Source organism: Deinococcus phoenicis, assembly GCF_000599865.1.
GTDB classification, from domain to species: Bacteria; Deinococcota; Deinococci; order Deinococcales; family Deinococcaceae; genus Deinococcus; species Deinococcus phoenicis.
The window spans coordinates 107510-163133 of the sequence record NZ_JHAC01000004.1; the positions used below are offsets into that span (position 1 = coordinate 107510).

Sequence of the window (55624 nt, forward strand, 5' to 3'; positions counted from 1 at the left end):
CAGGACGCCGCGCGAGGCCAGGGCGTGCAGCACGGCCCGGACATGCTGGGCATTGTGGTAAGCACGGTGGGGCTGGGCGTAGAAGGGGAGGGCGAAGGCTTCGGCCGCCGACAGGACATCTTCTGCCGGTGCATGGAGCTTCAGGCGATTACGGGGCACGGGTACTCAGCTGCCGGTGGCGTCCGCGCCGGCCAACGCCCTGCGCTTGCCGGAAACGTTGCGGGCAGGCTGACCCTCGGGACCGTGGCCGCACAGGATGTTGAAGGTGCGGCGGATATCCAGGGCGCGCGCCTCCACGTAGCCCTGCCCCACCTTGCCCTCGGAGGTGTTGTGCTGCGTCAGGTCGGTGGCGAGCTGTAAGGCTCGGGTCTCGAACGTCTCCATGGTTCTGTCTACCACCGCACGTTCAGGGCAAAATCAGGCCTGCCCAGACACCGGTGCCCCGGCTCCCTTTAGAGCATTTGTCAAAAAGAGACCTTCTTTTTGACCGAGCGGGCGGGCAGGCGTCCTCAAGGGCGTCCGTTCTGCCCAAGACAGCGAGTGAAAGAGGAAGAGCGTTTGGGAGAATGCAACCGTTGGAGGCGCTTTCCCTCCAACGGTGTAATTCGGACAAATGCTCTAGCCGTCCAGCTCGGCGCGGGCGTCCCGGCCCATCAGGCTGGCGATGCCCTGGTCAGGCGTCCACTCGCCGCTGGCGACCAGAGCCACGGCCCGCACGATGGGAAGGTCCTGCCCGTGGGCGCTGGCCCAGGTGTCCAGCAGGCCAGCCGTGCGTAAGCCCTCCACCACCTTGCCGCCCTGCTGGGGCCGGTGAATGGGATGGTCCCCGCGCGCGATGGCCTCCCCGGCGGCGCGGTTGCGGCTGTGGCGGCTGGTCGCGGTCGCCACCAGATCGCCCAGGCCGCTCAGGCCATAGACCGTGTCCTCGTGCGCGCCCTGCGAGACGAGGTAACGCCCCATCTCGCGCAGGCCCCGGGTAATGATCGCCGCCTTCGCGTTGTCGCCCAGATTCAGGCCGTCCACCAGCCCCGCCGCCAGCGCGATCACGTTCTTCAGCACGCCGCCGAGTTCCACGCCGACCTCGTCCCGGCTGGTGTACACCCGCAGGGTGGGGGAGACGAGGGCCGCCTGGACGGCGTCTGCCAGCCCCGCGTCCGTACTCGCCACGACCGTCGCGGCGGGGAGGCCCCGGCCCACTTCTTCCGCGTGGTTAGGGCCGCTCAGAATCGCCACGCGGGTGAAGCCCAATCCCCGCGCCAGATCGGTCAGCCGTCCCCCGTCCGGCGCGAGGCCCTTGGCGCACAGCACCAGCCCCAGTTCACGCGGCAGCTCGGCCAGCAGGTCCGGCACGCCGACGCTCGGCACGACGACCAGGGCGAACTCTGCCCCCGCCACTGCGCGGGCGAGGTCGGAGGTGACAGCCACCCCCGGCGGCAGCGTGACCCCCGGCAGGTATTCGCGGTTCTCGCGGACCTCGGCCAGCCGTGCGGCGAAGTCAGGGCGGCGTGCCCACAGGGTCGCCGGGTGGCCCGCCCGGGTCAGGGCGACGGCCAGTGCCGTTCCCCAGCCCCCCGCGCCCAGCACGGGGACGGGTGAACTCAGGCCCATGCGAACACCCACACACGCGGCGTCTGCGGCTCCGGCGGCGCGTAATCGGGGTACTCCAGAATCTCCCAGCGCGTGAAGCCCGCGTCCCGCAGCAGGGGGTCGAGGTCCGCCGGATCATAGCCGCGTTCGCGGTGTTCCTCCACGAACTCCTGCAAGCCGCCCTGGCCGTCCTCCACCCGGCAGAACGCCTGCACCACGCCCACGTCCTCCTCCGGCTCGTGGTGGTGCGACCAGTGGTAATGCACCTCCTGGCCTTCCGGGGTGCGGGCCAGGCCCTCGATGCAGCTGTCCTCCCACAGTTCCCGCACGCCCAGCCGGGTGTTCAGGTCACAGGCGAGCAGCCCGCCAGGACGCAGATGCGCCCGCGCCCGCCCCAGGGCCGCGCCCAGGTCGGTGGACGTCAGCAGGTTGTTGAGGCTATCGAACACGCAGGTCACCAGGTCGAACGTCTCGCCCAGCTCGAAGGTCCGCAGGTCGCCCAGGCTGAGCGTGACCCCGGCGGGCAGGCGTTCCCGTGCCACCTCCAGCATGTCCGGGCTGCCGTCCACGCCATGCACCCGGAACCCGGCCTGCCACAGTTCACGGGTAAAGCCCCCGGTGCCGCAGGCGAGGTCCAGCGCCGTCCGCACCTCCAGCCCGCCGTCACGTGCGTAGGTCAGCACGAAATCCGCCCAATGGTCATACTCCACATCCGCCATGATCGCGTCGTAGACAGCGGCCAGCGCGGTGAACGGGCGTTTGTGCATGCCCGTCACTATAGCCGTCCGCCCGGGCTGGGCGTCCCTGCCCCTAAAGGCCACGTCAGGTTTACCCTGCCCCAGGGCGCCAGCATGAGGAGGCCATGAGGTCAACGGGAAAGGTTGCCCCGTAGCCCCCATACGGCCCTGCTGGGTACGGTGAACACACGATCCCAGGAGGTTCCGCCATGAAAAAGATTCTTGCTCTTGCCGCCGTCGCCACCGTCGCCCTCAGCTCGTGCAGCCTGTACGGGACCCGCAGCGCCGCCGTTTCCGGCCAGCTCAAGGGGTTCAGCCCCAACCAGAACCTCGGCCTGGCCATCGTGGGCTTCAACAACGGGCAGTACACCGCCGACGGCACGCAGGCCCAGGTGATCGACAAGTTCCTGACCGGCGGCTATACCCTGACCCTGCCCCGCGACGTGCCCTACGGCACCTACCGCGTGATCGTGTTCCGTGACGCCAATAACGATGGCCGCTTCAACACGGGCGACACGGTCCTCAGCCGCGACAACGGCAAGTTCCTGGTTTATGTCCAGCGTGACAACCAGTACTTCAACGGCACCAAGTACGGCTGGAACATCTACAACGCTGCCAACCGCGACATCCAGACCACCATCCTCAACAACTACGATCTCGAAGCGGTTGCCGCGCAGTAAACCCCTGCGGTAAAACCGGAACAGGATGAAAGAGGGGAGGCTGACGGGCCTCCCTTTTTGACGTTGCGCCGTAAGCATTGAGGTGTGAACTGGTACCAGAACGCCTCGGCGCGAGCGGTTCTTTTCACTGCCGGCTGAGAACTTCCTCCACCTCTGCCCGCACCCGCTCCAGTTCCCTTTCCGCCAGCACGGGCGGTCCAGCCTCTGCCTTCATTTCGGGCAGCGGCACCCAGCTCACGCAGCCCAGCATCTCCGGCGTTTCCTCCAGCACCAGGGGCGTGAGGAGCGGGCGCACCCGCAGGAGCAGGGCGTGAACCCAGGGGCGATTCCGGTAATGAAAGCGCCGCTCGATGGCCCCCGTCGTCAGTGCCTGGTATGGCTCCAGGGCCAGGGCCTGTTCGAGAGACTCGACCTTATGCACCGCCACGACCTCGGCCAGTGCTGGAAGCACGATGCGCCCCGGCTGGGGGTCTTCGCGCAGCAGCGGCAGAAAATCCGGCCTCAGCTCGGCGGGGTTCTGGTGCAGGAAGGTGGGGTAGAGGGAAAAGGTCCGGTGCTCGACCTCGAAGCCCGCGTGCGTCTCCATGATGCCGCCCTTGCGGATCAGGAGGGCCGAGGATCCGGAGGTGAGGGCCTGACACTGGGTATCCCATTCTTTGAGGGCGACTGAAGGGGTCATGGGGAGAGGGTAGCGTGGGCGAGGGGAAATGAAAAAACCGCCCCGGAGGGCGGCTATTAAATTTCAGTCGGGTTACTTGGCAGCGGTCAGGGTCAGGGGGCTTCTGCCAGCGCTACCGCCTGCGTAGGTCACCACAACCTGGTAAGAAGCAGGGGTTCCCGCCGCACCTGCTGCACCCGCAACAGCGGCGTTATTAGAGCAAACCGTGTTGGTGATAGGAGCGGGAGCGTTGACGGTAGCCGTTTCGGTACCAGCAGTGATGGTCGTAACTCCGTTAGCCCATGTACAACCAGGGGCAGTACCAGTGGTATTCCCTACTTCCGTGGCGGCCATAGCAGTGAGGATGTTGCGTGCAACACTAGAAGCCGCAGCATCATTCGCCTTGCTACGCGCTCCCAGCAGGTTGGGGATCAGCACCGCCGCCAGAATCCCGATGATGGCGATCACGATCAGCAGCTCGATCAGGGTAAAGCCTTGCGTTCCGTTCTTCATGTTGATCTCCTTGTTTGGCCGCCGGATTAAGGAATAGGGAGAAAGTCCGTCGGGCCTTTGGATGGCTGTGCAGGTGCGGGCGTCTCCCGTCCTTGCTGACATCACGGTATTCAGGAGGCTCTAACAGGAGTCTTACGTTTGGGGCCAGATTCGGGGGGGTTGGGGGGGTCGGCCAGACAGCAGGCGGCGGTGGTATGATGCGCGGCAGTTCGGCCCGGCACAGTGCTCCGGCACTGACCGGCGAATGGGACGACCGGTGCCCACACCGGCCCCACCCTCACTTCACCCCTGCACGCGCGACGCGCCCCAGCCCCCGGCGGGGTGGCGCGTTCTCTGGCGCGTGCGCGAAAGGTCTGCATGGAACTGACCCCCCGCGTTCCCCCACACAGCAACGACGCCGAGATCAGCGTCCTGGGGAGCATCCTGCTGGACAACGACACGCTCAGCGCCCTGGGCGACACGGTCAGCCCCGACATGTTCTACCGCGAGGGCCACCGCAAGATTTTCGCGGCGATGCGCACCCTTCAGGAACGCGGCGAGCCGGTGGACCTGGTCACGCTCAGCGAGGACCTGCGGGTCAAGGGCCAGCTCGACGAGGTGGGCGGCCTGAGCTACCTGATCGGCCTGTCGGACCAGGTGCCCACCGCCGCCTACGCGGAGCATTACGCGCGCATCGTGCAGGAAAAGCACACGCTCCGCCAGCTCATCAGTGCGTCGGGCAAAGCGATGCAGCTCGCCTACGACGCGCAGCTTCCGCTCGAAGACCTGCTCGACCGCGCCGAGAAGATGATCTTCGAGGTGGCCGAGCAGAAGAAGAAGGGCGAAGCCTTCCAGGCGATGGGCGAGGTCGTCCACGATACCTTCGAGTACATCACCCTGCTGCACCAGAACAAGGGTATCCCCGACGGCGTGAGCAGCGGCTTCCGCGACCTCGACGAGCAGATTTCGGGGTTGCAGAAGGGAAGTCTGAACGTGCTGGCGGCCCGGCCTAGTATGGGTAAGACGGCCTTCGCCCTCTCCATCGCCCAGAATGTCGCCCTGCGCGGTGAGAAGACGGTGGCGGTCTTCAGCCTGGAGATGCCCAGCGTGCAACTGGCCCTCCGGATGCTGTGCAGCGAGGCGCGGGTGGATATGAACCGCATCCGCAGCGGGCAACTCAACGAGCGCGACTTCGAGCGGCTGGCGCACGCCGCCGGACGCCTGGCCGACGCCCCCATGGTGATCGACGACGAGCCGGACCTCACCCTGAACGGCCTGCGCTCCAAGCTCCGGCGCATCGCCGCGCAGCACGGCCAGCTCGGGCTGGTGGTGATCGATTACCTCCAGCTCATGTCGGGGGGCAAGAGCAGTGGCGGCAGTGACAACCGCCAGCAGGAGATCAGTACCATTTCGCGTGGCCTGAAGGGGCTGGCGCGTGAATTGGAAGTGCCGATCATCGTACTGAGTCAGCTCAGCCGCGCTGTCGAGCAGCGGCCAAACCACAGACCGATGCTCTCGGATTTGAGAGAATCCGGCGCCATCGAACAGGATGCAGATATCGTGATGTTTATTTACCGCGACGAGTATTACAACAAGGAAACCGACCAACAGGGCATCGCTGAAATCATTATCGGCAAGCAGCGCAACGGGCCGGTCGGCACCGTGAAGTTGCAGTTTCACAGTGCCCACGTCCGCTTCAACGACCTCGCGCCGGAGGGCGTCTGATGCCCGAAGACGTGAAGACCGCTCCCGGCAATGCGGGTGGGCAGCGGCGGCGACGGCGGCGGCGCAATGGGCGTGGGCCGGTGCCGGGGAACACCCCTGCGCCCGGTCAGGTTTCCAACGCGACGAGTGTGCCGGTGCCCGCCGCTCCAGCCCGCCGGGGCCACAAGCGGCCGCTGGCCGACCCGCGCATCGGCGTGGGCTGCATCGTGCTGCGCGGTGAAGAGATCCTGCTGGTGCGCGAGCGGGGCCGCTGGTCACTGCCCAAAGGCGGCCTGGAAGCCGGGGAACTGGTGCAGGAGGGCGCGCGCCGCGAAACCTACGAGGAAACCGGGCTGGTCGTCGAACTGCGTGACCTCGCCTTTATCGTGGAATTCCAGGCGCAGACCTGGGGGCACCACCTCCAGTTCTTCTACACCGGGCGCGAGGTGGGCGGCACGCTGGCCCCCCGCGACCCCGACCGCGACGTGCAGGAGGCGCGCTTCGTGCCCATCCGGCAACTGCGCGAGTTCATCCGCTTCCGGCCCCGGCTGGTGGCACTGGAAACCTGGCTGCGCGAGCGGCGGCCCCGGCATTTCGTCTTCAACCTCGACAAGGAACCGGCCATGCTCCGCAAACGGCGGCGGGTGGGCGTGGGGGCGGTCGGGCCGGACCTGGCGGAGGAACCCACCGACGAGGCGGACCTGTAAGCGTCTCCGGGAAGATGACCTGAACGCTGGTCACGCCCCCCGGCCTGCCTTCTTCTGCTAACATCAGAATATGAAGAGGGCATTACGCAAAAGGTCCCTCCTGATGGAGGAGGCTTCCTATCCCGTCAGCGGACGCGGGTACGCCCACGTCTGCCCTTCCTGCGGCCAGGCGCTCGACCTGTATGACCTGCGCGACGGAGATCAGGCGTACTGGTGCGCCCCCTGTGGCCGGGGGCACCGCGCGGGGGATCCTCCCGTGGGGGCGCTGCGGCCCCTGCCCCAGGCAGGCTGAAGTCCGGCGCCGCCCCCGCTCTCACGGTGGGGACGCTATGCTGAGGCCATGAGCTTCGCCTCCCTTCCTTCCCCGCCCAGCGAGCCGGTGCTGGCTGGACAGGTCATTGCCGTGACCGGCGCGGATCAGGGGTATGGCCGGGCGATCAGTGCCGCGCTGGCGCGGGCCGGTGCGAGCGTCGTCCTGATCGGGGGCAACAGCGAGACGCTGGCCGCCGCCGCCAGCAGTCTGGAACTGTCGGGGGGCACGGCCATTCCGATCAAGGCCGACGTGAGCGTGCCGCTGGACTGGCTGGGCGCGCAGACCCGCATCCTGGAAATCTTCGGGGCACTCCACGGCATCGTTCATCTGGCCGACCGGCGCGCGCACACCAACTTCACCATGCTCAGCGAGAACGAGTGGATGGAGCTGTTCAACTGCAACGTGAAAAGCAGCGTCGCCATCGCGCAGATCGTGCGCCGCCGCCTGACCGGGACCTGGCTGACCCTCGTCGGCCCGCACCTGGATGAGGTGGGGCTGCAAACGTACCCGCAACGGGGCGCGCTGCGCGGCCTGGTCGAACATGCCCAGGACGAGGACCTGCGCGTGAATCTGGTGCTGCCCTCGCGGGTGAGCGCGGGCGACGAGGCCCTCGATCGGCCCCTGGCCGACGCCGTGCTGGCCCTCGCCACGCCGGCCCTCGCGCACCTGCGCGGCAACGTGCTGGAAGTGCCTCTGCCGCCTGTGCCGAAAGTGCGCGTCACGGAAGTCAATCTCAGGTGAAGTGCCCCTACTGCTCCGCCCCCGACTCCAAGGTCGTCAACTCGCGCCCCAGTGACGACGGGGCCAGCATCCGCCGCCGCCGCGAGTGCCTGCGCTGTGCCCGGAGATTCACCACCTACGAGCGCGCCCAGCTCGAACCCCTGATGGTCGTCAAGCGCGGCGGCCTGCGCGAAGCCTTCAACCCCGACAAGCTGCTGCGCGGCCTGACCCTCGCCACCGAGAAACGCCCGGTGGACCCCGAGGCGCTGCGGGCCTTCGCCTACGGCTTCGAGGACGAGGTGGGGGCGTCCGAACTGCCCAGCGAGGAGATCGGCCGCCGCGCGATGACCTTCCTGCGCCCGCTGGACGACGTGGCCTATATCCGCTTCGCCAGCGTCTACCGCGATTTCGACAGCCTGGAGCGGTTCATCGAGGAGATTCGCGGGCTGAAGGACCGGGGCGAGGGGTAAGTCCGGTCCTTCAAAGCCGCTCGATGATCGTCGCCGTCGCCATTCCGTGCCCGATGCACATCACCTGGAGGCCCAGTGTGCCCCCGGTGGCCTCCAGCCCGGCGAGCATCTTGGCGGTCAGGCCCGCGCCGCTGGCGCCCAGGGGGTGACCGTGGGCGATGGCCCCGCCCCAGGGATTCACCTTCGCGGGGTCCGCCTGGAATTCGCGCATCCAGGCCAGGACCACCGATGCAAACGCCTCGTTGATCTCGATCCAGTCGAGGTCTGCGAGGGTCAGGCCGCTTTTCGCCAGCGCCTTGCGGGTGGCGGGCAGGACGCCCATCAGTTGCAGCGTGGGGTCGTCGCCCACTGCGACACGGGCGCGGAAGCGGGCACGGGGACGCAGGCCGTCCGCCAGGGCCGCCTCGCGCTCCCCGACCAGCACCGCCGCTGCACCGTCGCTGATCTGGCTGGCGTTCCCGGCGGTCACGACCCCGTTCTCGCGGAAGGCCGGTTTCAGGGCCGCCATCTTCTCGGGGGAAATCTGTTCGCGGATGCCCTCGTCGTAGGTCAGGGTGAAGGGTTCGCCCTCCGCGTTCAGCCCCGGCGCAGGCAGCAGTTCGGCGTGCAGGTCACGGCTGGCGGCGGCGCGGCGGTGGCTCTCGGCGGAGTAGGCGTCGAGGTCGGCGCGGGTGAGGTTCCAGCGGTCGGCGATGCGTTCGGCACTCTCGCCCTGGTGGATCAGGTCCACCTTGCCCAGCAAGTCGGGGTTCAGCCGCTCGAAGCCGCCGCCGATGTCGCTGAACATCGGGGTGCGGGTCATGGACTCCACGCCGCCGCCCACCGCGTAGGTCTGGTCGCCCGCGTCCACGCCCTGCGCCGCGAAATGAATCGCCTGCTGCCCGCTGCCGCACATGCGGTTCAGGCTGACCGCCGGGACCTCGACCGGAAAGCCCGCCATCATCACGGCGAGGCGGCCGATGTTCGCGCCCTGCTCGCCCGCCTGCGTCACCGCCCCCGTCACCACGTCCTCCACGCGGGCGGGGTCGAGTCCGGCGCGGTCCATCAGGCCGTTCAGGGCGAAGGCCAGCAGCGCGTCGGGCCTCACCTCGCGGTAGGCGCCACCACGCTTGGCGTAGGGTGTGCGGACGGCTTCCAGAATCACGGCTTCACTCATTTACATCTCCTGTCGGCTGAACCGCTCGCGCAATTCGCGTTTGAGAATCTTGCCCGCCGTGTTGCGCGGCAGCGCCTCCACGAAATGCACCCGCTTGGGCACCTTGAAGCCCGCCAGGCTGGCGCGGGCATGGTCGCAGAGTTCGTCCGGCGTGGCCGACTGCCCCGGCTTCAGCACCACGACGGCGGTGACCGCCTCCACCCAGCGCTCGTCGGGGAGGGCAATCACGGCCACCTCCGAGACGGCGGGGGGCGTATAGAGGGCTTCCTCTACCTCGCGTCCCGCTACCAGCACGCCCCCGGTGTTGATCACGTCCTTCACGCGGTCCACCACGTACAGGTAGCCGCCCTCGTCCAGAATCCCCAGATCGCCGGAGTGGAACCAGCCGCCCCGGAAGGCTTCCGCCGTCTCCTCCGGCTTGTCCCAGTAGCCCGCCAGCAGGTGCGGCGAACGGTGGACGATCTCACCGGGCTGGCCGGGGGGCAGGTCCTGCATGTTCTCGTCCACCACGCGCGTTTCGACGTTCAGCACCGGGCGGCCCGCCGACGCCGGACGCTCGGCGTGTTCCTGCGGGGCCAGGACGGTGGCGAGGGGGGCCAGTTCGCTCTGGCCGTAGCAATTGTAGAAACCCGCTTCCGGCAGCCGCGCCATGATTTCCGTCAGCACGGGTGTGGGCATGATCGACGCCCCGTAGTACAGCTTCCGCAGGCTGGAGAGGTCGCGGGTCTGGAAGTCGGGATGGCGCAGCAGACTCACCCATACCGTCGGCGGTGCGAAGAAGGAGGTGATGCCCAGCCGCTCCATCAGCTCCAACGTGAGGTCGGCGGCGGGGGCTGGGATCAGGTGGATGGTGGCGCCCATCAGCAGTTGCGGCATCAGCATCACGTGCATCTGTGCGGAGTGGTAGAGCGGCAGCGCGGCCAGCACCACGTCTTCCTCGCGGAAATCCAGCGCAACGATGCTGCTGAGGTACTCTGATTGGAGCGCCCCGTGCGTCATCATCGCGCCCTTCGGGGCCGCCGTCGTGCCGGACGTGTACAGCAGTTGTGCGAGAGCGGAGGCGTCCAGCTCGACTTCGGGCGGGGTGGCTGGCCGCACCTCGTCCTGCGCCCAGGTCAGCACGTCCGCCTCACTCCCCCCGTGAAAGGTGCCGACGAGAGCGAGGTCCAGATCAGTGCTTGCCTCGTTCAGCGCGTCCGCCAGGGACAGGTCCGTGAATGCGGCTCTTGCCCCCGACTGCCCCAAGATGTAACTCAACTCCGAGCGGCGTAGCGCGTAGTTTACCGGCACGTGAATCAGGCCTGCGCGGGTACAGGCCAGCCACAGCAGCGCGTAGGCGTCGCTGTTCTGGCCGAAGGCCGCCACCCGTTCGCCCGGTTGCAGGCCCGCCTCAATCAGGGCGTTTGCGACGCGGTTCGCGGCGGCGTCCAGTTCGGCATACGTCCATTCGCGGCCTGCGAACGTCAGCGCCAGCTTGTGCGGCTGGCGGCGTACTGAGCGGTGTAACGCGTCCCCGATGGTGTCGCGGGCTGCTCGCCGGGCCTCTGCTCCCGCCATGCCGCTCACCTCGGGGCCATCCTGATCGCGCCGTCCAGCCGGATCGTCTCGCCGTTCAGCATGGGATTCTCGAAAATCTGCCGCACCAGCGTGGCGTACTCCTCGGGGCGGCCCAGGCGGGACGGGAAGGGCACCTGCGCGCCCAGCGAGGCCTGCACTTCCTCCGGGAGTCCGGCCAGCATCGGCGTCTCGAAGATGCCCGGCGCAATCGTCATCACGCGGATGCCGCTGCGGGAGAGGTCGCGGGCAATGGGCAGGGTCATGCCCGCCACGCCCGCCTTGCTCGCCGCGTAGGCCGCCTGGCCCACCTGGCCGTCAAAGGCCGCGACGGAGGCGGTGTTCACGATCACGCCGCGCTCGCCGTCGGCGTTCGGCGTGTTGCCCAGCATCGCCTGGGCGGCGAGGCGCACCACGTTGAAGGTGCCGATCAGGTTCACGCGCACCACCCGCTCGAACAGGTCCAGCGGATGCGGCCCACGTTTCCCGGCGGTGGTGGTAGCGCTTGCCACGCCCGCACAGTTCACCGCGCCGTACAGCCCGCCGAAGCGTTCCCGCGCTGCCTCGATGGCCGCCTTCACGTCGCCTTCGCTGGTCACGTCCGTTCGCCGGAAGAGGCCGCCCAGTTCACGGGCGAGGGCCTCCCCGGCCTCCGCGTTCAGGTCCAGCAGGACCGGGTGACCCCCGGCCTCTGCCACCATGCGCGCGGTGCCCGCCCCCAGCCCGGACGCGCCGCCCGTGATCAAGACCGTCTTGCCGCTCAGGTTCATGCGTCCTCCGCTCTACTTGTGAAGTCCCGTCTTTTCTAGCACCTTCAGCCAGCAAAAACCCCCGCGTTTCGGCGAGGGCTTCTGCTTCTCCGGCTGACCGCTGAAAGCTGTCCGCTTCTCCTTACCTGCGCCTGAGCCAGTGCTGCACGGTGCCCACCACGCCCCGGCGAAAGAACAGCACCACCAGCACGAACACCAGGCCGGTCACGATGCCCACCGGCAGGTTCGCGGTGGTCAGGACGTCGCGCAGCAGCAGCACCAGGCCCGCACCGATCACCGGGCCAAAGAGGGTGCCAGTGCCGCCCAGCAGCGTCATCATCACGACCTCGCCCGAGGTGCGCCAGTTCAGCACGTCAAGGCTCACGACGCCGTGCCCGAAGGTGAACATGCTTCCCGCCAGCCCGGCCAACGTCGCGCTGATGAGAAAGGCCGTGAACTTGAAGCGGGTGGGGTTGTAGCCGATGCTCTGCGCCCGCTGCTCGTTGTCGCGCACCGCCTGGAGGGCCTGTCCGAAGGGGCTGCGAACCGTACGGTAGGCGACGTAGAAGCCGACGGCAAAAACCGCCAGACAGAAGTAATACCGCGTGGTGGAATCGCTGAAGTCCAGCCCCAGGAAGCCGGGCCGCGCGAAGCCCTGAAGCCCGTTCTCACCGCCGGTCACGTCCGTCCATTGCAGCGCCACGAACGAGATCATCTGCGCGAAGGCCAGCGTGATCATGCTGAAGTAGATGCCGATGGACCGCACACTGAGGAAGCCGATGGGCACGGCCAGCAGCAGCGCCGCGCCCGTCCCCCCCAGCATCGCCACCGGGACGCCCTGCCCGTGCGACAGCAGAAAGGCCGTCACATACGCGCTCGTGCCCCAGAAGGCCGCGTGGCCGAAACTCAGCAGGCCGGAAAAGCCGAACAGCAGGTCGAAGGCGACGGCGAAGAGGCCCCAGGCCAGGATGTCCAGTGCCAGCACCGGGTAGATCAGCCGGGGCAGGATCAGCAGCACCAGGCCGAGGCCGATCAGCCACGCCGCACGCGTCATGCGCTGGCGTTCCGTGCGGGCGGCGGTGCGGGGAAGGACCGTCATCTGGTCCCCTCCGGCAGCCCGAAGAGGCCGCTGGGCCGCACCAGCAGCACCAGCGCCATCAGGATGAACACCAGCGTGTTGGCGATGGGCGGATAGATCGCCGCGCCGACGGCCGCCAGCACCCCCACCGCGAAGCCCGTGACCACGCTGCCCAGAATGCTGCCCAGCCCGCCGATCACCACCACCGCGAAGGTCGTGATGATCAGTTCCGAACCCATGTACGGCTCGACACTGTAGATCGGTGCGGCCAGCACCCCGGCCAGTCCGGCCAGGCCCACGCCCACGCCGAACACGCCCGTCACCCACTTGCCCACGTCGATGCCGAACGCGCGCGTAACGCCGGGATTCTCCGTGCTCGCGCGGATGATCGCACCCACGCGGGTCTTTTCAATGACAAACCAGGTCAGCAGGCAGAGGACCAGGCTGAGCGCAATCACGAAGAGGCGGTATTTGGGAAACACCACGAAGCCGAGATTCACCACCCCGGCCAGCGCGGCGGGCGGCGTGTAGGGCGCGCTGGACACCGCGTACTGCGAGAGCATCACCTGTTTCACCAGGTCCTGGGTCAGCAGCGTCAGCCCGAAAGTCAGCAGCAGGTTGTAACTGGGGTCCAGCCCGTACAGCCGCGAGAGTAGCGTGCGCTCCAGCACCATGCCGAGCAGGGCCACGATGATCGGCGCGAGAATCAGGCTGGGCCAGAACCCCAGCCCGAACGCCTGCCCCAGCGCGAAGGCCGTGAAGGCCCCCAGCATGTACAGCGCCCCATGCATGAAGTTCACGATCCGCAGCATGCCGAAAATCACCGCGAGGCCGAGGCTGAGCAGCGCATAGAACGCCCCGTTCACCAGCCCGTTGAACACCTGAATCAGAAGAAGTTGTGTATTCATGGCAGGTCTAAAGGTCGAAGGTTAAACCGTCTAACGGCGCCGGGAAGATCGGCGGTTAGACCCTTAGACGGTTTGACCGTTAGACCTTCCTTACATCTTGCACTTGCTCTCGGACAGCGGCTGGAAGGCGCGCGCGGCGGGGATGGTGGCGACCCGGTTGAAGTAGTCGCCGTTTTCCTTGGCCTGGGCCTTGGGCTTGACCTGCACGGTGTACACGTCGAGCAGCACGCGGTGGTCCTGCGGGCGGATGGAGGCGTTGCGCGCGAAGAAGTCGCTGAAGCGGTGGCCTTCGAGCGCCTTCACCACCGCGTCACCGTTGTCGGTCTTGGCGCGGGCGACCGCCTGGAGGTAGGTCATGGTGGCGCTGTAGGTGCCTGCCTGCGCCCAGGTGGGCTTCTTGCCGAAAGCTTTCTCGAACTTGGCGGCCCAGTCGCGCGCCCGCTGGTCCATGTTCCAGTACCACGGCACGGTGGCGAGCGCGCCCGCGTAGGCGTCCTGCCCCAGCGCGGCCACGTCCGTCTCGAACAGCAGGCCGATCCCGAGGCCGATGCCCTGCTGCCGGAGACCGAACTCGTTGTACTGCTTGACCACGTTCACCAGGTCCGCACCCGCCTGCATGGTGCCGAACACCTTGGGCTTGAGGCCCTGCGCCTTGAGCAGGTAGCTGGAAAAGTCGGTGTTGGGGAAGGGCGTGGCGTCACTGGGGGCCACGATCTTGCCGCCATTTTCGGTGATCGCCGCGACCATCTGCTTGTTCAGGTCCTGGCCGAAGGCGTAGTTGGGGTAGATGATGTACCAGCTGTTCCCGCCGCGCTTGGTGACCGCCGTTCCCGTGCCGTTCGCCAGCATGTAGTTGTCGTAGGCGTAGTGGAAGGTGTACTTGTTGCACTTCTCGTTGGTGAGCGCGGTGGTGCCGCCGGTCACGACCAGCGCGGGGATCTTCTTCTGTTTGGCGATCTCGGAGGCGGCCAGCGCGGCGCTGCTGGTCGGCAGGTCCACCAGCATGTCCACGTTCTGCCGGTCGATCATCTCGGCGGCCTTGTTGCTCGCCACGTCCGCCTTGTTCTGGTGGTCCACGCCGATGACCTGCACCTTGCCCTTGAAGCTGGGGTTCTGCGCCATGAAGTCGGCGGCGGCCATCTGCGCGGCCTTCACGCTGCCCTGCCCCGACAGTTCCGAATACACGCCGGAAAGGTCGGTCAGGACGCCCACGCGCACTACGTTGTCCGAGAGTTTGGCGCTCTGGGCGAGGGCCACCGTCACGGCGGCGAGGGCGGCGGTGGACAGCAGGGCGGTCAGGGTCTTCTTCTGCATGGTGGTTCCTCCGGGGGAGTGGGGGGATTAAACGCTCAGATAACGCAACAGGTCGGCGCGGCGGGCTTCCACCTCGTCCGCGCGCACCTCGTCTACGACCTGGCCGTCCACAAAGACGTAATGGCGGTCGGCCAGGCGGGTGGCGAACTTGAGATTCTGTTCGACCAGAATCACGCTCAGGCCCTCGCGGCGCAGCTCGGCCAGCATGTCCCCGATGCGCTGCACGATCACGGGCGCGAGGCCCTCGCTGGGTTCGTCCAGGAGCAAGAGTTTGGGGCCGCTCCGCAGCACGCGCACGATGGCTAGCATCTGCTGCTCACCGCCCGAGAGCTTGGAGCCGGGATGGTGGCCGCGCTCGCGCAGGACCGGGAACGCCTCGTAGGCCCGCTCCAGATTCCAGCCGCCGGGCCGGGCCGGGGGCAATTCCAGGTTCTCGCGCACCGTCAGGCTGCTCAGGATGGCGCGTTCCTCCGGTACCCAGGCCAGGCCCCGCGCGGCGACGCGGTTGCTGGGCAGGCGGGTGAGGTCCTGCCCATCGAAGGTGATCTGTCCGGTGCGGCTGCGCAGCACACCCATGATGCTCTTGAGGGTGGTGGTCTTGCCCGCGCCGTTGCGCCCGATCAGGCTGACCACCTCGCCGGGCCTCACGTGCAGGTTCACGCCGTGCAGGACGTGGCTCTGGCCGTAAAAAGCGTTCAGGTCGCGGACTTCGAGCAGCGGCGCATTCTGCGACGTGGGCCGGGCGGGAGAGACGGCGGGCGCGGTCATGCGTGCGCCTCCTCGCCCAGATAGGCCTCGATCACGCGCGGGTCACGGCGCACCTCGTCATAGCGGCCGCTCGCCAGCACCTGCCCGTATTGCAGGACGGTGATGCGGTCCGCCAGTTCGGACACCACGCTCATGTTGTGTTCGACCAGCACGACCGTGCGGCCCCGCGCGACCTGCCGCACCAGCGCGATCACGCGATTGACACCCTCGGACCCCATGCCGCTGGTCGGCTCGTCGAGCAGCAGCACGCGCGGGTCCTGCGTCAGCGAGATCCCGATTTCCAGTTGCCGTTTCTCGCCGTGGCTGAGGTCCGCCGCCAGCCGGTCGGGGGCGTCTCCCAGGCCCACGTCCGCCAGAATCTGGTCGGCGCGTGGCCCCAGCGTCTCCAGCCTTGAGAGGGGCGTCCAGAACTGCCCCGGCAGATTCGTCGGGGACTCCAGCGCGACCAGCATGTTGTCCCGCACCGTCAGGCTGGGAAACACGCTGCTGATCTGAAACGACCGGCTGAGGCCCCGCCGCACGATTAAGTGGGGCGGCAGCGTGTCGATGCGCTCCCCAAAAAGGGCGACCTCGCCGCTGGTGGGCCGCAGAAAGCCCGACAGCAGATTGAACAGTGTGGTTTTGCCGGCCCCGTTCGGCCCGATGATCGCGTGAATCTCGCCCTCGCGGACGCTTAAACTCACGTCGTTGGTGGCGCGAAATCCCCGGAAGTCCTTGACGAGGTGCCGGGCTTCCAGAGCGGTCGCCGTCGTCACGGCGTGTTGCCTGGCCTGTGCATGGACAAGTGTCTGGGCATCCTCCCCCCTTTCCCGACTCTCAGTTGTGGTGCAGGAAGGAGTCTAGCAAGGGCCGGTCACAGCCGCGTTACGCCCCGTCGGGTCCGGCCGGGTTCAGAGTTTGCTGGGGCCGCCCTCGGCGCGGGGCCGGGGCCGCGCGGGCGTCTCGTCGGCGGGTGTATGCCCCCGCACGCCCTCCAGCATCTCCCGCATCAAGGCGAAATCCGCCTCCACATCTCCGCTGGGCGTCACGTAGCCGATGACCCCCACCCGCCGGCGGCCCCAGTCCAGCACGGTCACGCCGATGGGCACCTGGGCTTCCAGGGCCATGTAATAAAAGCCGGTCTTCCAGAACTCGGCCCGCGCGCGCGTGCCCTCCGGCGCGACGGCCAGCACGATCTCCGGCTCGCGCCGGATAATCGCCACGACCGCGTCCACGAAGTTGCCCCCGGCGCGGCGGCGGTCCACCGGCAGCCCTCCCCAGGCCCGCAGCAGGGGACCAAGCGGGAACGCGAACAGCTCGCGCTTGGCGACCCAGTGGGCCGGAACCCGCGTGGCCCAGCGCCAGCAGATGCCCGGCCAGAAGTCGGCGTTGCTGGTGTGCGGCGCGACCGCCGCCACGAAGCGGGGACCGGGCGGCGGCGCGAGGACCGCCTCCCAGCCCGTCAGCCGCAGGGCGAGGGAGGCGAGGCGCGACCCCAGGGTGTGTGGGCGGTTCATCCAGGTGACAGGCACTCGGCGAGTCTAGCGGCGGCGCTTACCCGCCCGCGTGCAGCGCCCGCCACTCGCGGAAGGTGACCGGGAACAGCGGTTCGGTCAGTTGCGCCATCGCCCGCGCATAGAGGCGCGTCTCATACTGCGCCCCCTCGTGGTCGCGCAATTCCAGGAAGTGAAGGAGGCTCCTCACATTAAAAGTGAAATATGATTCTGTATACAGGCTCAGCGGCAGCACCCCCCGCGCCTGCTCGCGCGTCACGCCGAGGCGCAGGAGTTCCTGATACGCCCCGAAGGCTGCGCGCCAGGCTTCCTCCCACACCCGCGCCGCTGCCGCCTGGTCCAGCGTGCCGTCGTCCTCCACGCTGGCCTGCCGGTTGGAGGGGGCCTGCTTGCGGAAAGCGGGCGGGGTGAAGTTACGCTCCTGCATTTCGACATAACGGCCAGAAATTTCATTTTTTGAGACGCCTGCACGGTGACGGACCATCTGCCGGTCTACAAAGATCGGGCAAATAATCTTAAACGTAATCAGGTTGTGTTCAAAAGGACTGCCATGCTGATGCCGCAGCAGGTAGCGGATGAGTTTCTCGTCGCGGTCATTGAGGGGGGCGTCGGAATCGCCGCCGAAACTGATTCGGGCTGCATTGACCACAGCCTTGTCGTCGCCCACGCTCTGCACGAGGCTCACGCTGCCCAGGCCGTCGCCCAGGGGGTAGAGGGTAAGCGGGTGGGCATCTGCGGCAGTCATCGGGCCACAGCTTAACGCCCGTTCCCGGCAGGGTGGAACGGGCGGTGCGTTCGGCAACGGATGGACGGAGGGGACGGCCTGGTCCAGTCGGCGTGGTGGACGGAGAGAAACAGCCCTAGCGGCGGTCCTGGCGAATGCGGACGCGTTGCGGGGCAGGACGCTCCTGCCGGGCGCTCAGCAACAGCGACAGGGCGATCACCAGTCCGGCGAACAGAAGTGCCATATCCCCAGTGTCGCTGCCGGGGTCTGACAGAAGCGTGACAAGTCCGGCCGCGTGACCGCTCCCGAAGCGGGTCAGGCGGAGGGCAGGTCAAGCCGCATCAACTCGACCTCGTCGTCCCCGGTTCCCAGCCAGGTGAGTGGGGTGAAGCCGGCCTTCGCATACGCCCGGACGGCACGGGCATTCGCGGGGCTGGGGTCGATCAGCACGCGCCGCACGTCAGGCCGCTCGGCCCGCAGGTGCGCGAGGAAGGCCCGGATCACCTGCGGCCCCAGACCTCTCCCGGTCAGGTCCGGCTCACCGATCAAGAGGTCCACGCCCCAGGTTTCCCCTTCGGGCGCGGCCCAGGGCGCGAACGCGTGGCCGGGCGTCACGCGCTCGCGCTGGAGAAAGCCCGCCGCGCGCCCGTCCACCCGGAACACGAAGCCGGGCACGTCCCGCCCCACGCGGCAGTAGTGCGCCCGCACCTCTTCCAGCGTCCGCTCCCCGTCGTCCCAGAAGGCGCGGACGTGTTCCTCTTGCAGCCAGCCGTGCAGCAGCGGCAGATGCGCGGGCGTGAGCGGTTCAAACGAGATCGACATGGAGCCTGGCCCCCGCCGTCTCCAGCGCCGCCCGGAACTGCTCCTTTGTTACGGGCAGCACGCTCAGGCGGGTGCCCCTGCGCACCAGGGGCGAAGCCTGCCACTCGGGGAGCGTCCGCAGGACCTCCAGCGGCAGCACCGCCGGAAAGGCCAGGGCGGGGGCCACATCCACCATGCTCCAGCGGGGATGGTCGGGCGTGCTTTTGGGGTCGAAATACGCGCTGGCCGGGTCGAATTGCAGGTTGTCCGGGTACGCCTCCCGCACCACCTGCGCGACCCCGGCCACGCCGGTCGGTCCCGCTCTGGAGGTCCTGGCGTTCGAGTGATAGAAGAGGCAGAGGTCGCCAGCCAGCATTTCGCGCAGAAAATTGCGCGCCTGGTAGTTCCGCACGCCGTTCCACGGTTCGCGCCCCACGCGCACGAGGTCGGGGTAGCCGAAGACATCGGGTTCGGATTTGAGGAGCCAGTGTTGGGGCGGGGCGGGGGGCATGGGGAGAGGGTAGCGTGGGGCGGACGGGCCTCCGTGCCATCCGGCACCCTGTCTCACGCGGGGCCGCTCTACCATGTGCCCGTGCGCCCCCTGCCCTGGCTTCCCGTGCTGCTGCTGCTCGCGCTGGCAGCCTACCTGCTGCCCGAGTGGCGGCCCGCACCTGCGGCTGACAGGCCCCCGCCGCCGCCCGTCACGCAGACCCTGCCCAACCGGCTGCCCGAGAACACCCGCGAGCTGTTCACGCGCGCGCGCCCGGCGGTCGTGCGGGTGGAGAGCCTGAATCCGGGCAGGGGCGAGGAGGGCATCGGCACGGGCTTTTTCATCTCGGCAACGGGACAGGTGCTGACGGCCTACCACGTGGTCGGCAGCGGCAAGCTGTTTCAGGTGCAGACGCTCTCGGGCCGCCGCCTGCCCGCCCGCGTGGCCGCCTACGACGCGCAGGCCGACGTGGCGCTGCTCGAGGTGGAGGGCCGGGGGCCGTTCCCCGTGCTGAACCTGGCGACCCGCCCGCCCCGGGTGGGCGAGACGGTGCTGGCGATCGGCAACAGCGGCGGGGACTTCCTGCAACCGCGCCGGGGGCAACTGCTGCGGCTGGGGGCGGAGGCGGGTCGCGCCGACTTTCCGCAGGGCACCCTGGAAATGTCGGCTCCCCTGGCCCCCGGCGACAGTGGCGGGCCGATCCTCGACGGCAACGGGCAGGCCATCGGCGTGGTCAGCTATATCCGGGTGGACGACAGCGGCCAGACCCGCGCCAGCTACGCCGTGCCCGTCACCGAGGGCAACGACCTGATCACGGCGCTGCGGGCGGGCCGGCAGCGGGACGTGCCGGTGGTCGGGCTGGTGCTGGACGTGAACCACAGCGGCCTCACCGATCCGCCCGGCGGCGTCATCTCCCGCATCGCGCGGGGTAGCCCCGCCGCCCACGCGGGCCTGCGGGGGGCCGCCTTCGATGCCAACGGGAACCTGAGCGCGCTGGGCGACGTGATCACCAGCGTGAACGGCCAGCGGACCCGCGACGCCAACGAGGTCATCAGCGCCATTCGGCAGGCCGGCGTGGGCGACACCGTCACGCTGGGCTACGTGCGGAGTGGGGAGGCGCGCCAGGCCCGGATCACCCTGGTGGGGCAGCGCACCGTCCCCGACCTGAACGAATAATCACCCTTCTCCCGGCCCGGACCTCATCCGCGCGCGCCATCCTGAAGGCATGTCACGCGCCTTCGTGAAAGAAGACGGCGGCGAACGCTGGACGCCGCCCACCACCCCCCGCACCTACCGCCTGATCTGGCAGGGGAGCAGCGGCCCCGAAATCGTCCACGAGACCGACGATCTGCTGGGGGCGCTGCACTGGCTCGCGGCCCGCGACCGCCCCGGTTTCGAGTTGCGCGATCAGGCCGGAGCCTTGCTCGCCACGCTCGCGGCGTAGGCGCGTGCGGCCTGTGGCTTGCCGCTGGTAGAGAAGGTGGGAGACGTGGTTCTTGTTTCCCACCTCCGTCTTTTCTCCACACGCGACAAGTCGCAGGCCTTCTTACCACTCGCCTTCCAGCGTGATCCGTGCGGTCCCCGCCAGGCTCTGGCCCGGCTCGAGCGTCCGCATATCGGTTCCGCTGACGCCCTGCGCCGCGAGATTGAAGGCGTCGGTGGCGTGCGTGACCGGTTCCAGGGCCAGGCTGCCGTCGGGGGCGGTGTACACCACCAGATGCGAGTACACGTTGTCGGCGGTCAGCAGGACCGAGCGCGCGCCCCAGTCCAGGCGGGCCAGCCCGTCCCAGGCCGTGAAGGTGCGGTCGATCTGGCGCTCCCCGATCTGGCCCGGCGTCCGGTAGTCCTCGTCCGGGCGCACCGGCCTCGCGCCGCCGGTCGCCAGCTGGCGTTCGTCCGTGTCGTAGGTGAGCGCCGCGCCGAAGCCGAGGCGCGGGTCCACGCCGTCCTGAAGGCGGGCGAAGTAGGGGTGCAGGCCCATGCCGGCCGGCATCCGGGAGGTGTCCACGTTGGTCAGGGTCACGCTGGTATCGAGGTGCGGGCCGTGCAGGAGGTACTCGACCCGCGCGGTGAAGGCCCAGGGCCAGTTCATGGCCTCGCCGTGCCCCTCTCCAAACCGGCGGCTGTCGAAGTCGCAGCGCAGGTGCCGCTCTGAGACGCGCGTGACCTGCCAGGGGCGGTTGCGCACGTCGCCGTGCTGGGCGAGGCCGTCTTTGGTATTGACGCGGAGGGCCACCTCACGGCCCCCGAACATGAACCGGGCGTCCCGGATGCGGTTGGAGTACGGCAGCAGCGTGAAGCTGGCGCACTGGCTGCTGGTCTGTACGTCTGCCAGATTCACGGCGCGCAGCACCGGACGGCCCGAGGCGGCCCGCAGGTTCAGCACGCTCGCGCCCATCTCCGGGAGGATCTCCAGCGTCAGGTGCTCGCTGGCGATGCTCTCCACCCGGAACGTCATTTCGTTCCCCGCGTGCGCGCCGCCTCGTACAGCAGGATACCCGCCGCGACCGAGGCGTTCAGGCTCTGCACCTGGCCGCGCGTGGGAATGCGGACCAGCGCGTCGCACTTCTCGCGCACCAGCCGGCGCAGGCCCTCGCCCTCCGCGCCGATCACCAGCGCGACCTTGCCGCTGAGGTCGGTGCGGCCCACGTCCTGCGCGGCCTCGCCCGCCGCGCCGTAGACCCAGACGCCGTCTTCCTTGAGCTGGTCCATCAGGCGCGGCAGGTTCTTGGTCTGCGCCACGGGCAGGTAACTGGTGGCCCCCGCCGCCGTCTTGGCGACCACCGGCGAGAGCGGGGCGCTGCGGCGCTCCTCGACCACCACGCCGTGCGCGCCCAGCACCTCCGCCGAGCGGATGATCGCCCCGAAGTTGCGCGGATCGGTGATGCCGTCGAGCAGCACGATCAGCAGGTCCTCGCCGCGTGCCTCCGCCCGGTCGAGAATGTCGTCCAGCGTGGCCCAGGCCAGGTCTTCGACCTCCGCGATGACGCCCTGGTGCTGCGTGGTGCCCGCGATCTGGTCGAGTTCGATGCGCGGGGCGAACTTCACGCGCACGTCGAAGGCTTGCAGGTCGCGCACGAACGCCTCCTCGACGCCGCGCGCGACCAGCACCTCTGTCACGCGCCCATCCTTGAGGGCTTCCAGCACCGGATTCCGTCCGTACAGCAACATGGGCGCAGTCTAACGGCGCAGGCTACCGGGGCGGGGCGGGCCAGTTTCGCAGCCAGGCTCCGAACCCGTCCGGGGGCAGGGGCGCGCCGATGGCGGCCCCCTGCGCGGCGTCGCAGCCCAGGTCCCGCAGCACGTCCAGCTGGGCCGCCGTCTCCACCCCGGCCGCCGTGACTTGCAGTTCCAGCCGCCGCGCGAGGTCGAGGAGGGCGGCCACCAGCGCGACGGTGCGCGGGTCGTGGGGCAGGCGGGCCGTCAGGGCCGGGTGCAGCTTCACGCCGGTCAGCGGGGCGTGGGCCAGGGCCAGCAGGCTGGCGCGGCCCTCCCCGAAGCCCTCCAGCCACAGCCGCACCCCCCGGGCATGCAGCCGGTCGAGGTGGCCGGGCACCCCCTCAGCGCCGGGCGGCAGGCGTCCGGCCCGGACCTCCACAGCGGGGGCATCCGGCCCGGCCAGCAGAGCCAGCAGCCCTTCCCCACCGTCTGCGCCGCCCAGGGCCTCCAGCCCGAGTTTCACGCTCAGGCGCAGCTCCGGGAACGTGGCCCGCCACCGCTGCCCCTGGGCCAGGACCTGCCGCACCAGCCATTCGTCCAGCGCCGGGGTCAGTGGCACGGGGCCAGCGGGGGGGAGGGGAGAGGCCCAGTGCGGCCGCGCCTCGGCGGCGATTATCCGGTTGGTGGCGAGGTGGAGGACCGGCTGATACTGCACCGCCAGTTCCCGGGTGGCCTGCCCGTCCTGGCCTACCGCTTGGCCCCCGGCTTCCTCTGCGAGCGCCTCCCGCAGCGCCTCTTCCTGCCGGAAGGCGTGCGCCTCCTGTTCGCGCAGCGCCGGGGAAAAGATGCGGGCGGCCCCCCGGCCCTGCCTGCGGGCGTGCCGCAGGGCGACCTCGGCGTCGGTGAGGGCCGTTTCGGGGGCGGCGGGCGGCAGGGGAGCCAGGCCCAGCGCGAAGGTGAGCGGCACGTCGCGCTGTCCGGCGCGCAGAGGTGCGGCCAGGGCCGAGCGCACGGCGGCCTCCGCCTGCACGGGTGGATGCTGGGGCAGCAGCACGGCGAACGTATCGTCCGCGAGGCGGGCCGCCTGGCCGCCCGCCCCCCCGGCGAGGTGCTGGAGCCGGGCCGCCACCCCGATTAACAGGTGATCGCCTGCGGTGCGGCCGAGCGCCGCGTTCAGCGCCCCGAGGCCGCCCACGTCCAGGCAGACGACCGTGCCGCCCCCGCTCGCCGCTGCCCGCGCCAGCGCCTCGCGCAGGCCGGCGCGGTTGGGCAGGTCGGTCAACGGGTCGTGGTGAAGACCGTGGCGCAGGCGGGCCTGGGCATGGCGCAGCGCCGTCACGTCGTGCAGGATCAGCACGGTGGCCGGGTGCTCGCCGTCCACACGGGTGCCCCGCACGTCCAGATGCCGCGTGCTGCGGCCCGGACGGACCAGCAGCAGCTCCCTTTCCAGCGGAAGGGCCGGCGGCCAGCGGTCCGGGAGGGGCAGCCGGGTGCCGTCCGGCCAGTACAGCCGCACCCCGGTCGCGTCCAGCACGTGGAGCAGGGGCCGGTCCAGCAGTTGCGGGACCTCCAGGCCCAGCAGGTCGGCTGCGCCTTCGCTGACCAGCGCCGTGCGGCCCGCGTGGTCCACCAGCAGGGCCGCGCTGCCACTGAGGGCCAGCACCTGCGCGAGGATGCCACCCGCTTCCTGGGGGGCCGGTTCGTCCGCTGATGCGGCGGCGTGGGCTTCCAGTACCAGCAGGTCCCCGGGCCGGTCTGCCGACGCGGCCCGGCGCAGCTCCAGCGTGAGGGTGCCCTCCCGGGCCAGGCCCACCTCGGCCCGGGCCGCCCCGCCGCGCGCGGCCTGACGCACCAAGTCCCGCGCGGCCGCTGAAGGTGCATCCGCGAAGGCCGCCCAGGTCCACAACGCCGCGCCGCGCAGCGGGGCCGCCCCTGCGGGCGTGAGGTCCAGCAGTTCCTGGCTGGCGTGGAGGACGGTGCCGTCGGTCCGCAGCAGCGCCGTCCGCGCGCGGGTGCCCCTCAGCAGGGCGGCCAGGTGCGCCGCCCCTTCATACTCGGCACTCACGTCCTGAAGGGTCCACAGCACGCCTGCCGCCGCCCCCCCGAAATAGGGCCGGGCCTCGCCGCGCAGCCACGCCCGCCGGCCTCCGGCGACGGGCAGGCGCAGGTCGGGCAGGGGCCGCCCCCGCCCCGCCGCTGCCTGCGCCAGAGCCGTCTGCACGGCCTCCTCGTGCGGCAGCACGTCCGGCAGGGGCCGCCCGACCACCCCGGCTTCCGTCCGGCCGAACAGTTCCAGCCAGGGGCGGCTCACCTGCCGGAAGGTCAGGTCGGCGCTCAACCAGGCGGCGGGCACCGGGAGCTGCGTGATCAGCACCTCCGCCTCGCGCTGCGCGCCGTCCTCGCGTGCCACCGAGAGCAGCAGCGTCAGCAGGTCCACCGCGCCCGGCGGAATGGGCGCGTCTTCCGACCACAGCAGGCCCAGCAGCGCCCCGTCCCGCGTGAGCCAGGCCAGCTCGCCCCGGTCGAGCCAGGCGTCGGGCGGCACCAGTTCTGCCCCCTCCCGGGTGTGCAGCCCGCCCGGTTCCAGGTGCAGCACCCGCGCGCCCAGCGCCGCCAGCAACGACGCCCCCGGCGCATGAACGCGCAGCAGCTCCCGCAGGGCGGTGTGGAGGGGTTCGGAGGGGTCCGGGGCGGGGGGGGTCAGGCGGGTCATGGCCGGGCGTGGGTCTCCTGCGGAGGGGATGGCGAACCGGGACCGGCAGGAAGGGCCTGCCGGGCAGCGCCAGCCATGCTGCCACACGGACTCTTACGCGGATCATGCAGCGCCAGGCCGGGCCGACAGTTAAGTGTCGGCCCGGCCTGATCGGTGCGGGGTGCGTCTTATTCCCAGTCTGCCTCGGTTCCGTCTGCCCCGTCTGTGCCGTGGGCGCGGTTCGGCGGCGTGGTGTAGATGGCGGGGTCGCTGGGGGCACTCGCGGCGATCAGGCGCGCGACCTCGTCCCCATCCGGCTCGGCCAGCACCCGCACGAAGTCCGACGCATTCAGCACCGTCTCGCGTACGGGCCAGCCCCGCTCCTGTGCCCGGCGCGTCAGTTCGGCGAGGGCCTGGATGCCCGCTGCGCCGTAGCGCGGCCCGAAGGCGGGCGCGGCGAGGATGGCCTCCTCACCGGCCGTCAGCAGGGCGGCGTAGCGGGCGTGGGCGCGGTCGCCCTGCCGGTCGGTGATCAGGATCAGCCGTCCGCCGGGGCGCTCCAGGCCCTCCAGCCGGGACAGGACGGCGTGCAGCGTCTCCAGCGGTGCGCCGGGCACCCCGAGCGGGTCCATGATGTGCATGGGCGCAGTGTAGCCGCCTGCGCCCGGCGCTATCCTGCGCGCATGAAGCAAAAGCTCCCCACGCTGGTGGCGCAGGCGCGCGGTGGGCGCGTGATTCGCACGCCCTTTCTGGACGGCGACGACATCGACCGCCGACAGCTTCAGGACGAAGACGTGCGCCACAAGCTGGCGGGCGGCTTTCCCGATGCCCGCCGGGTGGTCCTGACCCTGCACCCCGCCCACATTCCGGAAGTGGACAGCGGCGTGACCGTGCTGCGCGTGGCCCCGCAGGCGGGCGGCCCCCCCTGGGACGTGCAGGACTTCGCGGTGGCGCTGCGCCGCCTGGGCCTCCCCGAAGACCAGCTCGGCGACGTGCGCGAGGAACGCGGCGGGGCTTTCCTGATCGCCGCGACCGGCAAGGCGGCCCAGACCCTGGCGGACCTCACCGAACTGGGGGGCCGCGAGGTCGAGGTCGAGGAGGTCGGCGAAACCGCCGGACGCGGCTCCAAGACCCGTGAGGTGGTGGTGCCTTCCATGCGGGTGGACGTGGTCGGCGCGAAGGGCTTCGGGGTCAGCCGCGCCTACTTCCAGCAGGGCATCGACGGCGGCAAGGTCAGGCTCAACGGCCAGCCCGCCCGCGCCAGCAGCGAGATCCGCGAGGGCGACAGCCTCAGCGCCGAGGGGATCGGGCGCATCGACTTCAAGCGCGTGGTGAACGAGACGCGGCGCGGCAACTTCAAGGTCGAACTGGACGTGCACCGGTGAGGGGCCCGGCCCACGCCGCCCCTGCGTTCGCCGCCGCCTTGTTCAGAGCGGAAGGCTTGCTGCCGACCGCTTTTCCCCATGATTGACCTCCTCTCCCGCAACCCCACGCTGACCCCGGACGAATTGACGGCGGGCCTCTCGCCCAGTGCCCGCTTTCAGGGCGTGCGCTTCGAGAATTACCGCCCCAATCCCGAGTTTCCCAGCCAGCAGGAAGCCCGCGCCAGCCTGCAAGCGTTCCTCAAGGGCGCGCAGGTCAGGCCCGGCGGGTTCCGCCTGTTCCGCCGGAGCAAGCCCGAGGGGCGCGGCCTGTACCTCGACGGCGGTTTCGGCGTGGGGAAGACGCACCTGCTCGCCAGTGCCTACCACGCGGCGGAGGGCGAGCGCGCCCTGATGAGCTTTCAGGACCTGATGTTCGTGATCGGCGCGCTGGGCATGACCCGCGCCGTCGAGGCTTTCCGGGGCCACGACCTGCTCCTGATCGACGAATTCGAGCTGGATGATCCCGGCAACACCCACATGGCGAACACTTTCCTTGCTCAGCTGATGCCCGGCGGGACCAGCGTGGTCGCCACCAGCAACACCGAACCCGGCGCGCTGGGGCAGGGCCGCTTCAACGCTTCGGACTTCCGGCGTCAGATTCAGGGCATCGCCGGGCGCTTCGAGACGCACCGGGTGGACGGCCCCGACTACCGCCAGCGCGGCACCGTCCCCGACCAGCCCCTCACACCGGACGAGTTCCGCACCTGGCTGGCGCGTCAGCCGGAGGCGACCCTGGCCGTCCTCAGCCACCGCGACCTGAACCGGCATTTGCTGGAGGTCCATCCCAGCCGCTTTGCCCGGCTGCTCGCGGGGGTGGAGGCGGTCGCCGTGACCGACCTGACCCCCCTGGCCGACCAGAATGTCGCGCTGCGCTTCGTGCATTTCATCGACAAGCTGTACGACCTGGGGCTGCACGCGGCCTTTACGGGCGCGCCGCTGGGCACCCTCTTCAGCGAAACCTACCGCCACGGGGCCTACGCCAAGAAGTACAGCCGCTGCCTCAGCCGCCTCAGCGAGCTGCTGCACGAGACGCGGGCCGGGCTGTAACCACCCGCCGCCCGACATGAAGGACCTTTCGCCGCCGCACTCATGCGCCCCCGCGTGCCGGCCCGCTACGGTCGGTGGATGGACAGAGACTTCGTGATGGTGCTGCCCGGCGGGCGCGTTCCCGCCCGGTTCGTGACCCTGGAGGACGGCACGCCGGGCGTCGAGGTGGAAGGCGTACAGTTCCCGCATGTCACGGACGAGGTGCCGAACGGCATCGAGGGCAACAGCGACGAGCAGCGCCGCGTGATCGACGGCCTGCGCCAGCGCTTCCGCATCACGTCGGAGCCTTCGGTTCTCGCGTTCGACGTGGAGTGACGGGGCTGACCAGCAAAAAACCCCGCCGTGTGCGGGGTCTTTTCGTGGTGCCGAGAGCGGGACTTGAACCCGCACGCCTTGCAGCGGCCGATTTTAAGTCGGATGCGTCTACCGATTCCGCCATCCCGGCCTGGTTAGAAGTATAGCAACCGTCTAGCACAGCATTCCCCAGGTCACAGCCACCCCCACAGCATTTCTGACTGCCTGCATAGTCTGCCGACGTTACCTCACAGGGGGCAGCCCATGCAGATAGCAGAAGCGTTGGACGAATTTCTAGCAGAACATAAGGCCAGGGGCAGCAGACCCAAAACCCTCCGGTACTACCGATGCACCCTCAGCAACCTGCTCCGGCCCTACCTGGGGCAACCTGTGACCGATCTCAATGTGTTTCTGTGCAATAAGGCATTGCAGGCTGTGGCAGAACGCAATGTGAAACCTGCAACCCTGGCAGCGGCAGATAGGGCACTAAGGGCATTCACAGCATGGCTGTATGGAGTTGAACTACTACCTAAAAACCCTATGCAGGGGCGGAAGCGCCCAAAGCTCAGATGGGAGCCTAAGCAGGTACTTTCACAGGTGGATATTCAAAAGCTATTTGCTGTTGCAAAGGCGGACGCCAGATATAGGGAACGCAACATAGCCATTCTGCATCTGCTGTTAGCCTGTGGCCTAAGGGCCGGGGAAGTAGCAGCATTGCAGCTTTCAGACATAGACTGGACTCAGAGCATTGTGAAAGTAAACGGTAAAACCGGATTTGGACAGGTTCCAATAGATAGACAAACACTACAGGCATTACGCCGTTATGTGACTCACAGTAGAAAAGCTACTGCACAGGTTTCACATGTGTTTGTTTTCAATAAACGGCCCATTACTGCTGAAACTGTGAGCAGGCAAATAGCTAGATTGGGCAGACGGGCAGACATAGGTAGACCTATAGGGCCGCACATTTGCAGGCACACCTTTGCTACGGCATTTATTGAGGCTGGGGGAGACGTTTTCAGCCTGAAGCGCATACTCCGGCACACAACCCTTTTCACCTCAATGCAATACGTTCACAACAGCACAGCTAGTCTGAGGGGGCAAATGGAAAACGGCAGCCCTATCCGGGGATTAAAGCTGTAAACCCCCCATTCACAGGGCTGCTGAGACTGAGTGGAATTATTAAATGTGAGGCTGGGGGTACAGATATACGGAAAATAATTCCGGCTGCCTTCTAGACCCCTTCTGAGGGCAGCAAAGGGCATTCTCACAGGCTTATGCTCCAGCAGTAGTAACCCCCAGAAGTACATTGCATAAACGACTTGACAAACTGTGAATATCTGCATATAATAAGGGGGAGGGTCGCCCAGGGAGTCAAGGGAGTCACAGCAGTAGAAACAAATAACCGCCCCTTTGTGAATAGGTCACAGGGGGCGGTATCGGTTTAGCATTCTATTGTGTCAAGCCGACCATACTTTGTAAGCAGAAAGCTCATGGGTAGGGTAATTATTCTGTCACAGGGTTCACCTTTTCTATAAACTGTCCATTCTGAATATTTCCCAATGGAATATTTGCCGTTTGTTTCTACTAGGTCTGCCCTCAGTTTGTCTAAATCTATCCAGAGAATGCGTAATGTGTGTTCTGATATTGGATTCCGACCTGCTGCAATAGCTTTTTTATTCAGAAGTTTTTCAACTGCACATAATACTCTGCTGTGAATATAAACATGGGCACTCACATTAGCCTTGTTTTTTGTTAGCAGTAAGGGGGTTCCAGAGTTTGTGAATAGACCTAAGTGGATTTGCTTATTTGCTAGACCGGAATCGTATTTGCTATCTATTTTCATGCCGTCTGCTATAACGTCATAACCCACATCTGGAGTACCATCCGGTTTGCCGTAAAGCTGCCGATATAAGCTTTCACTGTTCCATTCAATTTGCTCAGGGGCATATGTGCGGCATAAAATGTTCTCAATTAGAAATTTCTCAGTAATCAGCCCCCTGGGGAACCTATCGGCCCAGCTCATGCCCCCGTCTAGTAATTTCATACTCAGGGCAAAAACTGAAAGCATTTGTTTAACTGACTCTGTATTCTCAGGCTTAATCTGCTTGGGAATTCGCATTCCACACCCACCCTGTTCTGTTTAATGCTTCAACGTCCGCCCTATTCACCCTCAGCTTATCGCCTGTGCGGATGCTGGGGAGAATGTTTTGCTCAATGAGCTTATAAAACGTTGTGTTTGAAACCCCTAGTAGCTTCTGAGCTTCAATTGCCTTAATGTATGTGCTTTTCATTGTGAACCTCCATTAAATTTAGTGGGGTAAATGCCCACTCACACAATAATAACACAATAGTTTTTTGGAGCTTAAGCAGTTTCAAATGTTTGATGTATACTTAGTTCTGTGAAAGCAGGGCGGGGAACACACTGGGGAGTGTGAGCAGTGTTTTCACAGGGGAAGCAGAGGCATGTGGGGGCATAGGCTTTTGCATTAGCGGTGGGTTTGGGGACTACCGCATACAGTCCAGCAGACTTATCTACTGCCGGACTGGGTTCACAGGGGACAGCAGTTAGACTGCTGAAAATGCAGATTCTATTATCGTACGGATAGAAAATCTGCTACATATTCAACTGCTTAGATTCTAGCTGTGAATCTAAGGGCTTCAACTATTGTCTAATTAATTCACAGCGTAATAATTACTGGTTCAAGTTACTAGTTCTAGTAACTAGTTATTAGATATTATCTGGAGGTTCACAATGTATAATAAATTCAATAACAATAATAGCCTAGAAACACTAGAATACATAATGAGATATGCAAAAGTTAGATACAATAGGGAAATTCCAGATACAGGTGGAGCATCTAATACAATCTATAACTTTTGTAGAAACATATCAGATAACTACAGTAAAATTAAACCGTTAAAGGGAACATTCACAGAAGCAAAACAGTTCTACTTAGACGGTAATGTAGACAAGTTTTTAGCTGTAATGAAATTCATTCAGACAGAAGTTCTATACGGTAGATATACCTTCAGTTAATTGTGTTAAGGTATTACTTATAAGTATTAGAAGTAAGGGATATGGAGTAAGTGAATAGTTCTAGAATATCCAATATATCTATCTAAACCCCTGTTTTATGTGGAATAACTCCATTCACAATATAATATATAATATAATCCCCTATTAGACTCAGTTTAGTAGGGGTATTTTGTATCTAATAGGGTATATAGATTCATATACTAAGCATATGAGCTAATTTTGTATGAGTAGACTTGTTTTATAAGGCTGTTGGGCAGAATGTTGGGTAGGGGGTCTGTTGGACCGGATTCACACAGTAGCCGGGGCAGTGGGGCAGCAGCAGGGCAGCAGCTCCACCTGTGAACCTGGGGCAGCCTAGAAGCTCACAGCAGGGCCGTAGACACCCCAGCTAGGTCTGCTGAGGTAGACCCTGGGTAGATAATTCTGAGGTTAATTCCACCCTAGAATTATGTCTATAACATTCACACTAATACGGCTTAGTGCAAACTGCACCCCTGTGAACCTGGGGCAGCAGCCCACCTGTGGAAAACAGCAGTCGGATGCAGTTACACTACCCCTGCGGCACTAAGTTGGCAGTAAAAACGCTGTGTGTGACGGTGTTATGGGGATTGAGCTTTGCGGCGGCCGATTTTAAGTCGGATGCGTCTACCGATTCCGCCATCCCGGCATGGAGCGCAGTATAGAAAAAACCCCACCTGTGGGGGTGGGGCTGCCTTGGTGGAGGTGGGCGGAGTCGAACCGCCGTCCAAAGGTCCTTCCAGCGTGCGTCTACGTGTGTAGCCTGCTGTTTGATTGTCGGGTCGGGTGCCACCAGCAGGCGGGTTCCACCTGACCTTAGTTCCATTTGTTTTCGCCTGCGGCTATGGAATCTCGCCGGGGCTAGCCTTCTTTTGGTTCAGTTCGCGCCGCGCCAAAGGCCGGGCTAGACGGTCACTGTGCTGTCAATTAAGCAGCAAGGGCGAACGAGTCGCTGTTGTTGCCAGTTAATGGCTTTGCCGTTTATTTACGAGGCCAACGGCACCTCGACACGCAACATCACCTTCAGTTCCCCTGTCGAAACCGGGTCACCCCCAGCGAAACCGGACTTCTCCGGCAAGAAGCAGTGTACCAGAAGGCTCCCGGGAAGATATTGAGCGTTTGCACGATGTTTTCTCAGCCATATGGCCGGTGCCGCTGGGCCGGATCCCTGGCCTTCTCTCCCGCTTTTCGCCGACAGGGAACCTCGTTCGTGATGTGGACGCGTTGCTGGCCGCCCGCTTCAGTGTGAACCCCGACCGGGCCGAGGTCGCCGCCCTGCTGCACGACCCCGGCGGCATCTTCGAGCAGGCAGAGATGGTGGAGGGACCCGCTGGATGTTGGCCCGGCTGCTGCTGCCTCCCCGGACCTGAAGGCGGGGTGGGCCTGGTACGGTCTCACCCCGCCCTGACGTTCAGCCCTCCCGCCGGAACCGCCCATTCAGATTCCGCCACTGCTTGCGCCCGTAGGCGTACACCGGGTGCGTCCAGTGCCCGGCGACCACCCCTTCGCGCAGCGCGGCGAGGAGCTGCTCGGGCGTCTGGATCAGGCGAAAGGGTGTTTCCACCCACGCTTCCCCGATATCGCGCAGGGTGTGGGCGTCGCTACCCGCGCAGACGGGTATCTGCCGTTCCCGCGCCCACCCGGCGGCCACCCGGTTCCAGTGGTGGCGCGACAGCCGTGAATTGAAGGTTTCGACGATGTCGATCTGGTCCGCAATCCGGAGGGTCGCCTCGGGCCGCAACCGATACCGCTTCAGGGGATCGAAGCCGTGCTGGAGCATCACCAGGCCGCCCTGCGCCTTGATCTCGCGCACCGTTTCCTCTGGCGCGAGCTGGGGCGGGATGCGTTCTTTCAGGAAGAGGCCGATCAGCTCGCCTTCCGAGGTCGTGACCTCCTCGCCGGGGATGATGCTGAGGCGGTCCGAGAGGCCCAGATCCGCCACGATGCGCGCGAGTTCGGGGCCGCCGCGCTGCTGGTCGTGGTCGGTCACGGCGATCACGCGGGTGTTGGTGCGCAGCAGCCAGGCGGGGATGTCGCGCAACCGGGTGCGGCAGTCGTGGCTGACCTCGGTGTGGGTATGCAGGTCCACCCGCATGACCTGCACCCCGTCCCGGAACACGATGTTGTTGGGCAGCGTCGGCATATTTATCCTTCCTGACGTTGGGGGACCAGCACCGGCAAGGCTCCCGCCCAGACCTCCACCTGCACCACGCCCGACACGCCCGGCTGCGCGGCGCGGATCTCGCCGTCCACGTGGAAGACCTGTCCCAGGTAGGGAATCTGGAGGCGGCGAACGGGGTCGTTCAGGACGCTGGGGAGGTCCTCGAAGCGGTCCTGCGCGAGGGCGGCGAGGTAAGAGAGCAGGCCGCCCCGCCCCTCGGCGTTCACCTGGATCACGTTCAACTGCCCGTCAAAGGGATCGGCGGTGGTGGCGAGGCGCAGCCCGGGGCCGGTCGCCTTGATGTTCATCACTTCCACCAGGGTGGAAGACACCTCGGGCTGCACCTCTCCGTCCAGCGTCAGGGCCAGCGGCAACGGCTCGAACTTCGCGAACGTGGTGGCCACCGCACTGACCGCCCTCAGCGGACTCTTGCTGCCTTCCGGATCGTACTCGTCCAGCACCTCGGCAAAGGCCCCGCAGCCGCAGGCTTCCAGAAAGAGGTCCTCACCCCAGGGGGCCTGGATGCGCCCCAAGTCGAGCGCCCTCGTCCCGGCGTTCGCGTACCGGGCGATCACGTCCAGGGGATCACCCTCCACCCCCAGCGTCCGCGCGATGTTGTTCGCCGTGCCCATCGGCAGGATGCCCAGGCGCACGTCCGCCCGGCCCGCCAGATGCAGCGCCGCTGCCCGCACCGTGCCGTCGCCGCCCGCCACGAACACCGTGCCGCGCGCGTGCCCCAGCGCCGCCGCGAGGTCGGCCTCGTCCTCGGTGGCGCGGTACACGGGCCGGTAGCCCTGCTGCGCCAGCGCCTCCACCAGCAGGTCGGGGCTGGCGCGCCGGCTGCTGCCCGCCCGGGCGTTGAAGATCAGGGTGGCGTCGGTCGCGTCCATGCTGACGGGTGAGGAGACGGTCTGGGTGTCGAGGGTCACGGGAGAAATGTAATCCATCCCGGCTTGTCACCGCAGCCGGAAAGGCCGTGTTCAGCGCCGGGATGGGGGGGGTTCGGATCTGCCCTCAGTCGGAAGCCAGCAACTCCTGTTCCTGCACGCGCACCTCGCCGTGGGCCTGCCAGCGGTGGAGGGCGTCCGTCAGGTCCGGCATGATCCAGCCGCGTTCGCTGGTCAGGGCGCTGAAGGCAGGCCGGGGGGCGGGCAGGCCCAGTGCCGAGCCGGGGACGCCTTCCACCAGATCAGGGTTCAGCCCGGCGGCCCCGGCCACCTGCCGCGCGAACTCTGCCCAGCTCACGGCCCCGGCGTTCGCCAGGTGCCACAGGCCCCCCTCCCCGTCGATCAGCAGGTCCAGGGCGGCGTGCGTGAGGTCCGGGACATAGGTGGGCGACACGATCTGGTCACAGGCCACCCGCACGGGTTGCCCGGCCTGCAACTCACGCCGCACGTAGGCCGCGAAGTTGTAGGGGTCCCAGGGGCCGAAAAAGGCGCTGGTCCGCACCACCAGGGCCTCCGGCAGCGTCGTCAGAACGCCTTCCTCGGCGGCGCGCTTGCTGCGGCCGTAGGCGTTCAGGGGGTTGGGGGGGTCCGATTCGACGTAGGGGGCACCCTTGCGCCCGTCGAAGACCAGGTCGGACGAGAAGGTCAGCAGGCGCACATCCTGTCCAGCGCAGGCCCGGGCCAGCACCTGCGGGCCTGCCGCGTTCTCGCGGTCGTTGCGCGGGTCACGCTCGGCGTCGTCCACCCGCACGTAGCCCGCCGCGTTCACGATGGCCCAGGGCTGGTGCGTCTCCAGCGCCGTCTCCACCGAGCGGGGATCGGCGATGTCGAGGTCCTGGCGTGAGAGAAGCTGGTACGGCAGGCCGCGCAGCTCGCAGGCGCGGGCAAAGGCGCGGCCCAGCGTGCCGGTGGCCCCGCTGATCAGCAGGGGGCGTCCGGCGGGGCGCTCGGCCCGCACGGCCCCGAAGGCCGGGAAGGTGAGGCGTTCCCCCCGCCGCCACCAGCCCGGCCCGGTCAGCACCGGATGGCTGGCCGGCTTCCCGGTGCCGAGTTCGCGGGCGAGCTGCGCCAGGGCGGTGGGGCGCGGCTCGGGGGCGCGCACGTCCCACAGGCCGCTCTCGTAGTGACCGCTGCGGCGGGTCAGCAGGCTGTTCCACTCGAACGCGCCCAGGGCCGCCCAGGCTGTCACCGCCCGCACGTCCGCACCTTCCCGGCGTACCTGCTCGGCCTCCTGCCAGGCCCCGTGCAACCAGCGGAGCTGCTCCTCGCGGGTGCAGCCCAGGTGAACTTCCGTGATGGCGAGGGGCCGGGCGTAGCGTGCGTGCGCCTCCCGCAGCCGCTCGCCCACGCCGCCGATGCCGCTTCCGCGCACCCGCACCGCCTCCACGTCGGCGTATACGTCGCGGCTGTTGCTGCCGTGGGTGTGCGGCGGATACCGGTGCAGGCGCTCGTCGAGGAAGCGCTCGCTGGTCACGTACACGTTCAGGCCCAGCACGTCCGGCGGGCAGGGATGCTCGGCGAACCACAGCACCTCGCGCGCGCTGGCCCCCGCCCAGCGCAGGTAGCTCCACATCGGGTGGGCCTCGTCCACCTGCCCCAGCAGCAGGTCGAAGCTCAGCCAGCGCCGCTCGTTCTCGAAGTCGGCCTGCCCCCTCAGCCGGGCCGTGCTGAAGATGTGCCCCAGGTCCTCGGTCTGGATCAGCTGCGCCTGGGGGTTGACCTGCCGGATGGCCCGCATCGCCAGCACCGTGGCGCGCAGCTGGTGCAGCAGCGCCTTCCAGAAGCTTCCCTCGTCGCGGGCGTGCGGATACCAGTGCCCGTACAGCGCCGAGAAACGGGCGGTGGTCAGCGGCTCATTGACGGGCGTGTACGCCGTGACGTGGGGATAGCGTTCGGCCACGGCGCGCGCATAGGCCGCCAGCCCCTCCGCGAAGCCGGGGTCGAGCAGATGCGTGTGGCGCGGGCCGCTGCCGTGATGCACCAGGCCTACGATGGGTTCCACCCCATATTCTGCGAGGCGGGTCAGCCGCGCGTCGGCCCAGGTCCAGTCGGCCTGCGCCAGCTCCCCCGGCGCGGTGCGTTCCCACAGCAGCGGAAAGCGCAGCGCGCTGGCGCCCAGTGAGGCGAGGCGGCCGATATCGTCCAGACGGCGGTCGAAGCCGCTGAGGGACAGCTGGTCGAGGGTGTCTTCCCCCACGCGGCTGACCGTCGGCTCGACGCCCACCCACAGTTCCAAGTTCCCCATTCAAACCTCCCCGGTGCTGCCCGGCCCAGGGCCGCAGCGCCGTTCCCGGTTGCCACCTGTCGGCAGGCCAAACGTGGCACGTTCCCCTCACACGCCCTGCCACCAGGCGCCTGCACAGGCGGTCCCCGCCGGTCAGGAGCAAGGAAAATCATTCACGAGGCTGTCTCTGACCCAGGGGGCCAGAAACCTGCCCAGCATTCTGGTGCGCCCCGGCGCCGGGAGGTCGCAGAAAGGGACGTGAAAAACTTAATGTTCTTCGGTGGCCCCTCTTTCCTTCGGCTCAGCCCGGCTCATCCTGACCCGGCTTTCAGGCCAGGAAGGACGCGGTCCCGGCACGGAAGAGGCAGAAAGTGGGGGGGAGGTCGCCAGGAATTCGGCCAGCAGCGGGCGGTGGTCGCTTCCAGCGTTCTCCAGCACCCGCGCCCGCACCGGCGTCAGGCCACCGGCCATCAGGTGGTCGATCCGCAGAAACAGGCCCGGAAAGGTCCAGCCGGGGCCGCGCCCGGCCCGGTCGTGCGCGTCGGGGCCGAAGGCCTGCCGGAGCCGCCGGTACACCGCCCCGCGCGGCGGCGTGTTCAGGTCGCCGCCCAGCAGCACCGGCCCCGGCTCCCGCGCGGCGAGGCTCGCCAGCAGCGCCACCTGTTCGGCCCGCACGTCCCGAGTCTGCCGCAGCTGGGCCAGGTCGCCCCGCAGGGCGCTCGACACCAGCACGGTCCCCAGGTGGGCGTTGACCACCCGCAGATTCTGGCCCTGCCAGCGCACCCGCGTTTCCAGAAAATTCCGCCCGCTGCCCGGCGCGGCGAAGGTCTGGGCGCTCAGCACGGGCAGGCGCGCGAGGGTCATCACCTCATGCCCGGTCCGGACGGTGTAGCCGGGCAGCCGGGCCAGCAATTCCCCCCGGAAGTCGGGCCGCACGAAGTTCGTCTCCTGAAGCAGCAGCAGGTCGGCGTCCGCGCCACGCAGGGCCGCCGCCAGCCGCTCCGGGGTGCCCAGCATGCCGCGCGCCGCATTGAACGTCACGACCCGCAGGGTGCCGCCCTGCTGGGGCTGCCAGTGGAGCAGGCCCGCGCCCCACGCCGCCAGCAGCAGGCCCGCCAGCGCCACCGCCACGCCCCTACGCCGCCACACCGTCCAGGCCAGCACGAACGGCGCGGGCAGCAGCCAGACCACGGCGGGCGCGTAGGCGAGGAGCAGGGTGGGCACCGTCCGTTCCCCGACGAACTCGCCCAGCAGCCAGACCAGCGCGGCGGTCAGCAGGTACAGCCAGGCGAGGCGCGAGCGGAACATCAAAAAGAGCCTCCCACCCGGAGGTGAGAGGGAAGATTCTGGGCTGCCGGCTGTGGAGTATGGGAAGGACCCTCGGCGGGCGCTTTTCCTGCCGTGTTCCTGCACCCCACAGCCCACAACCTACAACCCGTACTCCGCTGCCCGCTCCCGCGCCTCTTCCCGCTGCGCGAGTTCCTGGCGCTGCACCTGCTCGATGGCGTCGGCCAGGGCTTCCTTGAGGTCCCCCAGACCGAAGTTCCGCAGGGCACTGACCGGGATGCCCCCGGTGCGGTCCACCTCGCGCTCCAGGGCCTCGGGGTCGGCGGCGTCGGCCTTGTTCAGTGCGACGACGGTGGGCAGCCCCACGAAGCCCAGGTCTTCGAGAATGCGGTTCACGGCGTCCAGACGGGTGTCCGCGCCGGGGCTGGCGGCGTCCACCACATGCAGCAGCACGTCGGCGTCCCCGATTTCCTCCAGCGTGGCGCGGAAGGCCCGCGTGAGATCCTTGGGCAGGTCGCGGATAAAGCCCACCGTGTCGGTCAGCACCACCGGCCCGATCCCCTCGATGAAGCCCTGGCGGCTGGTCGGGCGCAGGGTGGCAAAGAGCTTGTTCTCGGCCAGCACGCGGCGGGGTTCCTCGGCGGCGTGGGTAAAGGCGTTGAGAAGGGTGGACTTGCCCGCGTTGGTGTAGCCCACGATGGACACCACCGGCACGCCGCCCCGCGCGCGCGTCTTGCGGCGTTCCTCGCGGCGCACCGAGACGCCCTCCAGCTGCTTTTCCAGAAAGCTCAGGCGGTCGTTGATGCGGCGGCGATCCAGCTCCAGCTTGGTTTCACCGGGGCCGCGCGTGCCGATCGCGCCGCCCGCCGCGCTGCCCGCGCTGCCGCCGATGCGCGATAAGGCCGCGCCCGCGCCCAGCAGCCGGGGTTTCATGTACCGCAGCTGCGCCAGTTCCACCTGCAGGCGCGATTCCACGCCCTGCGCGTGCAGCGCGAAGATGTCCAGAATCAGTTGCGTGCGGTCCAGCACCTTCAGGCCGGTCGCCGCCTCGATCTCGCGGGCCTGGGCCGGGCCAAGTTCCTGCCCGAAAATCAAGAGGTCGGCGTCCAGGTGGTACGCCTTGCTGGTGAGTTCTTCGAGCTTGCCCGCGCCGACCAGCGTGCCCGCCTTGAGGTTGCGGCGGTAGATCAGTTCCTGGTAGACGACCTCCGCGCCCGCCGTGCGCGCCAGTTCGGAGAGTTCCGTGAGCCGTTCCTCGGCGTCGAACTCGCCCTGGTCGATCTGGACCAGAATGGCGCGCTCACGGTCCTTTTTCGCCTCGCGGGTGCGGGCGGCGCGGGCGATTTCCTCTTCCAGCGCCGACACCTGCGCGCCCAGGTCCAGCTCGTCGATCTGAAAGGCGGGCACCGGGTCGAGAATGCGCCAGTCTTCTTCCTCGCCCACCGTGCCGGGCGGCGTGAGGTGCGCGGTGTGGACCAGACCGGGCTGGCCGCCGTCCCTCACCTCAAGCGCGCTGACCGCGTCCAGCCGTTTCAGGAACAGCGTGGAGAGGTCGCCCTTGCTGAGGACCCCGCCGCGCGGGTGGGTGTGCAGCAGGTGAAAGCCCGCCAGCCGGTTCTCGCCCATGCGCAGGTCGGGGAGTTCCGCCCCCTTCGCGTCGGCCACGCTCACCGAGATCACGCGGCCCCGGCGGTCGATCAGCACACTCACCTCGCGCCGGATGTCGTCCGAGAGTTCGGCCAGATTACGCGCCAGTTCGGGCGACCCGACCCGCCCCGGCTCGATACGGCGGCGGTAGAGGTTTCCGAGGGATTTGAGCTGGGCCGGGCGCAGACCCGAGGTGTTGCCATGCACTTTATCTATGGTGGTTCACTTCCTTCTGGGGTTGTGGGAGGTGGGTGGGCGGTTTGTGGGAAAGGCACTCCGGGCCACCCGGACAGCGTCCGCGCGGCGGTGTGGGGGCACGTTCCGGCATCACCTCAGGGTAAACCGGGGGAGCTTCGGAGAACGTGTGCCTTTACTTGACGTTCTTGATCATCGTGCAACCAGGGTGACATGCGGGCCGGGGCGGGGGCATCCGCCGAGTGGCGGAGGGGCGGAGGGATGCCTACCGGTGAAACTGGCCCCCTCGCGCGCCCCGACCCCTTCCAAAAGCCGCCGCCCCCGACTTGACGTTGGGGGCAGCTCGGCTTTCTGGCGAAGAGGGTGGGATTCGAACCCACGGTAGCCTTGCGACTACTTCGGTTTTCGAGACCGACCCATTCAACCACTCTGGCACCTCTCCGCGTGTGGTTGCTTGCCGGCGGGGGCCGGTGGGCGTCCGGGAGTGTAGCACAGGCGCGGGCGCGGGGGAAGGCCGGGTGAAGGCGCAGTGGCGCAGGCCGGGCACCTTCTGCCCCATCTTCGCCCACGCGGACCAGGCCCCTGAGGCATGGAAGGTGCGGCCCGGCCCCTTGCCGGTGGCCCCACCGGGGAGGCCCGCCATGAGACGAACCCTGACGCTGCTCGCCTGCGCGCTTGGCCTGGGCACGGCGCTGGCGGTCACCCACGTGCCGGGCACGTACACCTAATTACTCGTCCCAGCGCGATCCGATCACGGACGCGAACACCAGCCGCATCTCTATCGACGAGGTGAATGACACCTCTGGTCAGACAGCCCTCATCCTGCGCTGCGCCGACCGAGACCGGCCCGAACTGTGGGCGTCCCTCACCTCCGAGAACGACCTGATCTCGGCGGAACAGGCCGAGCAGGGCCTCAAACCCGCCCTCACCATCCGGCTGGGCGACGACCCCCCGGTGGTCCTGCGCGGCAGCGATCTGGTGAGCGTGGTCGATGCCCGCGAGGCCATCATGACCCGGCAAATCGGGTTCCAGGGGCCGGTGGTCCGGCGCATTGTGAATGGCCTGAATGCCGGAAAACGGCTGGTGGTGCGGATACACCGGGTGTCTGGGGAGCAGGCGCTGACCTATACCTTTCCGGGCGCGGGTTTCGGGACAGCCTGGGCGGGCGTGAACGGGTGCGAGAGCTTTGGTTCATCCTCCAGCACAGCCCCCAGCGCGGCCCGGGTGGGACTGCTAGCGGGCCGGGCGCACCTCTGTGACCTGGTGGTGGAAACTGTCCCCAACGGCGCGCGGCCTGTCAGCGCCGAATTCCGCTATGAGCTGGAGTACCGGGATAGCACCGGCGCGGGCAAGCTCACGTTGCCGGGCGTGGACCACTGGCCTCCTGCGGGCGGCACCGTCACCCGCTTCCGGCAGGAGGGGAACCGCCTGATCTTCACCCTGCCACTGAATGTGCGCGACCGCACCGACCGGGTGTATACCAGCCTGAACGTGACAGGCCGCATCACCTTCAGCAATGGCAGCAGCAAGAACGTCTACGAGCCGCTGCCGGTGCTTCCGCCGTACTGACCCTGCCCGGCTGCCCGGCCCGCTGCATTACAGTTGGGCGCGTGACCGTCCCGCCGTCCCCCGGCCCCCCGCCCGATGCTCCGGAGAGCCACCCCGAACTGGAGCTGGACCTCAGCTTCCCGGCGCAGGGGCCGGACCCGCAGGCCCCCGCCGCCCGCAAGTCGCTGCGGGCCAACACCCTCATCGTGATGGCGGGCACGCTGGGGTCGCGGCTGTCGGGCATCGTGCGCCAGCAGATCATGAACCTGTTCGGCAACACGCTGCTGGACGCCTTTCTGGTGGCGGTCCGGATTCCCAACCTGCTGCGCGAGCTGCTGGCGGAGGGCGCGCTGGTCAACTCGTTCATCCCGGTCTACAAGACGCTGGACGAGGCCGGGCGCAGGCAGCTCGCCTCGGCCTTCAGCGGCGTGCTGATCGCGGTCAACCTGCTGCTGATGGCGCTGGGCATCCTGGCCGCGCCCTTGATCGTGGACCTGCTGCTGGCGGGGTCGCCCAACGTGGACCGGGCACTGGCGGTCTACATGACCCAGCTCGTCATGCCGTTCCTGATGCTGATCAGCCTGTCGAGCGTGGCGATGGGCCTGCTGAACGCCGACGAGCATTTCCGCGAGAGCAGCTTCGCGCCGGTGGCCTTTAACCTCGCCAGCATCGCCGTGCTGCTGCTGCTGCCCGACACGGCGACCTGGCTGGCCTTCGGCTGGCTGGCGGGCGGCGTGGCCCAGCTGCTGGTGCAGCTTCCCGCGCTGCGGCGCTTCGGGCTGCTGCCGACCCCGGCCCTGGTGGGGCATCCGGCGCTGGGGCGGGTGCTGCGGCAGATGGCGCCCTTCACGCTGACGGCGGGGGCGCGGCAGATTCTGAACGTGTACGTCACGCGCCTGCTGAGCAACGGGCAACTGTTCCAGGCGGGCACCCAGGGCGGCTACAGCAATGCCGAGACGCTCTTCACGATGGTGAACGGCCTGTTCGTCGTGTCTCCGGCGCTCGCCCTCTTCCCGCGCTTCTCACAGTACGCCGCCGAGAAGAACTGGCCGGAGTTCAGGGCGTTGACCGCGCAGGCCATCCGCACCACCACCTTTCTCGCCGCCCCCATGAGCGCGCTGTTGGTGGCCCTCGCGCCCTACGCGATCAGCATCGTCAACCTGCGCCCCAACTTCGACGCGGCGCGCTTTCAGGCCGGGACGGGCATCCTGACCGGCTGGGCGCTGGCGCTGGTGCCCTGGGCGGTGGTGACCATCCTGCTGCGGACCTTCTACGCCCGCGAGCGCACCCGCGAGGCCGTGACCGTCAGCGCCGTCGGCTTCGTGCTGGAAGTCGGGCTGTACCGCGTGCTGGTGCCCCAGCTCGGGTTGATCGGTTTCGGGCTGAGCACCACCCTCAGCGGCCTCGTCATCGCGGCCATCCTGGCCCTGCTGTACCGCCGCGCGCTGGGGTTCCCGGGGCGGGCCGTCCTCGCGCATCTGGCCCGCGTCGTGCCGCTGGCGGCGGTGGCGGGTGCGGTCGCCTGGCTGATCTCCCGCTTCATGCCCGCTCCCGGTTACATCGTGCCGGGTGTCATCGGCCTGGCGGCGGCGGGCAGCGTCGGCCTGGGCGTGTATCTGGCCGGAGCGGTGGTGCTGCGGATGCCGGAAGTGGCCGGAGTGATGCGGCGACTGAGGCGGTAGGAGAGGGGTTCAGCAGATCGCGCGTGAAGCGCTGGGAGGGTCAGGAACGGCTGGCCCTCCCCCCCTTCCTTCGGAACGGTGCCCGTTCCCCGCGCTGCCCCGCTGAACGCTTTCCCTACCCCCGCACCCCCAACAGTGCGTAAGCCATCAGCGCCAGCTTTTCGCGCAGCAGATACCGCCGGTTCGGGTGGGCGCTCAGCGGGCTGGCACTGGCGTCGGCCTCCAGCCCGAGGGCATGGGCCAGGGCCAGGGCGCGCGGTGCGTGGGCCTCGTCGGTGACGAGGGTGACGGGCGTGCCGGGCAGCAGCAGGGGGCGGGCGTTGCGCAGGTTCTCCACGGTGGTGCGGCTGCGCGTCTCCGCGATCAGGGAGGCTCCCGGGACGCCCTGACGGCGCAGGTAGCTCGTGCCGACCTCGCCCTCGCTGTGGGGGTCGCCGGGCCTGCGTCCGCCCGTCACCACGATGGTCTGCACGCCGCCTGCCCGGTACAGGCCGAGGGCGTGGTCGAGGCGGCGCTGAAAGGCGGGGCTGGGCCGCCCGGCATACTGGGCGGCTCCTAGCACCACCAGCACCGCGTGGGGCCGCTCGGCGCGGGGGGCGCGCGCCGGGGGCAGCAGCAGGAAGCCCAGCGCCAGCGCACCCAGCAGCAGCAGGGGCAGCAGCGTCAGCGTGGAGCCTCGGGCGCGCATGTGCGGCGAGCGTAGCATGCCCGTGACCTGCCTTCCGTTGCCGTGCCGGGGGCCGTGCTACGCTCACCGTCAATTCCCGCCGGGAGTGACCTTACTTATGTCCAGAACCCTCGTGATCGTCGAGTCGCCCGCCAAGGCCAGAACCATCGAGAAGTACCTCGGGAAGGGGTACGCGGTGGAGTCGTCCATCGGGCACATCCGCGATCTGCCGAGGAGCGCTGCCGACATTCCCGAGAAATACAAGGGCAAGGCCTGGGCGCGCCTGGGCCTGGACATCGAGGACGACTTCCGGCCCCTCTACGTGGTGTCGCCCGAAAAACGCCAGCACGTCGCCCGGCTGCGCAAGCTGGCCGCCGACGCCGACGAGATCATCCTGGCGACCGACGACGACCGCGAGGGCGAGAGCATCGCGTGGCACCTCTATCAGGAGCTGAAGCCCAAGGTGCCGGTCAAGCGGATGGTGTTCCACGAGATCACGAAGGAAGCCATTCAGCAGGCCATCGCCCACCCGCGTGCCATCGACACCAATCTGGTGGAGGCGCAGGAGGCCCGCCGCGCCCTCGACCGCCTCTACGGCTACGAGGTCAGCCCGGTGCTGTGGAAGAAAGTCGCGCCGAAGCTCAGCGCGGGCCGCGTGCAGTCGGTGGCGACCCGCATGCTGGTCGAGCGCGAGCGCGAGCGGATGCGCTTTGTCAGCGGGACGTGGTGGGACCTGCTGGTGACGGCGCAGACGGCCCAGGGCGCGACCTTCCCCGCCCGCCTGACCGACGTGGCCGGGCAGCGGCTGGCGACCGGTAAGGACTTCGACCCCCTGACCGGCAAGCTGAAGAAGGGGGCCGAGGTGCGCCTGCTCGACGAGGCGGCGGCCCGCGCCCTGGCGGACGGCCTGAAGGGGCAGCCCCTCACCGTCACCAGCGCCGAGGAAAAGCCGTTCACGCAGCGGCCCTACGCGCCCTTCATCACCTCCACCCTCCAGCAGGAGGGAAGCCGCAAGCTGGGCTTTGCCGCCACCCGCACCATGCGCGCGGCGCAGCGGCTCTATGAGGGCGGCTACATCACCTACATGCGCACCGATTCCACCAACCTGTCCACCGAGGCCGTGAACGCGGCCCGCACGCAGGTGAAAGCGATGTACGGCCAGGACTACCTCAGCCCGCAGCCGCGCGTGTACGCCAAAAAGGCCAAGAACGCGCAGGAGGCGCACGAGGCGATCCGTCCCGCCGGGTCGAGCTTCCGCACGCCCGACGCGCTGCGCGGCGAACTCAGCGGCGACGAGTGGCGGCTCTACGACCTGATTTGGAAACGCACGGTGGCCTGCCAGATGGCCGACGCGCGGGGCCGCAGCCTGCGCGTGCGCCTGGCGGGCACGGCCCAGCTTGGTGAGGGGGGCGGGGAAGCCGTGGGCCTCAGCGCCTCGGGCCGCACCATCGACTTCCCCGGCTTCCTGCGCGCCTACGTGGAAGGCAGCGACGACCCCGCCGCCGCCCTGGAAGACCGAGAGACGCCCCTGCCGCCCCTCAAGGAAGGCCAGCGCGTCACCGCCGAGGGTGTAAAGCCCGAAGGCCACGAGACGCAGCCCCCCGCCCGCTACACCGAGGCCAGCCTGGTGCAGTCGCTGGAAGGCGCGGGCATCGGCCGCCCGAGTACCTACGCGAGCATCCTGGGCACCATCCAGGACCGGGGCTACGCGGTGAAAAAGGGGCAGGCGCTCATTCCCACCTGGACCGCCTTCGCCACCTCCGCGCTGCTGGAACACCACTTCGGGCGGCTGGTGGACTACGACTTCACCGCGAAGATGGAAGAGGACCTCGACGACATCGCGGGCGGGCGGGCGCACCGCGTGCCGTACCTGCGCCGCTTCTATCTGGGGGACGGCGGCGAGGGCATGGCGCTGCGGCCCCTGATCGACTCCAAGATGGGCGAGATCGACGCGCGCGGCATCGCCACCATCACGGTCCCGAAGCTGGAAGGCAGCGGCATCGAGGTCCGGGTGGGCCGCTACGGGCCGTACATGCAGCGCGGCGAGCAGAAGGCCAACCTCCCCGAAGACCTCGCGCCCGACGAGCTGACCGCTGAGAAGGCCGAGGACCTGATGAGCCGCCCCACCGGGGACCGCGTGATCGGCACCGATGGGGCCAGCGGCCACCCGGTCGTGGCCCGCGCCGGGCGCTACGGCCCCTACGTCACGCTGGGGGAGGGCAACCCGCCCATCCGTTCCGCGAGCCTCTTTCCGGGCGATGACCTGAATACCCTCACGCTGGACCGCGCCCTGCGGCTGCTGAGTTTGCCGCGTCTGGTCGGCACCTCCGAGGGCGAGGAGATCTGGGCACAGAACGGCAAGTTCGGCCCGTATCTGAAGCGCGGGGGGGATTCGCGCAGCCTCGCCACGCACGAGCAACTGTTCACGGTCACGCTGCCGGAAGCTGAGGCGCTGTTTATGCAGCCGCGTTTCCGGGCCAAGGGCGCGGCCGCCGCGCCGCTGCGGACGTTCGAGTACGAGGGCCGCGCGCCCATCCTGCTGAAGTCGGGCCGCTTCGGGCCGTACCTCACCGACGGCGAGAAGAATGCCACCCTGCGCAAGGGCGAGGAGGAGGGAAGTCTCACCGCCGAACGCGCCCTGGAAATCCTGGAGGAACGCGGCAAGGTGCCGCAGAAGAAAGCCGGTCAGAAGAAGGCCGCAGGGCCGAAGACGGCGCGGGCGGGCGCGAAGGCTGCGCCCAGGAAGGCGGCCGCCAGAACCGGCACAGCGAAAAAGGCGGCCCCTCCCCGCAAGGCCGCCACCAAAGCGGCGCCCAAGACCGCCAAAGCGGCCGCCAAGCCCACCTTCGCCTGGGCTGACCTCAAGCCGCACCTGGGCGTGCTGAGCGAGCCGGAACGTGCCCTGGTCACGGCCACCCGTGAACAGGGCCGCAAGGTGGAGGACGTGGCCCCGGCTCTCGGCCTGGACGTGAAAAAGGCCAAGGGGATGGCGCTGCAAGCCAGCAAGAAGCTCAACCAGGCGGCGCGCGGAGCAGAGTAGGTGGCCCGCCCCCGTCTCAACCACCCGGAACCGCCCCAGGCGCTCCACCTCGCCCGGCTGGCCCAGGGGACGCCCGGCGAGTGGGTCACGCTTCCCGGCGGCCTGCTGCGGGTGCTCGCCCTGCAAGGCAAGGTTGCTGGCCCCGCCGTTTCCGGCTGGCTGACCTGCCTCACGGGTGAGGCGCTGCTGGACCTGCCGCAGGGGGAATTCGTGCGCCTGCGCGCCGCTGAAGGCTACCGCGTGGGGCTGGACGAAGCCTGGGAAGCGTTGCCCGTCAAGGCGGGCACGGTCCTGCTGCTGGTGCCGGGCGGCCTGGAACCGCCGCCGGCCCTTTGAGCGGCTGGCCCCCGGAGGTGCGCGAACTGTGAGCTGGGGCGGTGTGGAGAACTGTAAGAGGCGGGCTGGCACACTCGGAAGGGACTGCTGATGCTGACGCCCGCGCCCTCCACCCCGGATGCCCACCTGGCCCTGCTCGATCTGGCGAGCGGGACCCTGCATCCGCTGTCGGGAGACTGGCTGTGGATGGGCTGGACGCCTGGAACGCCGGTGCTGCTGGAGCGCTGGCTCGACCTGGTCTGCCCCGAGGACCGCAGCATGCTGGAAGCCGAGCTGGACCGGGCCGCGCGGCAGGGGGACGCGGTGTTCCGGCGGGTCCGTTTCGGCCTGCGCCCTCTTTCCCCGGGGGTGCGTCACAGGGTGCAGCAGGCGGAGGCGGACTGGCATGTGGCCCGCCGCGCCTCGGACGGCCGGGCCACCCATCTCGGCGTGGCGCTGCGGCTCCTGCCGGCCAGCCAGGAGGACACTGCGACGCCGCCCATCCGCCCGACCCGGCTGCCCCCCCGGGCGGACCTGCTGGGCGGCATGACCGATACCGCCACCTTCACCTGGACGCAGGGCGCACCCGGGACCCCGGCGCTCCAGGTCAGTCCGTCCCTCGCGGCGTGGCTGGGCGCGGCCCCCGGGACACTGGAGGCGCTGCTGGCGCATCTCGACCCGGAAAGCGCCGACGTGCTCCAGACCTACCTGCTGGACCCGGCGGCTTCCCCGGAGCGGCCCCCGCTGGAATGGCTGGGCGAGATCCGTGGGGGCCGCCTCCCCTCGGAGGTGGGGGAATTCACGGTCCGGCCCGTGCTGCTCAGCGTGCAGCCGCCTGGCCGGATCGCCGGGGCGCGGGTGGCGTTCGGCGTGCTGCGCGACGTGGGGGAACCCCTGCGGCTGCAAGAGGCCCTGGCCGACCGTGAGCGGCTGCTGCGCGAGGCCCAGGCGCTGGCCGGGCTGGGGTCCTGGCGCTACGACCTGCGGCGCGGCTCCCTGGTCTGGAGCGATGGAAATTTCCACCTGCTGGGTCTGCCGGTCGGCACGCCTGACCTCGGCATCTGGTCCGCCCACATCCATCCCGAGGACCGGGACCGGGTCAATGCGGCCATGACCGCCACCTGGCCGGAGGCGCGGCTGACGCTGCGCTACCGCATCCTGCGTGCGGACGGCGAGGAACGGGTGGTCGAGACACGGGGGCGGGCCGAGGTCGGCCCGGACGGTCAGCCCGCGCTGCTGTACGGCACCACCCAGGACGTGACCGGGCAGGTGCGCGCCGAGGCCCAGGAGCGCGAGGCCCGCCGCCTCCAGGCCGCGCTGCTCGACGCCGCGGCGGCCATTACGGCCACCCTCGACCGGGACGAGGTGCTGGCCCGGCTGGTCGGCAGCGTCGGGCGCATGGTGCCCTTCGACGAGGCCGACATCCTGCTGCTGGACCCGGACGGCGAAACCCTGCGGCTCGTCTTGCGCCGGGGCGGGCCGAACGCGCCGGCCCCGCCGGGGGGGAAGCCCGTGAGCTACCCCCTGTCGAGCTTTCCCCTGCTGGTCAGCGCGGCGGCACGCGGCTCCGCGACGGTGGTGGAGGACGTGCGCCGCTCGGCCAGCTGGGTGCCCCTGCCCGAGAGCCGCTGGGTTCGCAGCGTGCTGCTGCAACCCATCATGGTGGAAGGACAACTGCTGGGCTTCCTGAAGCTGCTCAGCGCCGCGCCCGGGGCCTTCAGCGCCGAGGGGGCCGAACGGGTGCGGCTCTTTATGGGGTACGTTCGGGCCGCGCTGCACAACAGCCGCCTATATGAGCTGGCCCGCCGCGAGGCCCACCGGGCCAGCGTGCTGGCGGACCTGGCCGCGCGGCTGAACCGGCCCCTCACGCCGGAGCAGGTCGCCGACGTGGTCGCGCACGGGACCCGGGAGGCGCTGGGGCGCGGCTGCGTCAGCGTCGTGCGGCAAGACCCCGTGCAGGGGGAGCCGTACCGCGTCAGCCGGGTCGGCTTCGAGGACCACCCCGGCGCGCACTTGCCCGAAGTGCGGGACCGTCCGCCCCTGCGTCCCCCACCGGTCCAGTCCGGCGGCGCGGGGATCGGGACCCGGCTGACCCTGCTGACCGGCGCCACGCCGGAGGAGGCCCGGACCTTGACCCGGCTGGGCTACCGGCAGGTTCTGCACATCAGCATGGGGCGCGACGGCAGCTTTCTGGCCGGTCTGTATGTCGGGTTGCTGGACCCGGTCCCCTTTACCCCCGAGGAACAGGAACTGCTGGTGGGGATCGCGGAACAGGCGGCGCTGGCCTTTCTCAATGCCGATCTCCGGGCCGAGAACGCCGCCCGGCTGCGCGACCTGACCGTCCTGAATCTCACGGCGCAGCGGTTTGCCCAGCTGCTGGACGAGGCGGCTCTGGCAGACGCGGTGGTCGATGCCGCCGCCGAACATTTCGGCACCGACTGCGCCTGGGTGGTCGCCCGCACGCCGCAGGGCCAGCTGTCGCCGCTGTCCACCCGGCCCCAGCCCCTGCCGGACCTCGGCCCGGACTGGCCCGGCCCCCACCCCGCGCTCACCGCCCTGCTCCCGGACGTGCCGGTGGCCCTGCGGCCCGGGAGCGACCCCCTGGAGGGCCGTGGGGCGTGGTGGGCCGCCGCCGCCGCACACGGTATCCGGAGTGCCGCCGTGATTCCCGTGCCGTTCCCGAATCAGGAACTGCTGGGCCGGGACGCGCCGACCTGGGAAGCCCCCAGGCTGCTGCTGCTGCTCAGCCGGGTCCCGGGCGCGTACACCCCGCAGCGCCTGCGGGTGCTGTCCACCCTGGCCCACCACCTCGGCACCGCGCTGCACAATGCCCGGCTCTTTCAGGAAACCCGCCAACGCCTCGCCCGGCTGGAGGCCCTGCACGACCTCGACAGCGTGATCAGCACCGCCCACGACCTTGACCACGTGATGGGCCGCGTCGCGGAGATCGCCGCCGCGCAGCCGGGCGTGAGCGCCGTGACCGTCTGTTTGCGCAGTCCGCACACGCCGCTGCTGGAGTACGTCGCCGCGCAGGGGTTGATGCGGACCCTGCCGGACGCGGCGGCCCTCAGCGGCGAGGGACCCCCCGCGATCGTCGCGCTGGAGGGCCGCCCGCTGCGGGTCCCGGAGGTGGCGACCTCGGCCCTGATCGGCGTGGGGGCCTGGGCACGGCAGGTGGGCGCGCGGGGCTACCAGGCCCTTCCGCTCAGCGCGAAGGGGCAGGTGCTGGGCGTGCTGGAGTACGTCTGGCACGCCGAGGACCCCGACCCCCAGACGCATGTGTTTCTGCGCGTCCTGGCCGATCAGGCGGCGATTGCCAGCGAGAGCGCCCGCCTGTACCGCGACCTGCAACGCCAGACCGTCCACCTGGCCCTGGCCTACGACGAGACGCTGGAGGGGTGGTCGCGCGCGCTCGACCTGCGCGACAAGGAAACCGAGGGGCACACCCGCCGCGTCACGGACCTGACCGTGCAGCTCGCCCAGGCCTTCGGCATAGACCCGGAAGCCCTCACGCACGTCCGGCGCGGCGCCCTGCTCCACGACATCGGCAAGATGGGGATTCCCGACGCCATCCTGCACAAACCCGGCCCCCTCGACGCGGCCGAGTGGCGGGTCATGAAGCGCCACCCGAACCTCGCGCTGGAACTGCTCTCGCCCATCGGGTTCCTGCGCCCCGCCCTGGACATCCCCTACACCCACCACGAGAAGTGGGACGGCAGCGGCTATCCCCGGGGCCTGCGGGGCGAGGCCATTCCCCTCTCGGCGCGCCTCTTTGCCGTGGTGGACGTCTGGGACGCCCTGACCAACGACCGCCCCTACCGGCCCGCCTGGACGCCCGAGCGTGCGCTGGCCCACATCCGCGCCGAGAGCGGCACCCACTTCGACCCCCGCGTCGTGGAGGCCTTTACGGCGCTGATCGTGGAGCGCCACCCGGAGCTGGCCGGGGTCCTGAACCGGGATGGGTAACGGCAGCCCCCCGCCGGGCTGGTGCCGGTCCGGTTCCCCTGGGACAATTCCCGCCTGTCCGGAGTGCTAGCGTGCGGCCATGATTGCGGGTGACGACGTTGTGGGAGCCGAGATTCTTCAGAAAGCCGCGTCCGGCGAGCGTCTGAACGCCCCCGAGATCGAGGCGCTGTACCACCTGCCGCTGCCCGACGTGGCGGCGGCCGCGCACGAACTGCGCCTGACCCGCCGTGACCCGGACGTGGTGACGTTCCTGATCGACCGCAACATCAACTACACCAACATCTGCAACGTGGGCTGCAACTTCTGCGCCTTTTACCGCACCCGGCGGCAGAGTGACAGCTACACGCTGGATTACGACCAGATCAGCGCCAAGATCACCGAGCTGGAAGCGGTGGGCGGCACCCGCATCCTGATGCAGGGCGGCGTGAACCCCGAGCTGGGCCTGGACTATTACACCGGCCTGTTGCGGCACATCAAGGCCCACCACCCCGGCATCCGCATCGACGCCTTCTCGCCCGAGGAGGTGCTGTTCATGGAACGGAGCTTCGGCCTGAGCCTGGACGAGCTGCTCGACACGCTGATCGCGGCGGGCCTCGACGGTTTGCCGGGCGCGGGCGGCGAGATTCTGGAAGACGACGTGCGGAAAAAGGCCGCGCCCGCCCGTATCCGCAGCGAGGACTGGTTCCGGATCATCGACGCGGCGCAGCGCAAGGGCCTGTACACCATTGCCACGATGGTGATCGGCTTCGGGGAAAGCTACGCGCAGCGCACCCGCCACCTGCTGAAAATCCGCGAGCAGCAGGACCGCGCCAACGCCCTCTACGGGGGCAACGGCTTTTCGGGCTTCGCCATGTGGACGCTCCAGACCGAACACACCCGCCTGCACGGCCGGGCACCCGGCGCGACCGCCCACGAGTACCTCCAGCAGCTCGCCGTGGCCCGCATCGCGCTGGACAACCTGCCCAACATCCAGGCGTCGTGGCCGGGGCAAGGCTTCAAGGTCGCGCAGGCGTCTCTGTACTACGGCGCGAACGACCTCGGTTCCACCATGATGGAGGAAAACGTGGTCAGCGCGGCGGGTGGGCACGGTCGCCACAAGGCCACCGTGCGCGAACTGATCCGCATCGCCGTGGATGCCGGGTTCACGCCCGCCATCCGCAACAGCCGCTTTCAGATTATCGAGTGGCCCGAGGTGGGCGCCTATCTCGACCACGCCGAGGCGAATCCCGAAGCGGAGCGGGCGGTGGGCGCAGCGGGCTGAGCGGTCAGGGCCAGAGCGGGCGGCCCTGGCCCCTTCCAGCAGGATCGGCCAGCAGGGTCGGTTACGCCGCCCCGTCGAACTGGGTCTGCCGCTCCAGGTCGTTCAGGGCCTCCTCGTAGAGGGTCTGGGACAGCCCCGGCACCACTGCGAGGAACGTGGCGGCCTCCTCCAGCGTGGCGTGCGTGCTGTCCTGTCGCCAGCCCGGCCCCTCCGCCATCAACCGCACGCGCCCGGCCTGGATCAGGAACCGGACGCGGCCCTCTCCGGTACGGGTGTCGCTGAAGTGACGTGTCACGTTCATGCCCTCAGCGTAGCGGGCAGGCGTGAGGCCCGCATCCGTCAAAGTGATGAGGTCTTCACGATCTGGGGACCAAACGGTACGTTTCTCACCTTTCGGTGGCCCTGGAGTCTGGGGCGCTTTCCCCTGTCCGGTCGCTCATGAACGGCTGCCCAGCCGGCGCTCACGCGGCAGCCGCTCTGTTCGGCCACACTCGCACACGTGGGTTCCCGTATCGCCGGACAGAAGGTTCTCGCCATTGTGCTGGCGGGGGGCAAGGGCAGCCGCCTCGCGCCCCTGACCACCGAACGGGCCAAGCCCGCCGTGCCGTTTCTGGGCACCTACCGCCTGATCGACTTCACGCTGTCGAATCTGGTCAACAGCGGCCTCTCGGACGTGTGGGTGATCGAGCAGTATCTCCCGCACGGCCTCAACGACCACCTGTCGGGCGGGCGGCCCTGGGACCTCGACCGCACGCGCGGCGGACTGGTCGTGATGCCGCCCTTTTCCAGCCCAGGGAACGAGGGGGGTGAGTTCGCGCACGGCAACGCGCACGCCCTGGCGCAGCACGCCGGGCTGATCCGCGAGTTCGGGGCGGACGTGGTGCTGGTCCTGAGTGCCGACCACATCTACCGCTTCGACTACGGCGAGGTGATCCGCGCCCACGGGGCGCGCGGCGCGAGCGTCACGCTGGTGACCACCGAGGTCGGGGAGGCGGAAGCGACCCGCTTCGGGAACGTGCGCGCGGACGGGGACGGGCGGGTGCGCGAGTTCGCCTACAAGCCCGGGGAGCCGCTGGGCCGCACGGTCACCGCCGAGATCTTCGTCTACGACGTGCCGGTCCTGCTCTCGACCCTCGGCGAACTGGAGCGGCAGGGCGACCTCGGTGACTACGGTGAGGCGTTGCTGCCCGCCCTGGTGGCGCGTGGGGACGCCTTCGCCTTCCCGCTGGACGGGTACTGGAAGGACGTGGGTACCCTGGACGCCTACCTGACGGCCCACCACGACTTTCTGGACGGCCACGGCTTCCCGCTCGACGCCGAGGACTGGCCCTTCATCACCAGCAGCATCTCGCGGCCCCCCGCCCGGATCGGGAAGACGGCCCGACTGGACGACGCCCTGATCTGTGGTGGGGCCGTCGTCGCGGGCGAGGTCCGCCGCAGCGTCATCGGCCCGAACGCCGTGGTGGAGGCGGGTGCCGTGGTCAGGGACAGCCTGGTGCAGCCGGGAGCCGCCGTGAAGGCCGGCGCGACCGTGACCCGCGCCATCGTGGACAACGGGGCCACGGTCGGGGAAGGTGCCGAGGTGGGCGGCCAGGAGACAGACCGGCCCCCCACCGTGATCGGTGCGGCGGCCACCGTCGAGGCCGGGGCGCGGGTGGGCGGCGGCTTGCAGGTGCCGCCCCACCAGACTGTCCGCGCGGGCCAGGAGCAGCAGACGGCCAGGAAGCCGGAAGGCGACGACCGGGCCGGGAAGTAGCGCCCGGCGAGGCCCCCTGGGGTTGTTGCCCCCCGGCAGGTGGGGCGGCACCTTTTTCCCCGTTCCCTTCCCGTAGACTGACCGGCTGATGACGGCCTCTCCTCGCCCTCCACACACGCTCTCGGTCGCGCCGATGATGGACTGGACCGACCGGCATTGCCGCGCGTTTCACCGCACGCTGTCGCGCCGGACGCTGCTGTACACCGAGATGGTCACGACCGGGGCCATTCTGCACGGCGACCACGAGCGGCATCTGGGCTTCGGGCCGGTCGAGCATCCGCTGGCCCTGCAACTGGGCGGGAGTGACCCGGCGGCGCTGGCCGAATGCGCCCGGATCGCCCAGGACTGGGGCTACGACGAGGTCAACCTGAACTGCGGCTGCCCCAGCGACCGCGTGCAGAACGGTTCCTTCGGGGCCTGCCTGATGGGGACGCCGGGCGTGGTGGCCCGGGCGGTGGAAGCGATGCGCGGCGCGACCTCGCTGCCCGTCACGGTCAAGCACCGCATCGGCATCGACGATATGGACAGTTACGACCACCTGACGCGCTTCGTGCGGACGGTCGCGGAGGCGGGCTGCGGCACCTTCATCGTCCACGCGCGCAAGGCGTGGCTCTCGGGCCTCTCGCCAAAAGAGAACCGCACCCTGCCGCCCCTGCGCTACGAGTTGGTGCGGCAACTGAAAGCCGACTTTCCGCACCTGACCATCGTGCTGAATGGCGGCGTGCTGACGCTGGACGCCGCGCGGGAGCACCTCACCTGGGCCGACGGTGTGATGATCGGGCGCGCCGCCTATCAGGACCCCTTCATCCTCGCCGCTGCCGACCGCGACGTGTTCGGGGAAGACGGGATGCCCCCCACCCGCCGCGAGGCCGTCGAGGCGTTTCTGCCGTATGTTGCCGCAGAGCTGGAACAGGGGCAGCCCCTGAACCGCATGATGAAACACACCCTGGGCCTCTTCGCGGGGCAGCCCGGCGCGCGTCACTGGAAAAGGACCCTCAGCGAGCGCGGCCACCTGCCCGGCGCGGGGCTGGACGTGGTGCGGGAAGCGCTGGCGGGCGTACCGGACAGCGTGCTGGACGCGCGGGCGGGGGTGGGGGAGTCTCAGCCGGTCTGAGAGGCTGTTTTAGGGTCCTTATAGACGACGCAGTGCGCCGGGAAGTCGTGCCCGTTCCCCCCTCTGCTTCGCCGCTTTACAAGTCCCAGCCTCCCCCGCCAGGGGGGACGCGCAGAGCTGCTTGTAGAGGAGCAAAAAGCGCGTTTCTATCGCGTCTCTGAGAAACCCACCCGACTTTTCAAACAGCTTCTGAGCGGACATAAAAACCGCCCACCAGAAGCAGTGGGCGGGTTCCGCTGGTGGCTCAAAGCCCACAGCCCAGCGCTGGCTTCAGCGCGTGAAGTCCGGCTCCGCCTCCAGCGCCCGGATCCACGCGGCGATGATGTCCACACAGGCTTTAACGTCGCGGGCGTCCACCATCTCGCTGGGCGAGTGCATGTAGCGGTTGGGAATGCTGACGACGGCGGTGGGTACCCCTGCCCGCACCAGGCTGAGGGCGTCCGCGTCGGTGCCGGTGTAGCGGCCGCTGGCGCTGAGGGTGTAGGGGATGTTCTGCGCCTGCGCGGCGGCCGTCATCTGGCGCAGAATCACGGGGCTGGTCATCGGGCCGACGGCGAGGTTCGCGCCCGAGCCGAAGGGGACCACGCCGTATTTCTTCTCGCTGACGCCGGGCTGCCTGGTCTCGTGCGTCACGTCCACGGCCACGCCCGCCACCGGATCGAGCCGGTAGCCGCTGATCTGTGCGCCGAACACCCCGATCTCTTCCTGGCTGGTGCCGACCGCGACGACCCGGTGCTTCAGCTCGGTGCCTTGCAGCGCCCGCAGCGCCTCCAGCACGATGTAAGCTCCCACGCGGTTGTCCAGCGCGCGGCTGACGATCTTGTCGCCCACCATGATCGGCCCCTGCTCGATCACGCCGTAGGTGCCGACCGGGATGCGGGCCTGCGCGTCCTCCTTGCTCAGGCCCACGTCGATCCAGAGGTCCTCGATCTTGCTGGCGTTCTTGCGGTCCTCGGGTTCCATCACGTGAATGGCCTTTTTGCCGATCACGCCGAGGAGGTCGCCGCCGGGGGCGAGCAGGCGGATGCGCTGCCCCA

53 protein-coding genes, 2 tRNA genes and 1 other RNA gene (2 of these 56 cut by a window edge) are annotated in these 55624 nt (G+C 68.4%); 21 read left to right on the forward strand and 35 right to left on the reverse strand.

Annotated features, from left to right (window positions below; genetic code table 11):
- The 4 genes from DEIPH_RS01445 to DEIPH_RS01460 all read right to left on the reverse strand — a co-directional run.
- Window positions 1-159 carry the 5' end (the start) of an HD domain-containing protein gene (locus tag DEIPH_RS01445; protein ID WP_235183139.1) on the reverse strand. Its footprint begins 450 nt before the window's first position, so 159 of the gene's 609 nt are visible here — the first part of the coding sequence; the start codon lies at window positions 157-159; its stop codon lies off the left edge, out of view.
- A gap of 6 nt (window positions 160-165) precedes the next feature.
- The gene (locus DEIPH_RS01450) at window positions 166-384 is read right to left on the reverse strand and encodes a hypothetical protein (RefSeq protein ID WP_034352641.1); all 219 of its coding nucleotides are present in this window, start codon (window positions 382-384) and stop codon (window positions 166-168) included.
- Window positions 385-618: 234 nt separating this feature from the next.
- A complete protein-coding gene (locus DEIPH_RS01455) occupies window positions 619-1608 on the reverse strand; it encodes an NAD(P)H-dependent glycerol-3-phosphate dehydrogenase (RefSeq protein ID WP_034352643.1) in 990 nt (329 codons plus the stop codon).
- Window positions 1599-2354, reverse strand: coding sequence for a class I SAM-dependent DNA methyltransferase (locus tag DEIPH_RS01460; RefSeq protein ID WP_034352846.1), 756 nt, complete (start codon window positions 2352-2354; stop codon window positions 1599-1601). The genes DEIPH_RS01455 and DEIPH_RS01460 overlap by 10 nt, the downstream gene beginning before the upstream one ends.
- 179 nt (window positions 2355-2533) lie before the next feature.
- On the opposite strand from DEIPH_RS01460, the gene DEIPH_RS01465 reads away from it, so the two are divergent.
- Window positions 2534-3004, forward strand: a complete 471-nt coding sequence (locus tag DEIPH_RS01465) for a hypothetical protein (RefSeq protein ID WP_034352645.1) — start codon at window positions 2534-2536, stop codon at window positions 3002-3004.
- Between the two features lie 124 nt (window positions 3005-3128).
- Here DEIPH_RS01465 and DEIPH_RS01470 read toward each other — a convergent pair whose 3' ends face one another.
- Both DEIPH_RS01470 and DEIPH_RS19030 read right to left on the reverse strand, forming a co-directional pair.
- The gene (locus tag DEIPH_RS01470; RefSeq protein WP_034352647.1) at window positions 3129-3683 is read right to left on the reverse strand and encodes a DUF1802 family protein; all 555 of its coding nucleotides are present in this window, start codon (window positions 3681-3683) and stop codon (window positions 3129-3131) included.
- A 72-nt stretch (window positions 3684-3755) separates the two neighbouring features.
- Entirely contained in the window at window positions 3756-4175 is a 420-nt protein-coding gene (locus DEIPH_RS19030) for a type II secretion system protein (RefSeq protein ID WP_034352650.1), read from the reverse strand.
- A 357-nt stretch (window positions 4176-4532) separates the two neighbouring features.
- Between DEIPH_RS19030 and dnaB the strand changes: the two genes are divergently transcribed.
- The 5 genes from dnaB (at window position 4533) to nrdR (ending at window position 8068) form a co-directional block, all read left to right on the forward strand.
- On the forward strand, window positions 4533-5879 hold the full coding sequence (gene dnaB / locus DEIPH_RS01480; RefSeq protein ID WP_034352653.1) for a replicative DNA helicase: 1347 nt from the start codon (window positions 4533-4535) through the stop codon (window positions 5877-5879).
- Entirely contained in the window at window positions 5879-6565 is a 687-nt protein-coding gene (locus DEIPH_RS01485) for an NUDIX hydrolase (RefSeq protein ID WP_034352656.1), read from the forward strand. Before dnaB ends, DEIPH_RS01485 begins: the two co-directional genes overlap by 1 nt.
- Window positions 6566-6635: 70 nt before the next feature.
- Entirely contained in the window at window positions 6636-6857 is a 222-nt protein-coding gene (locus DEIPH_RS01490; RefSeq protein ID WP_034352659.1) for a hypothetical protein, read from the forward strand.
- 48 nt (window positions 6858-6905) lie between these two features.
- Window positions 6906-7619, forward strand: coding sequence for an SDR family NAD(P)-dependent oxidoreductase (locus DEIPH_RS01495; RefSeq protein WP_034352661.1), 714 nt, complete (start codon window positions 6906-6908; stop codon window positions 7617-7619).
- On the forward strand, window positions 7616-8068 hold the full coding sequence (nrdR, locus tag DEIPH_RS01500; protein ID WP_034352664.1) for a transcriptional regulator NrdR: 453 nt from the start codon (window positions 7616-7618) through the stop codon (window positions 8066-8068). Before DEIPH_RS01495 ends, nrdR begins: the two co-directional genes overlap by 4 nt.
- Window positions 8069-8078: 10 nt before the next feature.
- On the opposite strand, the gene DEIPH_RS01505 is transcribed toward nrdR, so the two are convergent.
- The 12 genes from DEIPH_RS01505 to DEIPH_RS01560 form a co-directional block, all read right to left on the reverse strand.
- Window positions 8079-9224, reverse strand: a complete 1146-nt coding sequence (locus tag DEIPH_RS01505) for a thiolase family protein (RefSeq protein WP_034352668.1) — start codon at window positions 9222-9224, stop codon at window positions 8079-8081.
- Window positions 9225-10781: an acyl-CoA synthetase gene (locus tag DEIPH_RS01510; protein WP_034352849.1), complete on the reverse strand. Its 1557-nt coding sequence runs from the start codon at window positions 10779-10781 to the stop codon at window positions 9225-9227.
- A gap of 5 nt (window positions 10782-10786) precedes the next feature.
- Window positions 10787-11548, reverse strand: a complete 762-nt coding sequence (locus tag DEIPH_RS01515; protein ID WP_034352671.1) for a 3-hydroxyacyl-CoA dehydrogenase — start codon at window positions 11546-11548, stop codon at window positions 10787-10789.
- Window positions 11549-11669: 121 nt separating this feature from the next.
- Complete coding sequence (locus DEIPH_RS01520) at window positions 11670-12626, reverse strand: branched-chain amino acid ABC transporter permease (protein ID WP_034352674.1); 957 nt, start codon at window positions 12624-12626, stop codon at window positions 11670-11672.
- Window positions 12623-13513, reverse strand: a complete 891-nt coding sequence (locus DEIPH_RS01525) for a branched-chain amino acid ABC transporter permease (protein ID WP_034352678.1) — start codon at window positions 13511-13513, stop codon at window positions 12623-12625. The genes DEIPH_RS01520 and DEIPH_RS01525 overlap by 4 nt, the downstream gene beginning before the upstream one ends.
- A 90-nt stretch (window positions 13514-13603) precedes the next feature.
- Window positions 13604-14827 carry an ABC transporter substrate-binding protein gene (locus tag DEIPH_RS01530; protein ID WP_034352681.1) on the reverse strand — a complete coding sequence of 408 codons (1224 nt, stop codon included), beginning with the start codon at window positions 14825-14827 and terminating at the stop codon, window positions 13604-13606.
- 27 nt (window positions 14828-14854) lie between these two features.
- Window positions 14855-15595 (reverse strand): ABC transporter ATP-binding protein, encoded by a 741-nt coding sequence (locus DEIPH_RS01535; RefSeq protein WP_051517065.1) that lies wholly within the window; start codon window positions 15593-15595, stop codon window positions 14855-14857.
- Window positions 15592-16350: an ABC transporter ATP-binding protein gene (locus DEIPH_RS01540; RefSeq protein WP_034352684.1), complete on the reverse strand. Its 759-nt coding sequence runs from the start codon at window positions 16348-16350 to the stop codon at window positions 15592-15594. Before DEIPH_RS01540 ends, DEIPH_RS01535 begins: the two co-directional genes overlap by 4 nt.
- 135 nt (window positions 16351-16485) lie before the next feature.
- The gene (locus DEIPH_RS01545) at window positions 16486-17091 is read right to left on the reverse strand and encodes a 1-acyl-sn-glycerol-3-phosphate acyltransferase (RefSeq protein ID WP_034352687.1); all 606 of its coding nucleotides are present in this window, start codon (window positions 17089-17091) and stop codon (window positions 16486-16488) included.
- A 37-nt stretch (window positions 17092-17128) separates the two neighbouring features.
- On the reverse strand, window positions 17129-17833 hold the full coding sequence (thyX, locus tag DEIPH_RS01550) for an FAD-dependent thymidylate synthase (RefSeq protein ID WP_034352690.1): 705 nt from the start codon (window positions 17831-17833) through the stop codon (window positions 17129-17131).
- Between the two features lie 294 nt (window positions 17834-18127).
- Complete coding sequence (locus DEIPH_RS01555) at window positions 18128-18634, reverse strand: GNAT family N-acetyltransferase (RefSeq protein WP_034352694.1); 507 nt, start codon at window positions 18632-18634, stop codon at window positions 18128-18130.
- Window positions 18618-19124: an EVE domain-containing protein gene (locus DEIPH_RS01560; RefSeq protein ID WP_034352697.1), complete on the reverse strand. Its 507-nt coding sequence runs from the start codon at window positions 19122-19124 to the stop codon at window positions 18618-18620. Before DEIPH_RS01560 ends, DEIPH_RS01555 begins: the two co-directional genes overlap by 17 nt.
- An 81-nt stretch (window positions 19125-19205) precedes the next feature.
- Here DEIPH_RS01560 and DEIPH_RS01565 point away from each other — a divergent pair, with 81 nt between their 5' ends.
- Entirely contained in the window at window positions 19206-20279 is a 1074-nt protein-coding gene (locus DEIPH_RS01565) for a S1C family serine protease (protein ID WP_034352856.1), read from the forward strand.
- Window positions 20280-20328: 49 nt separating this feature from the next.
- Window positions 20329-20547: a hypothetical protein gene (locus DEIPH_RS01570; protein WP_034352701.1), complete on the forward strand. Its 219-nt coding sequence runs from the start codon at window positions 20329-20331 to the stop codon at window positions 20545-20547.
- A 102-nt stretch (window positions 20548-20649) separates the two neighbouring features.
- Here the strand turns inward: DEIPH_RS01570 and DEIPH_RS01575 are convergent, their stop codons facing one another.
- From DEIPH_RS01575 to DEIPH_RS01590, 4 genes are all read right to left on the reverse strand, one after another.
- On the reverse strand, window positions 20650-21561 hold the full coding sequence (locus tag DEIPH_RS01575) for an aldose 1-epimerase (protein WP_034352704.1): 912 nt from the start codon (window positions 21559-21561) through the stop codon (window positions 20650-20652).
- Entirely contained in the window at window positions 21558-22274 is a 717-nt protein-coding gene (rlmB, locus tag DEIPH_RS01580; protein ID WP_034352707.1) for a 23S rRNA (guanosine(2251)-2'-O)-methyltransferase RlmB, read from the reverse strand. The genes DEIPH_RS01575 and rlmB overlap by 4 nt, the downstream gene beginning before the upstream one ends.
- 22 nt (window positions 22275-22296) lie before the next feature.
- Window positions 22297-24975: an EAL domain-containing protein gene (locus DEIPH_RS01585; protein WP_152544723.1), complete on the reverse strand. Its 2679-nt coding sequence runs from the start codon at window positions 24973-24975 to the stop codon at window positions 22297-22299.
- A gap of 167 nt (window positions 24976-25142) precedes the next feature.
- Window positions 25143-25595, reverse strand: a complete 453-nt coding sequence (locus DEIPH_RS01590; protein ID WP_051517066.1) for a DUF3197 domain-containing protein — start codon at window positions 25593-25595, stop codon at window positions 25143-25145.
- A 42-nt stretch (window positions 25596-25637) separates the two neighbouring features.
- On the opposite strand from DEIPH_RS01590, the gene DEIPH_RS01595 reads away from it, so the two are divergent.
- The 3 genes from DEIPH_RS01595 to DEIPH_RS01605 all read left to right on the forward strand — a co-directional run bounded on the left by DEIPH_RS01595 (window position 25638) and on the right by DEIPH_RS01605 (window position 27740).
- A complete protein-coding gene (locus DEIPH_RS01595; RefSeq protein ID WP_034352710.1) occupies window positions 25638-26339 on the forward strand; it encodes a S4 domain-containing protein in 702 nt (233 codons plus the stop codon).
- 78 nt (window positions 26340-26417) lie between these two features.
- On the forward strand, window positions 26418-27425 hold the full coding sequence (gene zapE / locus DEIPH_RS01600; RefSeq protein ID WP_034352714.1) for a cell division protein ZapE: 1008 nt from the start codon (window positions 26418-26420) through the stop codon (window positions 27423-27425).
- 78 nt (window positions 27426-27503) lie between these two features.
- Window positions 27504-27740 (forward strand): hypothetical protein, encoded by a 237-nt coding sequence (locus DEIPH_RS01605; RefSeq protein WP_152544724.1) that lies wholly within the window; start codon window positions 27504-27506, stop codon window positions 27738-27740.
- Between the two features lie 45 nt (window positions 27741-27785).
- Here the strand turns inward: DEIPH_RS01605 and DEIPH_RS01610 are convergent.
- Window positions 27786-27870, reverse strand: a tRNA-Leu gene (locus DEIPH_RS01610).
- Window positions 27871-28109: 239 nt separating this feature from the next.
- On the opposite strand from DEIPH_RS01610, the gene DEIPH_RS19035 reads away from it, so the two are divergent.
- On the forward strand, window positions 28110-28862 hold the full coding sequence (locus DEIPH_RS19035) for a tyrosine-type recombinase/integrase (RefSeq protein WP_161636015.1): 753 nt from the start codon (window positions 28110-28112) through the stop codon (window positions 28860-28862).
- Window positions 28863-29163: 301 nt separating this feature from the next.
- Here DEIPH_RS19035 and DEIPH_RS19535 read toward each other — a convergent pair whose 3' ends face one another.
- From DEIPH_RS19535 to DEIPH_RS01645, 9 genes are all read right to left on the reverse strand, one after another.
- Window positions 29164-29841, reverse strand: coding sequence for a hypothetical protein (locus tag DEIPH_RS19535; protein WP_161636016.1), 678 nt, complete (start codon window positions 29839-29841; stop codon window positions 29164-29166).
- Window positions 29819-30013 (reverse strand): excisionase family DNA-binding protein, encoded by a 195-nt coding sequence (locus tag DEIPH_RS20905; RefSeq protein ID WP_081790712.1) that lies wholly within the window; start codon window positions 30011-30013, stop codon window positions 29819-29821. Before DEIPH_RS20905 ends, DEIPH_RS19535 begins: the two co-directional genes overlap by 23 nt.
- Before the next feature lie 1461 nt (window positions 30014-31474).
- Window positions 31475-31831: a transfer-messenger RNA gene (gene ssrA, locus DEIPH_RS19045) on the reverse strand.
- Window positions 31832-32188: 357 nt separating this feature from the next.
- Complete coding sequence (locus DEIPH_RS01620) at window positions 32189-32920, reverse strand: PHP-associated domain-containing protein (RefSeq protein ID WP_034352720.1); 732 nt, start codon at window positions 32918-32920, stop codon at window positions 32189-32191.
- Window positions 32921-32922: 2 nt separating this feature from the next.
- Complete coding sequence (locus DEIPH_RS01625; protein ID WP_321163324.1) at window positions 32923-33867, reverse strand: diacylglycerol/lipid kinase family protein; 945 nt, start codon at window positions 33865-33867, stop codon at window positions 32923-32925.
- An 85-nt stretch (window positions 33868-33952) separates the two neighbouring features.
- Window positions 33953-36130: a family 1 glycosylhydrolase gene (locus DEIPH_RS01630; protein ID WP_034352722.1), complete on the reverse strand. Its 2178-nt coding sequence runs from the start codon at window positions 36128-36130 to the stop codon at window positions 33953-33955.
- Between the two features lie 246 nt (window positions 36131-36376).
- Entirely contained in the window at window positions 36377-37417 is a 1041-nt protein-coding gene (locus DEIPH_RS01635) for an endonuclease/exonuclease/phosphatase family protein (protein WP_081790713.1), read from the reverse strand.
- A gap of 120 nt (window positions 37418-37537) precedes the next feature.
- Window positions 37538-39250, reverse strand: a complete 1713-nt coding sequence (gene hflX, locus DEIPH_RS01640) for a GTPase HflX (RefSeq protein WP_034352725.1) — start codon at window positions 39248-39250, stop codon at window positions 37538-37540.
- Window positions 39251-39590: 340 nt separating this feature from the next.
- Window positions 39591-39680, reverse strand: a tRNA-Ser gene (locus DEIPH_RS01645).
- Window positions 39681-39756: 76 nt separating this feature from the next.
- On the opposite strand from DEIPH_RS01645, the gene DEIPH_RS20520 reads away from it, so the two are divergent.
- The 3 genes from DEIPH_RS20520 (at window position 39757) to murJ (ending at window position 42468) form a co-directional block, all read left to right on the forward strand.
- Window positions 39757-39966: a hypothetical protein gene (locus DEIPH_RS20520; RefSeq protein ID WP_235183140.1), complete on the forward strand. Its 210-nt coding sequence runs from the start codon at window positions 39757-39759 to the stop codon at window positions 39964-39966.
- Between the two features lie 61 nt (window positions 39967-40027).
- Window positions 40028-40807, forward strand: coding sequence for a hypothetical protein (locus tag DEIPH_RS01650; protein ID WP_235183141.1), 780 nt, complete (start codon window positions 40028-40030; stop codon window positions 40805-40807).
- 41 nt (window positions 40808-40848) lie between these two features.
- Window positions 40849-42468: a murein biosynthesis integral membrane protein MurJ gene (gene murJ / locus DEIPH_RS01655; RefSeq protein WP_081790715.1), complete on the forward strand. Its 1620-nt coding sequence runs from the start codon at window positions 40849-40851 to the stop codon at window positions 42466-42468.
- A gap of 115 nt (window positions 42469-42583) precedes the next feature.
- On the opposite strand, the gene DEIPH_RS01660 is transcribed toward murJ, so the two are convergent.
- Entirely contained in the window at window positions 42584-43156 is a 573-nt protein-coding gene (locus tag DEIPH_RS01660; RefSeq protein WP_034352728.1) for a YdcF family protein, read from the reverse strand.
- 97 nt (window positions 43157-43253) lie between these two features.
- On the opposite strand from DEIPH_RS01660, the gene topA reads away from it, so the two are divergent.
- The 4 genes from topA to mqnC all read left to right on the forward strand — a co-directional run bounded on the left by topA (window position 43254) and on the right by mqnC (window position 51717).
- Entirely contained in the window at window positions 43254-46175 is a 2922-nt protein-coding gene (topA, locus tag DEIPH_RS01665; RefSeq protein ID WP_034352732.1) for a type I DNA topoisomerase, read from the forward strand.
- A complete protein-coding gene (locus tag DEIPH_RS01670; RefSeq protein ID WP_034352734.1) occupies window positions 46176-46511 on the forward strand; it encodes a hypothetical protein in 336 nt (111 codons plus the stop codon).
- A 90-nt stretch (window positions 46512-46601) separates the two neighbouring features.
- A complete protein-coding gene (locus DEIPH_RS18540; RefSeq protein WP_051517067.1) occupies window positions 46602-50456 on the forward strand; it encodes an HD domain-containing phosphohydrolase in 3855 nt (1284 codons plus the stop codon).
- A 79-nt stretch (window positions 50457-50535) separates the two neighbouring features.
- Window positions 50536-51717 (forward strand): cyclic dehypoxanthinyl futalosine synthase, encoded by a 1182-nt coding sequence (gene mqnC, locus DEIPH_RS01685; protein ID WP_034352740.1) that lies wholly within the window; start codon window positions 50536-50538, stop codon window positions 51715-51717.
- A 61-nt stretch (window positions 51718-51778) separates the two neighbouring features.
- On the opposite strand, the gene DEIPH_RS01690 is transcribed toward mqnC, so the two are convergent.
- Window positions 51779-52018 (reverse strand): hypothetical protein, encoded by a 240-nt coding sequence (locus DEIPH_RS01690; RefSeq protein WP_034352877.1) that lies wholly within the window; start codon window positions 52016-52018, stop codon window positions 51779-51781.
- Between the two features lie 198 nt (window positions 52019-52216).
- On the opposite strand from DEIPH_RS01690, the gene DEIPH_RS01695 reads away from it, so the two are divergent.
- Window positions 52217-53473 (forward strand): glucose-1-phosphate adenylyltransferase family protein, encoded by a 1257-nt coding sequence (locus DEIPH_RS01695; protein WP_034352743.1) that lies wholly within the window; start codon window positions 52217-52219, stop codon window positions 53471-53473.
- Between the two features lie 88 nt (window positions 53474-53561).
- The gene (gene dusA, locus DEIPH_RS01700; protein ID WP_034352745.1) at window positions 53562-54587 is read left to right on the forward strand and encodes a tRNA dihydrouridine(20/20a) synthase DusA; all 1026 of its coding nucleotides are present in this window, start codon (window positions 53562-53564) and stop codon (window positions 54585-54587) included.
- 270 nt (window positions 54588-54857) lie between these two features.
- On the opposite strand, the gene DEIPH_RS01705 is transcribed toward dusA, so the two are convergent.
- Window positions 54858-55624, reverse strand: the 3' portion of a protein-coding gene (locus tag DEIPH_RS01705; RefSeq protein WP_034352748.1) for a M42 family metallopeptidase. Its footprint extends 292 nt past the window's final position; only the last 767 of its 1059 coding nucleotides appear in the window; its start codon lies beyond the right edge, outside the window; the stop codon is at window positions 54858-54860.

Excerpts from the sequence above, each read along its gene's own strand:
- DEIPH_RS01450 (WP_034352641.1), bottom strand. The coding sequence starts at position 384 with ATGGAGACGTTCGAGACCCGAGCCTTACAGCTCGCCACCGACCTGACG.
- DEIPH_RS01455 (WP_034352643.1), bottom strand. The coding sequence starts at position 1,608 with ATGGGCCTGAGTTCACCCGTCCCCGTGCTGGGCGCGGGGGGCTGGGGA.
- DEIPH_RS01460 (WP_034352846.1), bottom strand. The coding sequence starts at position 2,354 with ATGCACAAACGCCCGTTCACCGCGCTGGCCGCTGTCTACGACGCGATC.
- DEIPH_RS01465 (WP_034352645.1), top strand. The coding sequence starts at position 2,534 with ATGAAAAAGATTCTTGCTCTTGCCGCCGTCGCCACCGTCGCCCTCAGC.
- DEIPH_RS01470 (WP_034352647.1), bottom strand. The coding sequence starts at position 3,683 with ATGACCCCTTCAGTCGCCCTCAAAGAATGGGATACCCAGTGTCAGGCC.
- DEIPH_RS19030 (WP_034352650.1), bottom strand. The coding sequence starts at position 4,175 with ATGAAGAACGGAACGCAAGGCTTTACCCTGATCGAGCTGCTGATCGTG.
- dnaB (WP_034352653.1), top strand. The coding sequence starts at position 4,533 with ATGGAACTGACCCCCCGCGTTCCCCCACACAGCAACGACGCCGAGATC.
- DEIPH_RS01485 (WP_034352656.1), top strand. The coding sequence starts at position 5,879 with ATGCCCGAAGACGTGAAGACCGCTCCCGGCAATGCGGGTGGGCAGCGG.
- DEIPH_RS01490 (WP_034352659.1), top strand. The coding sequence starts at position 6,636 with ATGAAGAGGGCATTACGCAAAAGGTCCCTCCTGATGGAGGAGGCTTCC.
- DEIPH_RS01495 (WP_034352661.1), top strand. The coding sequence starts at position 6,906 with ATGAGCTTCGCCTCCCTTCCTTCCCCGCCCAGCGAGCCGGTGCTGGCT.
- DEIPH_RS01505 (WP_034352668.1), bottom strand. The coding sequence starts at position 9,224 with ATGAGTGAAGCCGTGATTCTGGAAGCCGTCCGCACACCCTACGCCAAG.
- DEIPH_RS01510 (WP_034352849.1), bottom strand. The coding sequence starts at position 10,781 with ATGGCGGGAGCAGAGGCCCGGCGAGCAGCCCGCGACACCATCGGGGAC.
- DEIPH_RS01515 (WP_034352671.1), bottom strand. The coding sequence starts at position 11,548 with ATGAACCTGAGCGGCAAGACGGTCTTGATCACGGGCGGCGCGTCCGGG.
- DEIPH_RS01520 (WP_034352674.1), bottom strand. The coding sequence starts at position 12,626 with ATGACGGTCCTTCCCCGCACCGCCGCCCGCACGGAACGCCAGCGCATG.
- DEIPH_RS01525 (WP_034352678.1), bottom strand. The coding sequence starts at position 13,513 with ATGAATACACAACTTCTTCTGATTCAGGTGTTCAACGGGCTGGTGAAC.
- DEIPH_RS01530 (WP_034352681.1), bottom strand. The coding sequence starts at position 14,827 with ATGCAGAAGAAGACCCTGACCGCCCTGCTGTCCACCGCCGCCCTCGCC.
- DEIPH_RS01535 (WP_051517065.1), bottom strand. The coding sequence starts at position 15,595 with ATGACCGCGCCCGCCGTCTCTCCCGCCCGGCCCACGTCGCAGAATGCG.
- DEIPH_RS01545 (WP_034352687.1), bottom strand. The coding sequence starts at position 17,091 with ATGAACCGCCCACACACCCTGGGGTCGCGCCTCGCCTCCCTCGCCCTG.
- thyX (WP_034352690.1), bottom strand. The coding sequence starts at position 17,833 with ATGACTGCCGCAGATGCCCACCCGCTTACCCTCTACCCCCTGGGCGAC.
- DEIPH_RS01555 (WP_034352694.1), bottom strand. The coding sequence starts at position 18,634 with ATGTCGATCTCGTTTGAACCGCTCACGCCCGCGCATCTGCCGCTGCTG.
- DEIPH_RS01560 (WP_034352697.1), bottom strand. The coding sequence starts at position 19,124 with ATGCCCCCCGCCCCGCCCCAACACTGGCTCCTCAAATCCGAACCCGAT.
- DEIPH_RS01570 (WP_034352701.1), top strand. The coding sequence starts at position 20,329 with ATGTCACGCGCCTTCGTGAAAGAAGACGGCGGCGAACGCTGGACGCCG.
- DEIPH_RS01575 (WP_034352704.1), bottom strand. The coding sequence starts at position 21,561 with ATGACGTTCCGGGTGGAGAGCATCGCCAGCGAGCACCTGACGCTGGAG.
- rlmB (WP_034352707.1), bottom strand. The coding sequence starts at position 22,274 with ATGTTGCTGTACGGACGGAATCCGGTGCTGGAAGCCCTCAAGGATGGG.
- DEIPH_RS01585 (WP_152544723.1), bottom strand. The coding sequence starts at position 24,975 with ATGACCCGCCTGACCCCCCCCGCCCCGGACCCCTCCGAACCCCTCCAC.
- DEIPH_RS01590 (WP_051517066.1), bottom strand. The coding sequence starts at position 25,595 with ATGCACATCATGGACCCGCTCGGGGTGCCCGGCGCACCGCTGGAGACG.
- DEIPH_RS01595 (WP_034352710.1), top strand. The coding sequence starts at position 25,638 with ATGAAGCAAAAGCTCCCCACGCTGGTGGCGCAGGCGCGCGGTGGGCGC.
- zapE (WP_034352714.1), top strand. The coding sequence starts at position 26,418 with ATGATTGACCTCCTCTCCCGCAACCCCACGCTGACCCCGGACGAATTG.
- DEIPH_RS01605 (WP_152544724.1), top strand. The coding sequence starts at position 27,504 with ATGGACAGAGACTTCGTGATGGTGCTGCCCGGCGGGCGCGTTCCCGCC.
- DEIPH_RS19535 (WP_161636016.1), bottom strand. The coding sequence starts at position 29,841 with ATGCGAATTCCCAAGCAGATTAAGCCTGAGAATACAGAGTCAGTTAAA.
- DEIPH_RS20905 (WP_081790712.1), bottom strand. The coding sequence starts at position 30,013 with ATGAAAAGCACATACATTAAGGCAATTGAAGCTCAGAAGCTACTAGGG.
- DEIPH_RS01620 (WP_034352720.1), bottom strand. The coding sequence starts at position 32,920 with ATGCCGACGCTGCCCAACAACATCGTGTTCCGGGACGGGGTGCAGGTC.
- DEIPH_RS01630 (WP_034352722.1), bottom strand. The coding sequence starts at position 36,130 with ATGGGGAACTTGGAACTGTGGGTGGGCGTCGAGCCGACGGTCAGCCGC.
- DEIPH_RS01635 (WP_081790713.1), bottom strand. The coding sequence starts at position 37,417 with ATGTTCCGCTCGCGCCTCGCCTGGCTGTACCTGCTGACCGCCGCGCTG.
- DEIPH_RS01660 (WP_034352728.1), bottom strand. The coding sequence starts at position 43,156 with ATGCGCGCCCGAGGCTCCACGCTGACGCTGCTGCCCCTGCTGCTGCTG.
- topA (WP_034352732.1), top strand. The coding sequence starts at position 43,254 with ATGTCCAGAACCCTCGTGATCGTCGAGTCGCCCGCCAAGGCCAGAACC.
- DEIPH_RS18540 (WP_051517067.1), top strand. The coding sequence starts at position 46,602 with ATGCTGACGCCCGCGCCCTCCACCCCGGATGCCCACCTGGCCCTGCTC.
- mqnC (WP_034352740.1), top strand. The coding sequence starts at position 50,536 with ATGATTGCGGGTGACGACGTTGTGGGAGCCGAGATTCTTCAGAAAGCC.
- DEIPH_RS01690 (WP_034352877.1), bottom strand. The coding sequence starts at position 52,018 with ATGAACGTGACACGTCACTTCAGCGACACCCGTACCGGAGAGGGCCGC.
- dusA (WP_034352745.1), top strand. The coding sequence starts at position 53,562 with ATGACGGCCTCTCCTCGCCCTCCACACACGCTCTCGGTCGCGCCGATG.